The following is a 57,671-nucleotide window of genomic DNA, read 5'->3' on the forward strand; positions in this document are numbered from 1 at the left end:
TTCCTTGCTCTTGCCCTCCAATCGGCTGGCACGAGGATTCCAAAGCGATGGAGTGCAAGACAACTTGCAGGAGAACTGCGCCATAGTCCTGTTCACCGTGATGCGTCCCATGATGGGAGCTTTTCCGTTCTTGTCCAATCCGCTCTTTTTTAGGTAGAGCAACACCTTGAATTTTTCGATTTTCATAACGCTTACATTTTGAGTGTGCAAATATAATCATTTTGTAAGCGTTCCTTGATACGCAAAGCATTGAGAATCAGCGCAATAAAATCCGTTGATGCACAAAGTTGCCTTTCCGCATTGTTACCTGCTTTGCATAGGTAACTGTGGCTCACGATTTAGTAACTGAACTACTTCAATATTCCTCACTCGCTTGCTTTATGCCGATTTGGCAACTTTGTGCAAATCTACTCATTCCCAACTGTTTACGTTCCAACCTCTCTTATTCTCCTTTGGCTGCTTTAGAGCTTTATGTTAAAAATACATAATCAGCGGATTACAAAAATGAAATCACATTTTCCTAAGGAGTTTCTCCCTTCTTGTAGCAGCTCCCCAAAGTGGAACACGAAAAATCCAGAGTATGGTGCACTTGATGAAGGGAGAAATCGAGTATAGGCTCTGCTTTTTATATTCCTATATCTTGCATCAATGATTGGTTGGCAGAAGCCAGATTGGAATCAAAAAGACTTTTTATATAAACGAAGGTGGTGGAAGTCTTGGTATGTCCTAATGCCTTTCCGATTAATCCAATATCCATGTTATGCTGATAGGCGATACTCGCCCACGAGTGTCGAACCACATAAGAGGAAAGAGGGATAGATGAAGAAATCTTTTTGGAAAGAACATGCAACGAGTAGTTGTATTGGCGCAACCGACGAAGATATTCACGATGAAGCAAGTCAGGGGATTGAGTCGTTAACAACGGGAAAACATAGATGGAGTCAGAAGAACTATATCGTGAGATAATAGCTTGCATAGCTGGGACGAGGGCAATACTGATAGGCTGACCAGTCTTATGTCGAGCATATCGGATGACGTTATCTTTCATCTGGCTTTTCTTTAAGTAAGCAATATCAACAAAAGGCATCCCCATTGCATAAAAACTAAAAATAAAGATATCTCGAGACATCGCCAAGGTAGAACCCTCTTCCAAGTCCAAATCATGGAGTTTGCGGATTTCACTTTCGGTAATACTTCGTTTGGCAGTCTTCGTTCTTCCTGTGAAAGCTTTTGTAAAAGGACACACATCATCATTCGAAGAATATTCCTCTGCCCACCGATTGTACATTGCTCGTAAGGATCGAAGATAGGCCGAAATCGTATTGAGGCAAATACCCTTGTCACTTAGCCATCGCTGATAAAGCTCTACCTCTTGACTATCCATCTCAGAGAAAGTCCAGTCTTCACGTTGCAAGAACTTTGTCCAAGAGCGAGCCGCAGTCAAATAATTACTCGCAGTCTTGAACTTCTCCTCTTTCTTCAGCATTTCCACTTGGGAATGTACTATTTTCCATCCTAATACTTTTTTCTCCTTTTTCGTTGCAGCTTGTTTCTTGCCCTTACCAAGACTAAATTCAAATTTGAAATACATCATAATCTTTTATTTTTTATTATTAGACATACGGGGTTATACCCGATTAGTACATAAATACTATAAATATTTGGGACGTAATAGACGGAATCATCCAAAAACGCTCCAATTTCACCACCTCGGGACAAGAGGTAGAGAAAGCATTCTTAGGTATCTCCCAAATAAAGAATACCTTGTGATATGTAGAGAAAGAAATAACATTATATATTAATTTTTTAAAAGAGAGAGAGATTTATGGAAAAAAGACTCATGACAGTAGCCGCAGCCATAGCCGTTAGTACGAGCATGGCGTTTGCGCAAAGTCAAATCTCTGGTAAGGTTACCTCTTCTGATGATGGTCAACCTATTGTTGGCGCATCCATCAAAATTGTAGGTACCAATACCGGTACTATTACCGACATTGATGGTAATTTCTCATTGAACGCTCCTGCTGGTGCCAAGCTGGAAGTAACCTACCTCGGTATGTTGCCTCAGACAGTAAAGGCTGGTCAGAAGATGAAGATTGTATTGGAAGCGGATAACAAGACTCTTGATGAGGTCGTAGTTACCGCAATGGGTATTTCTCGTGATAAGAAAGCCCTCGGTTATGCTTCACAGAAATTAGGCTCTGAAGATCTGAACATTGCTGGTACTAGCTCTTTGGCAAGTGCTATGCAGGGTAAGTTGACTGGTGTTGACATTCGTCAGTCTTCTGGTGCTCCTGGTGCATCTTCTCAGATTGTAATCCGTGGTGCCCGTTCATTCTCTGGCGATAACACTCCTCTTTACGTGGTAGATGGTATGCCTATCGCTTCTTCCACAGATTTTGATATGGATGCGCTTAATGGTGGTGTAGTAGGTTCAGATAAAGCAAACCGTTCTATCGATATCAACCCTGATGATATCGAGAGCATTGACGTGCTGAAGGGTCAGGCAGCTTCTGCCCTCTATGGTATCCGTGCATCTAATGGTGTAATCATCATTACCACCAAGCGTGGTAAGGCTAATGGTGGTCGCCCTCAGATAACATTTACCACAGACTTGAGTGCTCAGACTGTCAGCAAGAAGTTCGAACGTCAGAATATTTATGCTCAAGGTAATAGTATAAATGCTTATGACCCATCATCTTCTTTGACTTGGGGTCCTAAGATTGCTGATTTGGCTAACGATGCTACTTATGGTGGTAACACAGACAATAGATATACTCAGACTTATGGCAAGCATGCGGGTATGTACTATAACCCTAAGTATGCAGCGGCTGGACTTGACGGTTGGACTACTCCACAGATTTATGATAATGTAGGTGATTTCTTTGATACAGGTTTCACCCAGAACTCTAATTTGAGTATTTCTCAGAAGAATGGCAACTTGGCTTATTCTTTCGGTATTGGTGATACATACCAGACAGGTATCATCCCTTCTACTGGTATGATGCGTACTACTGCACGTGGTGCCGTTGACTTTGAAATCAACAAGCAGTGGAAGACTGGTTTCTCTGCTAACTATAGCGCTACCAAGATTACATCTGCTCCAGGTGCCAACAGCGGTATAATGAACGTAGTTTATTCAGCTCCTTCAGAGTACAACCTGAAGGGAACTCCTACCCATGCGCCAAACGATCCGACAAGTCAGATTTCCTTCCGTAATTTATCATTCAATAACCCATATTGGTGGAAGGACAATAATGAGTATAAGCAGCACACCAATCGTGTGTTCGGTAATGCCTATCTTGAGTATCGTCCAAACTTCGGCTGGGATACAGAGCGTTACAATCTGGTAATCCGTGAACAGGCTGGTCTTGATATTTATACTACTAATAATAGTGATGTATATGAGAAGGGATCTGCACAAAATTCAGGTGGTGAGATAGAGAACTATGGTGTTCAGCACAATATCTTCAACAACCTTTTTACAGCTAACTTCACTGCTAAGTTGGGTGCAAACAACGAGTGGGACTTCGGTGCATTGCTCGGTTCTGAGTTCAACCACGACTATCAGCGTCACTGGGATTATGATGGAACCAATTTCCTTTTCTATGGTCAGCCTACTATGACCAATACCACAGTTAAGCCAGTAACAGAGGAATATCAGGCTCAAGAGCGTACCGTAGGTTTCTTCGGTCAATTATCTTTGAGCTATGCTAATCAGGTTTATCTGACAGTGACTGGTCGTAACGATATCGTTTCTACCATGCCACGCAACAACCGCAGTTTCTTCTATCCATCTGTATCACTCGGTTGGATTTTCACAGAGCTTCCAGCTTTGAAGGATAATCACATCCTTTCTTATGGTAAACTTCGTGCATCTTTCGCTCAGGTAGGTCAGGCTGGTCACTATTATAGCAACTACTATTATGTGCCAAGCTATGGTAGCGGTATGTATGGTCTTACACCAATTAGCTATCCAATGAATGGAGTAAGTTCTTATGTGCCTTTCTACGTGAAGTATGACCCTAACCTGAAGCCACAGAACACCGTGAACTGGGAGTTTGGCGCTGACTTGAACTTCTTCGACAATCGTGTTCGTTTGGAATATACAGCCAGCTATCAGGATATCAAGGATCAGATCTTCGATGTTCCTACAGGCGGTTCTACAGGTTATCAGTACCTCCGTACCAATGCCGGTGAGATGACCACATGGTCTCATGAGTTTGCCATCAACGCAAGCATCATCCAGACCAAGGATTGGGATTTGGATCTTGGCGTAAACTTCACCAAGCTGACCAACAAGGTTAAGTCTTTGGCTGATGGCGTAGAGAGTATCATGTTGGGTGGTTTCCAAGAACCACAGATACGTGCTCAGGCAGGTTATACTTATCCGAACATCTATGGTGTAGGTTTCCAGCGCGATGAGCAGGGACGCCTGTTGCTCCAGGATGGTCTTCCTATCGGTACTGCCGGAAGCCAGAATCTGGGTGAGTGTACTCCAGATTTCAATATGGGCTTCAACCTGAAGGCTCGCTGGAAGCGCCTGTCTTTGAGTGCAACCATGGATTGGCAGAAGGGTGGCAAGATGTATAACGGTACACTCTTGACACTGAACTACTTCGGTGCAACCAAGCAATCTATCCCATACCACGAGGGTACTATGGTAGCTGAGGGTATTGATATTGCAACAGGTGAACCAAACAAGGTTGAGGTAAGTAAGCAGGATTACTGGATGGCTTACAATAACGTGACTGAGGCAGGTATCTACGACCGTAGCTTCCTGAAGCTCCGCGACGTAACCTTGAGTTACCAGCTTCCTAAGTTTGCTGGCATCGACATCTCTGTATATGGTTTCGCACGCAACGTGCTTCTCTGGTCAAAGATGAAGGATCTGGATCCAGAGTCTTCTCAGGGTAATGGTAATATGAGTGGTACTTTCGAGCGTTTCTCTGTGCCAAATACTTCAAGCTTCGGTGGTGGTTTCAAGATTACATTCTAATCGGCTGACCCACTTCGGAATCATTTAAAGTATCAATATTAATAAAGGATAAAACAATGATGAATTTTAAGAATATATTTGGCATCTTGGCTATCTCTGCAGTTTCTATGATGACTGTATCTTGCTCAGAGGATATCATGGACAGAATCAACAAAGACGAGGCTCACCCAGGTGAAAGCGTTGTTTCTGCCAAGTTCCAGCTCACAGATGCCATCGTTTCTAGTGTTTTCACTACCAACACAGGTAACTTCGCCTGGTATGTTGCTTCTTATACAGAGCAAATCCTGGGTACAGGTAACAACCAGCTTAAGAATGCAGAGCTCCGCAGCATCAATGAGATTGCTGCTGCTTCTACTTTCGATAATGAGTGGAACGGTACTTATCTTAACCTCAACAACATTCAGCAGATGATTGCTAAGTGTGAAGAGGGCGGCAATAGCGCCGGACAGCTTGATGTCATGGCGATGGGTCAGATTCTGGCAACTTACGATTGGGGAATCATGACCGATTTGTTTGGTAACATTCCTTGCTCTGAGGCTTTCAAGGTATCTGCTCCTAAGCTCGATTCTCAGGAAGATATTTACAAGCACATCCTGGAATTGCTGGATGCTGCCAAGGGTAATCTGGATCAGGCTATTGCCGGCAAGATGAAGAATGCTGGTGCCTACGATGTCTTGTTCAATGGCAACTTGACTCAGTGGCGTGGACTTGCTCATGCCTTGAAGGCTCGCTATCTCTTGCATGAGGTAGGTCGTGCTGCCGATAAGAATGCACAATATGCACAGATTCTGAAAGAGGCTAATGCTGCTGTAGCTGATGGCTTCGATGGTGCAAACCTGAATATCTTCGATGGCAACAACCAGATTGATGCATGGTCTGCTTACTGGTATAGCCGTGAGTATAGTGCTTCATCCAAGACTGTTGATGACTTGATGGTAGCTCGTCAGGACCCACGTGAGGCTATCTATAATTATAATGGTGCAGACTACTATGGTGATCCTAGCCGGTTGGGCTTGATGACTCCTGGTGACAAGGAAGCAGCCGGTGCAACCAGTGCTACCAATTTCCCTTTCTGGTTCTTGAATGGTATCAGCGAGGTTAAGATTCCTAGCCATTTGATGAGCAAGTCTGAACTTTACTTCATCATCGCAGAGGTAAAGGCTCGCTTGGGTCAGGATGCCAAGGCTGATTTCGAAACAGCAGTTAAGGCTTCTCTTGCCGACTATGCTACTGTAGGTGCTACAGAGTTCAGCGCTGAGGATGTTGCTGCTTATCTTGCTGGCGAGACTGCTGCTAAGTTTGCTGCAAATCCATTGAACGAGATTTTGGTTCAGAAGTATATCGCCCAGACTCGTGACGAGCAGTTGGAGACCTTCAACGATATGCGCCGTTGCAACTATCTTGATGGCAGCTATCCTGTAGCTATGACCAACCCTAACAATACTCAGGCTGGTCAGAACCGTTTGCCACTTCGTTTGCCTTATGGTTCAAGTGATGTTCTTTCAAACCCTAACGTGAAGGAAGCTTTCGGTTCAGGAAATGATGCCGGTAAGTATATCTTCACCGAAAATGTATGGTGGGCTGGTGGTAGCCGCTAACCCATTTTAAAATCATAAATAAAGGTGTATCCTTATTGCTCAATACAATGGGCAAAGGGATACACCTTTTTCTTTTTATCTCTCTCAAACATTTTCGACCTGCATGGTTGAAATAGTTTTATATCTCCTCGCAAGCCACCATTTCCGCTCCGCGGTAGATAACCACCAGCTTGTGGAGCTTTGTGGTCTTTACCGCCTCTCTGACCATATCACTGTCCGCATAGCGGGAGATTTGAGCTGAAGCCTCCTCGAAGAGCTTTTTTACTTGCTCGTCTGTGGTCTGGCTCTTGCAATATTTCAACTCGATGATATATGAATCTACCATGTCCTTGTAGATGTCACAGAGCGGAGAGAGGAAGATGTCGGCATAGCCGCCGTCATTGTCCAGCTCAGAGATAGGGCGATAGAACTTGTTTTGGCTTGTCATCGCCAAGGTGAAGCCATGAACGAAAGCCTCTCCCTTCTGCTTGTCTCGCTGGGAGGAATACTTCTTCAGGCAGTCGGCTATATACTCAAAGTATGGCTTGTATTCTCCATGATAAGCCAGTTTGCTCTCCAGTTTACCCTTGCTATATCTATCATATACCAAGTCATTCTCCTTATAGGTGTCGAGCAGGTAGGTGTACATCTGGTCACGCACCACCTCATTCGGGATGATGAACTTGGTCTCACCATCATAAGTTCCGTCTATCGTTACCATGCCGAAATAGAACAGCAGGCTGAGGAAGTTGTCGGGGTCGTTGATTCGCTCGGCAGGGAAGTTCTCGTTGAGCGTACCCGTCACGAATCCCTGGGTCACCAACTGCTGGATGATGCTGGCGTCGTGGGCGAACTCCTTGTCGTGGCGGATGAGCATTCGCATCTTGTCATAGTCGATACGGATGTTGGTCTCCACCATGGAGTCGGGAATATCGTACTCATTATCTATATAGTTGCTAATGAAATTGAGCACCATCACGGAGTTGTACATTGTGGTCTTGCCATAGCTCTTGATGGCAAAGCAATAGTTGTCGTACCATGGCTTCATCACCTTGATCAGCTCATCGGTGGTATGATTGAACGGCAGTACGCTGCCGTAATAATTCAGCATCTCTCTCACTTCTTCCTCGGTAAATCCCGTCATCTCATTGAATTTTGGGTTTAGGGAATAGTTGGTTCCGATGTTGAATCCGCTGGTCAGGTCATCCATGGTCACAGGGCTTACTCCCGTAACGAACACTCTGCCCAGGGTATTGCCAGCCGCACCCTTGATGGTGTTGAAGAACTGGCGCAAGTATCCCTCTCCGTGGGTCTGGTTGCGATACCTCACAAGATGCTCCTCATGGGCGAGAATCATGTTGGTGAAGTTGTCGTACTCATCGATGTAGAGATAAATCTTCTTTCCCACCTCCTGGCATTTCTGGCAAAGAAACCTCAACTTGGATACCGCATCAGGCTCCTTTTCCAATCCTTCCTTGGTATCAGCAGGAAGAATATGTGCATAGATGTCACAAAAGAAATTGAATACAAGGCGACAATGGTTGTCCAGTCCATCCTTATAATCATCCAATCCTGCTGCCACCTCGGCAAAATTGAGGCGGATGATGAGATAAGTATTATGCTCCGGTGTAGGATTCTGCCCGATGTAAAGCTTGCCAAAGATTTCTTCAAACTTGTCTTTCTTGTTGATATCATAGTAATTCTCAAGCATGGAGAGGGTGAGTGTCTTGCCGAAACGGCGAGGGCGAATGAAGAAGAAATACTTGTTGGATTCTTCTATTTGCTCTATGAAAGGAGTCTTGTCCACATAGTAACAATCCTCTTTTATAATATCCTCAAAATTCTGCATGCCGTATGGTATGCGCTTGCGATAAATGCGTTTTGGTCTTACTATCATAACTCAGTTTGATTATTCGTTTTTGAATCTGATGGCAAAGATAATACTTTATCTCCTAATTTCCAAAACTTTTCCCGAAAAATCCTTGCATCTTTCAGAAGAATTATAAGGGCATTCTTGCTATTGGGCAGGTAACAAACCTACCCTCCCAGTTATCCCTTGCTAAAACTTTTCTCCTCATTTCCTTGCATCTTTCAGAAGAAAAGCGTATCTTTGCATAAGATTAGCTGCGCTCGGCAATCTGAAAGTAAACTTTCATTGCGCTCGCTGGCATAATCTTTGCAGCACGAATGTTGAATCATTTTAAAAAGAGGAATCAAAATGCAAGAATTGCAAGATAGATACATCAGATTTGACTGGGCAAACGCTTACTTCGCCAAAAGACTAACTTTGGTGTGCTTGAGGGATTCTTAACTGTATTTCTGAATGAACCTATCGAGATTGTTGATATCCTGGAGAGTGAAGGCAAGACTGAAGAAAAAAAATGCCATAGCCTTAAAGATGCTGAAAGGCGGAATGCCTATTAATATATCACATATTATAAGAGAAGAATGAAAAGAATTATTGCATTTTTTATTTTCCTCTGCGCTATAACAATCAATGCTACGGCACAGGGATGGATAGGCACATGGGCTACTGCCCCACAAACCGTCGTGAAGAGCTTCATGCCCTATAATAACAATATGTCCAACCGCTCCGTGAGACAGGTGGTCAAGGTGAGCATCGGAGGCGATATGATTCGTCTGAAACTGAGCAATATCTATAGTACCGAACCGGTTGTCATCCGTTCTATCTATATTGCCCATGCCAAAGACTCTTTCGCCATCGACCCCAAGAGTGCGAAATATCTCAAATTCGGCAATCAATACAAGGTTACGATTCCAGCTGGCAAAAGCATCACAAGCGATGCCCTGCCCTATGACCTCAAGCCTCTCCAGCGACTTGCCATCACCATCAACTATACTTCCGCCCCAACAGTCCCTACCGTCCACATGGGTTCCCGCACCACCTCTTATATCATGAAAGGTGTAACCAATGCCCACTCCAACTTCGAGAAGGCTTTCCGAGAGAACCACTGGTACAACATCAGCGGCATCGACGTATATACGATGAGAACAGACCTCAGCAGCATCGCCATCATAGGCAATTCCATTACCGACGGAAAATGCTCTACCGACAATGCCCAGAACCGTTGGCCAGACGTCATGTCGGAGATGCTCCAACTGAAATATAAAATTACAAACCAAGGCGTACTCAACCTCGGCATTGGCAACAACCGTGTAGTGGTGCCAGGAGGATTCGGTGTTTTGGCAAAGGAAAGATTCGACAAAGATGTATTGGCTCAGGCAGGAGTGAAAAAAGTCATTATCTTTGAAGGAATAAATGATATAGGTGCCGCCAAAAGCGGATATAGCGAAACCGTAGCACGTCAACTTATCGAGAGCTATCAGGCAATGATCAAGAAGGCAAAGGCACGCCGATTAAAAGTCTATTTGGGCACGATCACCCCTTTCAAGGGAGCAGGATATTACTCTCCCTTCCATGAAGCAGCACGTCAAACCGTGAACGAATGGATTCGCAACCAAGCCAAGAACAAAGAGGTGGATGAAATCCTCGACTTTGCCAAACTTCTTCAAGACCCGAAGGATGACAGACGCATGAAAAAAGAATATGTGAGCAACGACTGGCTCCACCCGAATCCAACAGGTTATAAAGCGATGGGAACCTACGCTGCCGAAATCATCAAATAACGAAGTTAACTTCAAAGCACATCGAAGTTAACTTCATAAGCAAATGCAATAGGCTTCATAAGCAAATGCAGTAGTACTTCATCTGCCAACGAAGTACTACTGCATTTTTATGTATATCTAATTGAAAGATTTTACTTCAAGACAATCTTGCAATCATCCAGGCTCTCTACGGTAGCGAGCGCTTCATAACGCATACCTTCCTTACGCAGGAAATCACCACCATGCTGGAATGCCTTCTCGATGATGAAGCCCATTGCCTCAATCGTGGCACCAGCCTTCTCGCAGAGATCCATCACACCCTTGGAAGCATTACCATTGGCAAGGAAGTCGTCGATGAAGATGACATGATCATCAGGAGTCAGATAACTGTCACTTACACATACCGTATAGTCACAGTCTTTGGTGAAAGAGTGAACCACCGAGGTAATCATACCTTCCATCGTCTTTGGCTTCTTTTTCTTTACGAAGACTACAGGAAGATGGGTCAGGTAACCCACCATAATGGCAGGAGCAATACCCGAAGCCTCGATTGTGACAATCTTGTTGTACTTGATGTCCTTGAAGAGTCTGACAAACTCCTTCGCCAAGTCCATCATCAAGATAGGATCCATCTGATGGTTCACAAAGCTATCCACCTTCAGGATTCCTCCAGGAAAGCATCTGCCTTCCTGCATAATTCTTTCTTTCAGTAAATCCATTATTCTGATTTGAAATTGATATGATTGATGATTAACAGCCATCATTCCCATTCCTGCTCTATTTCGCCGGATAAGAAAATGATGACCTGTCTTTTTTATTTTTCCAAATTCTTAGGCAATACAAGATTCAGAATAACTGCGAGCAAGAACACTACAGCCACACAGTTGTCTGCAAATACGGTACGTACAATCTCAGGGAAGATATTAAACATACCCGTTGCCTGAGTGAAACCGAGACCCACACTGAGCGAGAGGCTCACAATCACCATATTGCGCTGGGAGAAACCCGTACGTGCCATCATGCCGAAACCTGCAAAGAGGATGCTACCAAACATCATGATAGTACATCCACCTAATACAGCCTGCGGAATGGTTGTAAGAACATAACCGATAGCAGGGAATACACCACCGATAATCATGATGATGGCACCCATGGCGATTGTGAAGCGATTGACCACGCCCGACATGGCAGCCAAACCTACGTTCTGGCTGAAAGATGTAATAGGAGTACATCCGAAAAGACCAGAAACCGAACTTACATAACCATCACAGCAGACAGCCGCACCCATCTCCTTGGTATTAGGATCACGCTTCAGGGCACTATTGCAAAGCGCTGACGTATCACCGATGGTCTCTGTAGCAGAAACCAGATATACAGCCACTACAGAAAGGATGGCACCTATATTAAACTCTGGAGTAAAAGGCAGAATACGAGGTAAGGCGATGATAGAAAGATTGGTAAGACCACTATAGTCTATCATACCCATAAAACAAGCAAGGATATAACCCACTATCAAACCTACGAGCACGGAAAGAGAGCGTAGGAATCCCTTGGCAAAAATCTGACAGAGAAGACAAGCCAATAAGGTGACAGAACCCACAATCCAGTTGTTCATGCTACCGAAATCCGCAGCACCCTGACCTCCGGCAAAAGAATTGGCACCCACAGGAAGAAGTGAAAAACCAATGGCTGTAACCACCGTAGCGGCTACTACAGGAGGAATCAGTTTGATCCAATACTTGGCAAAAAGTCCGAGTGTACCTTCCACGAGACCACCGATAATAACCGCACCGATGAGCGTACCCATTCCATGGGCAGCAGCAATGCTGATGGCAAGAGAAAGGAAGGTGAAGGAGATACCCATCACGATAGGGAGGCGTGAACCGATGCGCCATACCGGATAGAGCTGTACCAAAGTACCAATACCGGCGATAACCATACAGTTCTGGATAAGAACGGCGCTGATAGAGCTGTCCAACCCGACAGCACCGGCAAGAATCATGATTGGCGCAATGTTACTTACAAACATTGCCAGCACATGCTGAAGACCAAATGGGAGTGCTTTACCGACGGGCACCCTACCGTCAAGTTTGTAGAGATTTTCTATTGACTGTTTCATGTCGTATGTTATTATATTTCGATAAAAATCTAATAGAATTTCCGAAAAGAACCTCTTGGAGTCCAAAAAGATGGCGCAAAAGTACAAAGAAAAACTGAGAAAGTGAAATTTCTCTCCCATTTATTTTGATTTGTCTGCAAATAGATGTACTTTTGCAGGGCAATTAAAAATTCAAAGACAATGGAAAATCCATATATCAAGCAATTCCCCGACCTCATGTCGGGCAAGAAAATCATGTATGTTCACGGTTTCCTCTCTTCCGGACAGAGCGGAACTGTAAAGATGCTTCAGGATCTCATGCCCAATGCTACCTTCGTGGCTGAAGACATACCCGTACATCCGGAAGAAGGTATGGAAATGCTCCTCAAGTTGCAGGAAACAGAGAAACCCGACCTGATTATCGGTACCTCCATGGGCGGTATGTACACAGAAATGCTGAAAGGTACCGACCGCATCCTCGTAAACCCAGCTTTCGAAATGGGCAATACCATGAGCTGTATGACCGGTAAACAGGAATTTCAGAATCCACGAAAGGATGGTGTCAACGAACTGATGGTGACCAAGGGACTCATCAAGGAATACCGTGACATTACCGAACGATGCTTTCAGAATATCACTCCAGAGGAACAGGCAAGGGTATATGGTCTCTTCGGAGACAAGGACCCAGTAGTGCATACCTTCGACCTCTTCCATGAGCATTATCCCAATGCCATCCGCTTCCATGGCGAGCACCGCCTCATCGACAAGGTAGCCTTCCACTATCTCTGTCCGGTCATCCGCTGGATAGATGACAAGCAAAACGGGAAGGAACGCCCTATCGTATATATCGATTTCGACGCTTTGCACGACAGTTACTGGAAAGCCACAAGCAGTATGCACAAGGCCTACGAGATGCTCATCGAATACTACAATGTATATATCGTAGCCTCAGCACCTACCAACGACCATGAGTATATGGCGAAGGTACAGACCTGGGTGGAGGAATATCTTTCTACCCCAGCCTACAACCATATTCTCTTCACCAATCAGAAGAATCTGCTCTATGGTGACTATTTCATTGACCCACATCCTGCAGAGGATTTCATGGGAACAACGATCGAATATGGCAGCGATGAATTCAAGACATTCGAGGAGATTGTCACCTTTTTTGACAGATTAGGAGGACAATAACAAAGAGGGAGCCAAACGGTACCCTTACCCCACTTTCATTTTTCCCTGCCCAGGAAAAAATTCTTCCCTGCCCAAGGAGAAATTTCCAACTGCCTATCGCGTTATTTTTCCATCGGCAGATAACTATACGAACGAGGCTCTGATGTCAATTCATTTCATCAGAGCCTCGTTTAGTTTTTAGCTTTATTCTAAAAGCTTTAGTATTCCGTCTTAGCCGTATTCTCTTTCCACATACGGAAAGCCCCCAACGCCTCATCTCTCATCAGCGCAATCATCGGCTTGTGACGGTCTTCTATCTTGCGGTCAATTTCCTCATAGATAAACTCATCATCAAAACCAATCTTGGCTGCATCCTTTCGGTCGTTGGCATAATAGATACGATCAAGATGTGACCAATAGATGGCACCTAAGCACATCGGACAAGGTTCGCAGGAGGTATAGATTTCACAACCCTCCAGATTGAAGGTTTTCAGTTTGAAGCAAGCCTGTCGTACGCAGTTTACCTCTGCATGGGCCGTAGGATCCTTGTCAATCGTCACACTATTGGAAGCCTCAGCAATGATGATTCCATCCTTGGCAATGACAGCTCCAAAAGGACCGCCACCGTTTCTTACGCTATTTTCTGAGAGCTCAATGGCTCTGTGCATCAATTCTTCTTTTGTCATAATCTAAGTCTTTATACCTTATTATATAATATAGAGGGCTACAAATTTACGAAATATTCTTGAATCCGCAAGGTTTTCTTCATTATTTTTATTACTTTGCAGCCAAATAGGATTCTTATCGGAATTTTAAGAAAGAATCAGAAAAGTGCTGTTTTAGGGCATCATTTTTATAGGAAAAGTGTAATTTTCCTGCATCAAAATCAGAAGAAAAGTGCAATTTCTTTCTAGAAAATCAGCGAAAAGCAAGAAATTTTAATCGTTTTCGCTGATTTTCTAAGTAGTTTCCTTGACATTTTCCTAAAAAAAACGTACCTTTGCAACCAACATTACAAAACTATCTTACAATGAGTTACGCAAAAATCATAGGAAGAAATAAAGAGATAAATATACTCGATAGAATATACAAGTCTAAGAAGTCTGAACTTGTAGCCATTTATGGCCGTCGAAGAGTAGGCAAATCTTATCTCGTAAGCGAATGCTTTGGAAAGAAGATTCTCTTCAAAGCAGTAGGCACTTATATTAAAGACGGAGACAAGGACTATGAGTCTTATCGCCAACTTCAACTTGCGCATTTCTATGATTCGTTAGTGATTGCAGGATTATCAACAAAGGAGTCCAAACCCACTTGTTGGAGAGAGGCATTCTTACTTTTGAGAAAAGTTCTGGAAGGAAAAAGAAACAGAAGGAAAATCATTTTTATCGATGAACTTCCATGGCTTGCAGGACCTCAATCATCAGAAATGATAGCAGAACTGGGATATTTTTGGAATTCATGGGCAGACAGTGAACGAAATATTATACTCATTGTCTGTGGATCGGCTACAAGTTGGATGCTTGATAATGTGATACATGACTATGGAGGCCTGCATGGAAGACTCACGGAAACCATCAAACTATTCCCTTTCACTCTAGCAGAATGCGAAAAGTACTACAAGAAAAATGGTTTTCATCTCTCACGCTATGAAATGTGCGTGAGTTATATGGCTATAGGTGGAATCCCCTATTATCTGGATAAGCTCCGCAACGATAGAACAATGACAGACAACATTGACAGCATATTCTTTGCTGATGAATTGATTCATCAGGAATTCAAAGATGTTTATACAGGACTTTATTCTAGCAAAGAAAAATACGTAGACATCGTCAAAGCTATTGGCAGCAAGTTCTATGGAATGACTCAATCAGAGCTTTCCAAGGCTACAGGTATCAAAACCGGGGGTACCCTGACAAAGCTACTTGACAACCTGAGAGAATCAGGAATTACGAGAGAGTATCCCCGTTATGGAAAGGAAAGAGTCGAAACTGTATATCAGCTAAAAGATTTCTTTTCTCTATTCTATCTGAGATTTGTTCATGGCAAACAAGTCAAACAAGGAGGGTGGAACACTATCCATGGGACAGCCACATTCTACACATGGGCTGGAGATACGTTTGAACTTCTGAGCATAGAGCATCTGCAAAACATACAAGACACTTTACGCATCCATTCGGTGGAAAGAAACTACAGTTGGTGTGGAAAAGCTGAAGACGGAAAAGGTGCTCAAATAGATTTAGTCATGGAGAGTAAAAGTGCTCAAACAGATTATCTCTGCGAAATGAAATTTTCAACAGGTAATTTTACTATCACACAAGATGCCGAGGAGAATATACGTCACAAGATAGACGCTTTCGCAAATAGCAAGATGCATAACAAGACTCGCTCAATACAAACAGTTTTGGTGACAACAATGGGACTTAGTTCCAATATGCATGCAAGTATCATCAATCACCTGATAACTCTTGACCAATTATTTCAATAACAAAATAGAAGAATAATGAAAGTTAACCGTGGCAATTTAGTTAAAATTACCACGGTTTTTGCTTTTTTCTTTCAAAAGAGGTGTCCACAATTAGCAGATCCCCAAAGTTAACAGTTAATTATCAATAATTATAAATACCTTTATTATAAGAGTATTTATAATTTTCGTAACTTTGTTGCCTATGAATCAAAACAACATATCCGCCACAGAACTTTTCCTGCGGGTAAGGGAACTCTTGATGCTTCCTGACCTGGAACCTGCTACACGCAACAAGATGATGCACGATACGCTCATCCTCTGCTGCCACGAAGGAGTGAAGAATACGAAACAGGCTTTCGGTAACCTTTTCGCCCAGGTGGATTATCTCTGCAAGGTACATGGCATCAAAATAGCCGACAAGATTGCCATCCAGACCATGCGCCGGCACAGCAACAAGCAGGAACCTCTATCGGAGGAAGATCTGAAGTACGATGCCCGTGCACTCGCCATCTTCATCTCTGCCGTATTCCAGACTGATATTCCACATGAACTGACCGTTCTCATCCCACATACCAACCGCCCCTACCAGAAGGGACTCGACATCAGCAACCGACGCATCCGCTGCATCGTGAAAAATTGGGACTCGGACTTCATCCATGTGGATATCGACCATGATACTGATGAGGAAGAACATCTCGTTTGTCTCAAAGATGAGGCAAACGGCATCGACCATACCTATCTCTGCGAAATATTGGAGGAAGGCATGCAGCTCAACCTGCTCGACTGTCAGATACGCCAACCAGTCATCACGCCCCGACTCATCATCGTTGAACCGGATTATCTCATCGACATCAGTAGTATCGCAGCCTGCTTTACCGAATTCGGTCATCATCCCCTGCTGTATCTCTTGAATCTGATGAAACCCCGTGCCAACACCCAGGCTACCCTACTTGGTAACTTTGCCGGTGCTGCGCTCGACGATATCATCAATTCGCATGGCAAGTATCAGGTGAACGAAACCATCAAGAGCAATTTCAGAGAAAAGGCTCTGGAATTTTGCACCTGTCCCTGGTTTGATGCCAAGAAATTCTATACCGATGCCAACCTGCAGGCTTACAATCTGCAGCAGGTAGTGGATATTCTCTTCCCACGCACCGTCTCCCAGGCACAGATGAATGCCTTTCGGGGCGAGGGCATCTACGACCGGAAGAAAGCCATCCTGGAGCCGTCATTCGTGTGCGAAGCCCTTGGCATACAGGGACGTGTCGATCTGATGACCACCGACTGCAAACTTCTCGTAGAACAGAAATCAGGACGAAACCTCAATATCGAGAACCATCAGGCAGACCCTAACTACCACAGTTTCCAGCTGGTGCCCCACTATGTACAGTTGCTGCTCTACTATGGTGTATTGCAGCACAACTTCAAGTTGGGCAACAATCTCGTCAACATCCGTCTGCTCTACTCCAAGTACCAGCCGCAGAACGGTCTGATGGTGGTAGCCTATTACCAGAAACTTTTCAGGGAAGCCATCGAATATCGCAACCAACTCGTTGCCGCTTCTTTTGAAATAGCCAAGAAGGGATTCGAGCATGCGCTGAATGAGTTTACCCCTGATGTTCTCAATGTAGCAGGCACCCAGGACTTCTTCTACAATAAGTACCTGAAGCCACAACTGGCAGACATCACCGACCCGCTTCATGCACTCAGTCCTTTAGAAGAAGCCTACTTCTGCAGGATGATGACTTTTGTGCTCCGCGAGCAGATGATTTCCAAAGTAGGTGCCCAGGAAGGAACCAATACTTCGAGCAGCGATCTCTGGACGATGCCCCTTGCCGAGAAAAAGGATGCGGGCAACATCTATACCGACCTCCATATCATCAGAAAAGAACAGAGTGGCGAAGGTAGCGGTTACGATACCATTACCCTGAGCGTACCCGACCAAGGCAAGGACTTCCTGCCCAATTTCCGTATCGGCGACATGGTATATCTCTATACCTACAAACTGAAAGAAGAACCAGACGTCAGGAAAGCTATATTATATAAAGGTGTATTGCAGGAGATTCATTCCCATGAAATCGTGGTACATCTCAACGATGGTCAACAGAATGCTGACATCTTCGAAATGGACAAGCCATACGCTATCGAGCATGGTACTACCGATGCCAGCACCGGTGGAAGCATCCGCAATCTGCACCAGTTTATCTGTGCACCTCAAGAGAAGCGCGACTTGCTATTAGGTCAGCGCCCTCCCCGCCGCAACACCTCACTCACGCTGACCAGACATTATGACGAAGTGCTTGACGATATCATCCTGAGAGCCAAACAGGCACAGGATTACTTTCTGCTCGTGGGACCTCCGGGAACAGGAAAGACAAGTCGTGCCTTGAAGTTTATGGTAGAAGAAGCATTGAACGATGGAACAGGAATGCCGACAGCAGAAAGCATCGCCGCTGGTGGAAAGACGGCTCAAAAGCCAGCCTCCTCTATCCTACTGATGAGCTATACCAACCGTGCCGTGGATGAAATCTGCGAAATGCTGGTAGATTCCAGCATCCCATTTCTGCGACTTGGCAGCGAATATTCCTGCGATGAACGATTCCGTCCATATCTGATAGAAAAAGCCATTGCCCAATGTCCGAAGTTGGAAGCCATCAAACAATATATAATAGGTACGCGCGTCATCGTGGGAACAACCTCGATGATGACCTCCAAGCCTTTCATCTTCAATCTGAAGCATTTCAAGCTTGCCATCATCGACGAATCGAGTCAGATTCTGGAACCCAATCTCATCGGATTGCTGTCAGCTATAGACAAGTTTATCCTCATCGGAGACTATAAGCAACTGCCAGCGGTGGTACAGCAGAGTGAACAGGACTCTGCCATTCCTACCATCAACGACAGTCAGCAGAACAGCCTGATGGATATGAGTATTCTACAGGACATCTGCCTTACCAACTGCCGCAACTCCCTTTTCGAGCGCCTCATCCGCTGGGAAGACCATGAGCATCGTACCGATTTCATCGGCATTTTGCGTCGTCAAGGACGAATGCATCCGGAAATAGCCGAGTTCCCAAACAAGATGTTCTATCGCCGGGAACAACTGGAACCGGTGCCATGCAAGCACCAGTTGGAAACCCAACTTGCCTATTCTCTCCCATCAGAGGATGAACTCGATGAACACCTGAAGAATCATCGTATGATATTCATACCATCAGAATTCTGCAAGGAGCCGAATATTTCCGACAAGATCAATGCCAACGAAGCAGAAATCGTAGTAGATATACTTCGCCGCATACACCGATATTACGGAGATCAGTTCGATAGTCAGAAAACAGTGGGAGTCATCGTACCTTACCGCAACCAGATAGCCATGGTGCGCAAGGGAATCGAGAAACTTGGTATTCCAGAACTGGAGAAAATCAGCATCGACACCGTAGAAAGATACCAGGGCAGCCAGCGTGATGTCATCATCTACAGTTTTACCATCCAGAACATCTGGCAACTGGACTTCCTGGCAGGAAACAGTTTTATAGAAGACGGTCATATCATCGACCGTAAACTGAACGTAGCCATCACTCGTGCAAGAAGGCAAATGATTATGACCGGTAATCCAGAAATTCTCCGTAATAATCAGATTTTTAATGATTTAATGGAATACGTAAAAGAAAAAGGCGGCTTTTTTGAGAAATTTCATTGAAAAAGTTTGGCGGTATGGAAATAAAGTCCTATCTTTGCAAAAGAATAGAAAAAACAAAGATAATTCAATAGAGATAAAAGATACAGGATTCCGGTGCTTAACTGGCACCGGGATTCTTTATTTTTTACCCCTCTAAGAAATCACATTAATAACTATAAATTAATAAGAAGAATTATGGCTTACATGTCACAAGAAGGTTACGATAAACTCGTAGCAGAACTAAAACAGCTCACTACAGTAGAGCGCCCAAAGGCATCAGCCGCAATTGCTGAAGCCCGAGACAAGGGTGACCTAAGTGAGAACTCAGAGTATGATGCCGCCAAGGAGGCACAGGCTCATCTTGAAGATAAAATCAATCGTATCAAACTCACCATTGCCGAGGCTAAGATCATCGACACCAAGCAGTTGAGCACCGATTGCGTGCAGATTATGTCTAAGGTGGAAATGACCAACATGGTCAACAAGGCAAAGATGACATATACTATCGTGAGCGAAAGCGAGGCTAACTTGAAGGAAGGCAAAATTTCCATCAAGACTCCTATCGCACAGGGATTGCTCAACAAGAAGGTGGGCGAGATTGTAGAAATCAAGATTCCTCGCGGCACCATCAAGCTCCGTATCGACAAGATCTCATTTGAATAAAAATAAAGGAACTATCATATCGGCTCCCAAGCCCTTATGGCAGTTCCTTTTATTATGACATGTAAGCCCACTAAATATAATATCAAATGAGAATGATGCGAAGAGAGAGAAATAAAGTTTCTATTATAAATGTTTAATTGAAAGAGATTATGGCAAGTATTTTTTCTAAGATTGCAGCGGGAGAGATTCCCAGCTACAAGTGCGCAGAAAGCGATAAGTTCTACGCTTTTTTAGACATTAGTCCTATCGGCAAGGGACATACATTGGTCATTCCTCGCAAGGAAGTGGATTATATCTTTGATATGGAAGACGAAGACCTCGCTGAGTTTGAAGTATTCGCCAAGAAAGTGGCAAAGGCCATCAAGGCTGCTTTCCCTTGCAAAAAAGTGGCACAGGTTGTTTTGGGTCTGGAAGTTCCTCATGCACACATCCACCTCATCCCAATGAACAGTGAGGCTGATGTCAACTTCCGCAAAGAACATCTCAAACTGACTGAAGAGGAATTCAAGGAAATCTCTAACAAGATCTACACAGAATTTAAAAAAATGTGAAATTAGAAATGACAAATGAGAAATTAGAAATGAACGGCTATCTTGCTGCATTTCTCATTTCTCATTTCTCATTTAATTAAATTTCTAATTTCTCATTTGTCATTTCTAATTATCTCAAATGTATTCTTCGCCCTTCTTCATTTGCACTTCATTCACATATTTGCGAACCAATGCTGAGGAATCTTCTTTCTTGCAGATCAAGAGTACATTGTCCTTCTCTGCTACAATGAAACCATCTAAACCATTGAGAACTGCGAGTTTGCCCTTTGGCAGTTTGATGACATTACGATGGCAGTTTTCCATCATGACATCACTATCTATGATCACATTATCATCCTCGCTCTTCTGCATTGCCTCATAGATACTGTGCCAGGTGCCGAGGTCAGCCCAACCGAAATCACACTTCAATACAGATACATTGTCTGACTTCTCTAAGATGGCATAATCTACGGAAATATTTGGATATGAAGGGAAATTCTGCTTCATATAGGCATTCTCTGTCTCCACATCAAAAGTGCGATAAGACTCATCGAAACCTCTCAGCACAGCAGGCAGAATTTGAGAAAAACTCTCGCGTAAATGCTTGACATTGGAAATGAAAATACCTGTATTCCAATAAAATTCACCACTATCAACAAATATTTTGGCAAAATCACGCTCAGGTTTCTCTGTAAATGACTGAACATTATAGAGATTATCCCCTTCTGCATCGCCCAACTGGATATAACCATATCCTGGTTCAGGACGGGTTGGTTTTACACCTAACGAGAGAAATCTGTCGTTTTCAGCAACAAAAGCCAGTCCTTTCAGTACATTTTCCTTGAAAGCTTCCTCATTGAAAACTGCCTGATCGGAAGGAGTGGTAATCAAGCAGGCTTTCGGATTCAACTGCGAAACACGATGGTTTGCCCAAGCTACACTTGGAGCCGTATTGCGATGAATCGGTTCTGCCATGATTCGTTCAGCAGGAATCTGCGGCAACTGTTCCCTGACCAGTTCCACATATTCCTCATTAGTATTGATAAAAATATGGTCGGCAGGCACAATCTTCACCATTCTATCGTAGGTCTGCTGCAACTGAGTACGCCCCACCCCGAAGAAATCGATAAATTGTTTCGGGTAATTGCTTCGACTGCATGGCCAAAGTCTTCTACCCTTACCACCTGCGAGTATCACGCAATAATTGTTGCTATCATTTATTGTCATATATCAAGAAACTTAATTGTTAGTTTTGAAATTCTGATGTAAAGGTAAAAAATATATGTGAACCAACCAAGTTTTTTTCCACAAATTAATATAGATAAGGTGAAAAACAACAAAAATTTAGTGTTTTCGAAATAAAAATGCATTTTTTTGAAAAAAAGTCAGCAAAAAGTTTGCCAGTTCAAAAATTATTAGTACCTTTGCAACCGCAAATAAGCCGAGAGGCATTCGCCCAGATGGCGGAATCGGTAGACGCGCTGGTCTCAAACACCAGTGGAGCAATCCATCCCGGTTCGATCCCGGGTCTGGGTACAAAGAGCTGCAAATCGAAAGATTTGTGGCTCTTTTTTCTTTTTCCCACAGATTTCACAGATTACACAGATATTTTTTTCGACACCAAAAACTTAAATCTGTGTAAATCTGTGAGATCTGTGGGACTTTTCTCTTTATCTCCACCATCACGCTGGAAACATTCATCCTATTTCACGATGGTATTACTTCACAATCACTTTGATTCCATTTACAATATAAATGCCTGAAGGCACAGGAATCACTTGTCTTTCACCTGCCTGAACTGCAACTGAAGTTACTTTCTGTCCACTCAGATTAAAGATCTTTACGGTCTGAGAGCGGTCAGATGATATGATAATCTCGCCATTGCCACCATAGATACCCTTGTTCAAGGAAATGGTTGAAATACCAGAAGGCTGACCAGCTACATAAACAACCAAATTAAATGGCTCAAACGAATAATAGCCACCCGAAACTATGTCAAGTCTATTTTTAGACAAAGTGGTTGGAATATCGTAATATTCATTATCTGTCAAACTCATGAACCACAAATCAGAGATGATTGTATTGCCGCCCAACTCGTTAGGGTCAAAAGACTTAGAAATCGTAGTGGTCGCTCCATTACCAGGAATGCGTACCGTCTCAAAACGAGGGACAAAGCTTCTTTCATTCGTACTATATGCTACCAAGGCATATTTCAACAAAGCTGTACCTCCATCGTTCTTGATAGCAAAATTGAATTGGGCAAAAGCATCATTCGTCTTTGGAGCTTTCACTTTATTACTACCATAAGTCGCCTTTTCGGTCTCATATTCATTTGGAGCCGCATTGGTCCATGCCTTTACAACTGTGAATACAGGGGCTGCAGGTGTAGCTCCCACCGTAAACTTTTTGCCATTAACAAAGACATTTTCTGCTCCTGCATCAGTCAACCAAAGATATAAATCACCTTCCGAAGGAGACAACTCTACTTTTCTGGTAATAGAACTATGCGCAGGAACCGTGACATACACATCCGTCGCGGCTTGGTTTGGCATAGTAGCAGTCGTATTGCTGAAGATATTGATGGCTCCCAAATATTCGATATCACCCTGATTCTGGATAGTAATTTCAAAGCCATTGGTTAATCCACCCAATAGTTCTTCGGTTGGAGTGATATCTGCTTTCAATTGCGAGCGAACCAGAGTCAGTTTTTGAGCTGTAGCCTCAACGACATAAGGCCGCATTTCAGAATTAGCGCATTTGTTCCAATGAACATGATCGGTACTGTAAATCGCATAGATCGTGGTCTGTCCGATTGGGAAAGCATAATCAAATTCAAACAAGAAAGTATTACCATAAGTTCTGCCATTATCTTGGATACCCTTAAAAGAGAATTCCTTAACCCCAGAGATTGGAACATAAGTACCATCAGACTTCAATATACCATAAGCGATAGAGCCTGTCATATTCTGACGACTCTGATTACAGAAATAGTTTTGTATTTTCAAAGCAAATTTATCTGAAACCTGATTTCTTGTATCCTTAGTCAGTTCAAAAACAGACATTTTATCCCAATAGCTCTGCACAATAGGAGCGAAAGGTGCTACAGGCTCATCTACCTTACCATTATCAGGAGCCACACCAACCAACATACTACAACTGCGGTTGTAACCATCCTGTGCATTACCGGAGCCGACACCACCCTTCTCAGGATTCAAGATCGTAACATCAAAATAACCATTCTGATAGCCTCCCCAGCCCCAGTTGATATGATAAAGTCCCTGTCCATCGGAACCATCACAGATAAACTGATGACCACCATCAGTAGAAGAACCTGAATAGAAAACCGGACGTCCAGCAGCCAATTCATTGTCAAGAATCTGAGTCCATTCTGCCAGAGAATATAAAGAGCGAGATAAATCCAGCATCATATCGGCATCATATCCGAAATACTTAGCCAAGGGCGCTGGTGTAAGATTTGCACCCGACGAACTACCATAACCCATCTGCACGGCAGCTCCACAATGGAACATCAATTTGGCTACAGCATTAGCCTGAGTTTCGGAATAACTACCCTCGGCACTACTATAGAAAGGTAACATGTTGTCCCAATCATATACACCATCGCTCTTGCTGATACCAGGAACGGCTACATCCCTGCCATACCATTTCTTAGTATATTCAGGAATATCCTGCAACAATTGTTTAGGATGCTTATAATAAGCCATCACCTGTGCCATAGCCGTAGCCACACAACCGGTAACAGCCCGATTTTTACCATCATAAATCGGACACATATTATTAAAAGGCTTACTCTGATTCCATGCAATATTACCCAATAATGGAGAAACTGCCTTGGAATGGGTAGTATTTACCGAAGAACGGTAAGCTTTTACCTCTGCCAAATTGCGCAGAGTAGCTTGATCGCCCTTGGTCACAGCCTCTACCATCTCCTGATAAGCCTTCATGAAGTTCTTATAACTTTCTGGAAGAGATGCCTCATCATAAGTTCCCTGATCGGTATAACCCACGATTTCCGGCAGACAATCGTCGCCCGACACAATCGTGAAACCCTTTCCCTCACCATGAGGAAAAACATAATAACTGGCAGTTTCCTGATCAGAAGCCTGAGATTTCTGAGTTTTGTCACCAAAACCAAAAGACTTCGCCTGTGATGCAGCAGACTCATCCATGACAATACCCAACAAAGCAGCCTGGCGCTCTGCTATCTGCTTGGCTTGTCGGAAACTACGTGGTCCTGCAAATGCTGATACAGAGATCAACAACAGGATTAATAATAATAGGTGTAAACGAATACATTTCATAAGCAATATATCAAAAAGTTTAATTGAGTTGTATCGGCCACAAATATACGACAAATCTTCTACACTTGCAAGTTTTTCCTAAGAAAATTCTGCAAATTGCTATATTCCCCATGAGCGAAAACGTTTGCGATATAATAATATCCCATTTATTTGGCGATAAGAAATTAAATGCGTATTTTTGCAACATCAACTGCAACCTATATGCAGAACAAGAAATAATAGCTATTTATTAATAACTCTATTAAACCCAGATTAATTCATGAAGAAATTTTTCAGTTTCGTATTTGCATGCCTGGCAACTTTTGCGTCACAGGCAGCAGAAACCAACAATTATGACGAGCTTTACCAGAATCTTCCATTCCAGATGGAGAAGGTAACACGCCCTCAATTCCCTGCCAACGAGGTTAACCTCAAGGATTTCGGAGCTATCGGCGATGGTTCTACGCTCTGTACTGATGCTTTCAAGAAAGCGATTGATGCACTGGACCAGAAAGGCGGTGGTAAACTGATTGTTCCACAAGGTGTATGGTTTACAGGTCCTATCACGCTGAAAAGCAACATCAACCTGCATATCGAAAAAGGTGGTGTCATCCTCTTTTCTGCTGATGTCAACCTCTATCCTCTCGTAGAAACCTCTTTCGAAGGTCTTGACACCCGCCGCTGCCAGTCTCCTATCTCTGGTAAAAACTTAGAGAACGTGGCTATCACCGGTCAGGGTGCCATCGATGGAAACGGCGAATATTGGCGTCCATTGAAGAAAGCAAAGGTTACTTCAGCCCAGTGGAAAGAGATTACTTCCCGTGGCGGTGCTTTCAAGAATCCTAACTACTGGTTCCCTTCTGAGGCTGCTCTCAAAGCTGATGAAAAAGGCGCTGGCATGAACGTTCCGCTCGGCATTACAACCGAAGAAGGCTGGAATGAGGTGAAAGACTATCTCCGTCCTGTGATGGTAAGTCTCATCAGCTGCAAAAACGTTTGGCTCAACGGCGTGATCTTCCAGAACTCTCCAGCCTGGAATATCCATCCTTTGATGTGCGAGAATGTACTTATTGAAGATGTATTGGTACGCAATCCTTCTTTTGCACAGAATGGTGATGGCCTTGATTTGGAATCATGCAAGAACGCACTGATTGTCAATTCTACTTTTGACGTAGGTGATGATGGTATCTGTATCAAGAGCGGTAAAGACCTTGACGGAAGAAAGCGTGGCATTCCATGTGAAAACGTGATTGTCGATGGATGCACCGTTTTCAAGGGTCACGGCGGTTTCGTGGTAGGTAGCGAAATGAGCGGTGGCGTCAAGAACATTATGGTACGTGATTGCCAGTTCCTCGGTACTGATGTTGGTTTACGTTTCAAGAGCGCCCGTGGTCGTGGCGGTGTCGTTGAGAACATCTACATCCAGGATATGTCTATGTTTGATATCCAAACCGATGTGATCACCTTTGATCTCTATTATGGTGGAAAATCAGCAGTTGAAGCATTAAACGACGGCGACCAGAAGAAGCAACAGGTGGTAGATATGAAGAAGGTCGATGAAACCACTCCAGCCTTCCGCAATATCGATATCAATCACGTCATCTGCCGTGGCGCACGCCGTGCCGCCTACTTCAATGGTCTTCCAGAGATGCCAGTGCAGAACATCAGCATCAGAGACCTGGAAGTAAACAATGCCCAACAAGGCATCGTCATCAACCGCACCGATGGTGTGAAGTTGGAAAACATCAAGGTGAGTACCAAGACCCACACCTTCGATGCCAAGAATTCCAAGAATGTAAGTGTCAACGGAAAGACATATAAGAAAATAGATGCCAACGGTATCACCCTTGACTTCTAATTTTCTCAAGATTATATCAATTACTTTAGATTACAGTCCTGCTTTTTCTGACATCATCTGAATCTCCTTTTTCAGATAGTCATAGAAAGCAGGACTTTCTATAACCTCTATATGACCAAACAAGCCTAAAACAAATCTGGAGATACCTATATAACTTGCCATTTCTGCTTCAAAAATCCATGATTTCTCCGTCTCTTTCACGATGAAATCGGCAGATTTTGGATATTCTTCTACGAAAACATTATATGCAAGCTGATCCAAACGAAGCTTGACCGGTAAGCGTTCATCTCCACTAAACATAAAGAGATCGGTAAACATCTGCTTATGTTTTGCTTCATTACTCCACTCCAAATCAAGCAAAATTACATCTCCCATTCGGGCCACCTTAAACGTCTTGTTCATCTTCGAACTTAATTCATAGCAGCGCACATCATTATTATTGTTCATCATGAGGAAAGGTTCTACCACGCGGTCGCTCATACTTTTGCTGTGTGGTGAAGAGTAATTCATAATTTTCACAAGTCTATGACGCTTGATGGCATCATAAAGCACACTCACATGATGAGCAGCCTGTTCACGTAATTGAGGATTAGAAAGGATGTTTAAGTCATAAAAACGGTCCAGTTTTCGACGCAGACGCTGGATAATGGCATTATTATCCTCCACCTTATTTAATATAGAGAGCATCGTCAGGGCTTCCTCCTCTGTGAAATTGATGGTTTCAAAGAGATGTTTGAAGAAAGGCGATTCTCTGTCCAGACTATAAATCTTTCCATTTTTCTCCACCTTGAATCCCCAATCACGGAAACTCTCCAAATAATAATAAAGCATACGGCGGGAAATGCCTATTCTGTCACAAATGGCATCTACCTCATAACGATGATTCTCGGTAAGGAGAAGCATCAGATTCATTTCTTTTTCTAACTTGTCGTGGCGCATAATCCTTGTTGATCCGTTTTTAAGGGAAAAGGTTCTGATTTCTGTTAATAGACCTTAACCCAACAACACTTTTAACATAAAAACTCAGAAAGTGAACATATATTGCACAAAAGCCCATTAATTTTGCATGCAGAATCAGAAAACAATATGTAAAACCCTTTAAAATATAAGAAAATGGAAAAGAATATCATCTTATCAGGTAATTTGGCAAAACAGTTTGCAAATGGAGAATACCGTCAGTTTGAACCATCTGCCGACGTAAAGTTTCTCATTGATAGTATCAGAAACGCAGCAGGTAAGATAAAAGTGCCTGTAGAATGGCTCCGCAAATATTACTCCACCGTATTGGAAAAAGAAATCAGCATGAAGCAAACTGCCCTCCTATTAGAGACACAATTTGCTTTCACGTTAGGAGTCATACCTGCAGACATTCATTTGGGTCTCCGTGCTTGCTTTTTAGGTTGGTTTGCTTGGTGTCTGCTGAAATGCAAGAAAGCCTTCAAAGATGCTTAATCCTTGAAATCAAGACTTAATTCACCGGAACCCAAAAGATTATAGCTCATGCGATGATAAGGAGTCACACCATACTCCTTAATGGCTGCACGATGCTTTTTAGTAGGATATCCCTTATTGCCTTTCCAGTCGTACTGTGGATATTCCTCTGCAAGCTCATCCATATAGTCATCACGATAAGTCTTGGCAAGGATGCTGGCTGCTGCTATCGCCAGATACTTTCCGTCACCTTTCACGATGGTTGTATAAGGTAAATCCTTGTAGGGCTTAAAACGATTACCATCTACAATGATTGCCTCCGGACGAACCTTCAGCTGATCCAAAGCACGGTGCATCGCTAAGAAACTGGCATTTAGAATATTAATTTTATCGATTTCATCGGGTGTAACTACACCTACAGCCCAAGCAACTGCATCGCGTTCAATCTGTTCACGGAGTGCCTTACGCTTCTTATCTGTAAGCTTTTTACTGTCATTGAGATCTGGATTTTGATAACCAGGAGGTAGAATGACGGCAGCAGCATATACGCTTCCTGCCAGGCATCCACGACCTGCTTCATCGCAACCAGCCTCAATCTTATCCATATAATAATGACTTTCCAGCATAAACTTCAAATTCTGTTGTTCTTGATTTAAAACATCAGTCTCTTGCTAAAACATCATAGCAACACGTTTCACACCAGCTACCAAAGCATCTACTTCTTCCTTCGTATTATACAAAGCGAAGCTGGCACGGACGGTTCCTAAAATACCATAACGATCCATCAGAGGCTGAGCACAATGATGACCAGTTCTGACAGCAATACCCAAACGGTCGAGCAATGTACCCATATCCATGTGATGAATATCTCCTACCAAGAAGCTGACAACAGCATCCTTGCCCTCTTGCTCGCCAAAAAGTCTGATTCCATCGATGGTTTTCATCTGTTCCATACAGTAGCGGGTCAACTCCTGCTCGTGCTTGGCGATATTGTCCATACCGAGAGCAGAGACATAATCGATGGCTTTTGCCAAGCCATGAGTAGCTACATAGTCAGGAGTTCCAGCCTCGAACTTAAAAGGCAACTTCTCAAAAGTGGTCTTCTCGAAGCTCACACTTTCAATCATTTCGCCTCCTCCTTGGTATGGAGGTAACTTATCGAGCCATTCTTCCTTACCATAAAGAACACCGATACCTGTTGGTCCATAAATCTTATGTCCGCTGAAAGCAAAGAAATCACAATCCAAGTCCTGCACATCCACAGCAAAGTGAGGAGTACTCTGAGCACCATCCACTATGACAGGTACATCATGCTCGTGAGCGATCTTGATCATCTCCTTTACTGGATTCACCGTACCTAATACATTGCTCACTTGGGCAATACTTACGATTTTAGTGCGATCGGTGAACAAATGAGTGAATTCATCGAGGTTAATCTCACCTTTATCATTAATAGGAATAACACGGATGGCAATTCCCTTCTTAGCAGCCTGCAACTGCCAAGGCACGATATTGGAATGGTGCTCCATTGTAGAAATAATCACCTCATCGCCCTCGCTCATAAACTCATCACAGAACGATGAAACCACAAGATTTAAACTTTCTGTAGTACCACGGGTAAAGATAATTTCCTCGATCTTAGGCGCATTGATAAACTTACGTACGGTCTCACGAGCTGCCTCATGAAGATCGGTAGCCTGCTGAGAAAGATAATGCACACCACGATGCACGTTGGCATTTACATTAAGATACTCATCGCGCATGGCATCAAGTACACACAATGGCTTCTGCGTTGTAGCCGCATTATCCAAATACACCAACGGTTTATCATATACAGTTCTCGATAAAATCGGGAAATCTTGACGTACTTTATTTATATCATACATAATCCTAAGACCTTTTATATCGTTAAAAAAAGGCGCTCCTCAAGCAGAGGAACGCTTTATTATTTATTTACAGAGTTTGCAACCCTCACACTTATTGAGTTCGCCACGGAATCGCTTCTCAACGAGATGATGCAGGCGGTCGCGCAATGGCTCCAGCTCCATCTTGTCGATGACTTCGTTGATAAATGCAAACTGAAGAAGCAACTTAGCCTCCTCGCGGCTCACACCACGCTGCTGCATGTAGAACAATGCTGCATCGTTGAGCTGACCTACAGTACTTCCATGCGCACACTTCACATCATCGGCATAAATCTCCAGCATCGGCTGGGTAAACATACGGGCAGTCTTCGTAGCACAGAGATTCTGGTTGGTTTCCTGAGAAGTAGTCTTCTGGGCACCATGACGAACCAAGACTCTACCGGCAAAAGCACCACGTGCTTCTCCATCGAGCACATACTTATAAAGTTCGTTGCTGGTGCAATGACCCACCTGATGATCAATAAGTGTATTATTATCAACCACCTGATTCTTATCAGCAATCACGCAACCATTGCAGAAACACTCAGCACCTTCTCCCTTGAACACCAGATCGAGACGGTTGCGAGTGATACCATTATGAAGTGTAATCACGTTATGGTTCACACGGCTATTGGCCTGTTGCTCGATATACACATTGCTGACACGACGGTTCTTATAATGAGTCTCCTCCAGACAATAGAGATCGAGACTGGCATTCTCACCTACGTATGCCTCAATGACCTGAGTAGCGAGGAAGTTCTTATCGTCAGCAGCATGGTCACAGAAGAGGAACTTTGCCTCAGCTCCCTGCTCCAAGACAATGAGAACGCGACGGTTTACCATCAGGTCAACATCCGAACGAAGGATATTGATAACCTGTATGGTACGATCCAGTTTTACATTCTTTGGAATATAGATGAGCAAGCCATCCTGTGCCAGGAATGTGTTCAATGCAGTGATACCATCTTCATCTGTTTTTGCGATCTTAGCATAGTATTTTGCGATGAATTCGGGATTTTCTGTAGCAACCTTGCACAAAGAATCCACGATAACACCCTCTGGCAACTCCACTTTTGGAAGAGCTTTATTATAGAAAGCATCGTTCACTACGAAGTAAAGTGAAGTACTCAGATTAGGAACATCGCAACGGAAAGCCTGGTATGGATCTACTGGAATTTCCAAGCGATTCAAATTCAAGCCATAATCAGGCTCGAAGATGGCGCTCATATCGGTATATTTGTATCTTTCTACCTTACGGGAAGGGAAGCCCAAGCGACGGAAGTCCTCGAATGCTGCATCGCGCACCGCATTGAGAACCTCAGCACTGTTCCTCTTGATCATTCTCGAAGAAGACTGATACAAATCTAAATATTGTTTTTCTGAAAGCATAGCCATCCTCCTAATTATTTCTCATCTACCTCAGCCTTAATCCAGTCATAACCACGAGTCTCAATCTCCTTGGCAAGTTCAGGACCTGCAGTTTTCACAATTCTACCTTTATAAAGAACGTGAACCACACTTGGCTTAATCATATCGAGCAAACGCTCATAGTGAGTGATGACGATGGCAGAAGTCTGATCGGTATGCATCTTGTTTACACCGTCTGCCACGATACGCATCGCATCCACGTCAAGACCTGAGTCGGTTTCATCGAGAATAGAAAGCTTTGGCTCCAACATCGCCATCTGGAAAATCTCGTTGCGCTTCTTCTCACCACCCGAGAAGCCTTCGTTTACAGAACGGCGAGCCAACTTGCTATCCAATTCCACCAACGCACGCTTCTCACGCATCAGCTTCATGAATTCGCTGGTGTTCAATGGCTCCAAGCCCTGATACTCACGCTTGGCATTGATAGCCGCACGCATGAAGTTGGTCATGGATACACCAGGAATCTCCACTGGATACTGGAAAGAAAGGAACAATCCTTCACGGGCACGATCCTCTGGCTTCATTTCCAGAAGGTTCTTGCCGTTGAAGATAGCCTCGCCCTCGGTTACGGTATAGAGAGGGTTACCTGTGAGCACAGCGCTCAAGGTTGACTTACCAGAACCGTTAGGTCCCATAATCGCATGTATCTCACCATCCTTAATGGTCAGGTTGATACCTTTCAATATTTCTTTGCCTGCAATAGTAGCATGCAGATTCTTTACCTCTAACATATTATTACTTAAAAAATGCGTTCAAAATATTGGAACATAACTCTTCAAAGAAAGATGGTGACTTCTCCCAGCCCCATTGCACAAACAACGAAGGAGGGTCTAGTACCCAAAATGAGCACTCACCTGGTCGTATGACCTTACCCTTCATCTGCGGAACATAACTCGATGTCTGCATAATGGACTTGGTCAATGTAGGGTCAGACTCATCAACATGACAATATCGACCACAACGAAGATACACATTTTGCTCTTGCTTGCATTTCGCAACAAAAGATGCAACGATGGAATCTTGCTGTGCCGTCAAGCCATTTTTTTGATGATTGAAAAGGTCTTGAGCCGTTAAGTTCAAGCTATCAACTAACAATAACATCAACAACATTCTTTTCATAACCACCTCTCTTTCTTATTATTCTTAGCCAACGGTGCCTTCGAGTGAAACACTCAGGAGTTTCTGTGCCTCTACGGCAAACTCCATAGGCAACTTGTTGAGCACGTCCTTGGCATAACCGTTTACAATCAAGCCGACAGCCTCCTCGGTAGGAATGCCTCGCTGATTGCAATAGAAGAGCTGGTCTTCTGAAATCTTCGAGGTAGTTGCCTCATGCTCGAACACGGCTGTGTCGTTATGAGCATCCATGTATGGGAAGGTATGTGCTCCGCAATCGCTACCCAGCAACAAAGAGTCGCAGGAACTGTAGTTGCGGGCATTATCGGCATTGGATGTAGCACGAACCAGACCACGATAGGAGTTCTGGCTATGACCAGCCGAAATACCCTTCGAGATGATGGTACTCTTGGTGTTCTTACCCATGTGAATCATCTTGGTACCTGTATCAGCCTCCTGATAGTTGTTGGTAACAGCCACACTGTAGAACTCAGCTACAGAGTTATCGCCACGCAAGATACAGGAAGGATACTTCCAGGTAATCGCAGAACCCGTCTCTACCTGAGTCCAGCTCAACTTAGAGTTGACACCACGCAAGTCGCCTCGTTTGGTTACCAGGTTCAGCACACCACCCTTACCATGTTCATCACCAGGATACCAGTTCTGAACGGTAGAGTACTTCACCTCAGCATTATCCTTGACAATAATCTCTACGATAGCTGCATGGAGCTGGTTCTCATCACGCATTGGCGCTGTACATCCCTCTAAGTAAGAAACGTATGCATCATCATCGGCGATGATCAATGTACGCTCGAACTGACCGGTGTTACGGGCATTGATGCGGAAGTAACTGCTCAACTCCATCGGACAGCGGACGCCCTTAGGAATATAGACGAATGAGCCATCACTGAATACACAACTGTTCAAGGCTGCATAGAAGTTATCACGATAAGGAACAACGGTTCCTAAATACTCCTTTACCAAATCAGGATGTTCCTTTACAGCCTCACCAATACTGCAGAAGATGACTCCTTTCTCACGAAGTTTCTCCTTGAAGGTAGTCTTCACCGATACAGAGTCCATAATGGCATCCACAGCGGTACCGCTCAAAGCCAAGCGCTCCTCCAGAGGAATACCGAGTTTATCGAATGTCTTCTCCAACTCAGGATCAATCTCCTTGTTCTTTGGCTTCTTAGCCAAAGGGTCTGCATAATATGAAATCTCCTGGTAGTCAACAGGTGGCACGTGTACGTGTCCCCACTTTGGCTCCTTGAGCGTCTTCCAGTAATGGTAGGCTTTCAGACGAAATTCGAGCATCCAATCTGGCTCTCCCTTCTTCTGCGAGATGAGGCGCACAACATCCTCGTTGAGTCCTTTCTCTATGATTTCAGTATGCACATCAGTAGTAAAGCCGAATTCATATTTCTGCTCAGCCACCTGCTTGACAAACTGATTCTTTTCTTGTTCTTTCTCTGCCATTTTATTTAGAATAACCTTTCGTTATTTAAACCCTAAATAGGGATAAGCCACCAAGGACTCATCCCTACCTTATTATATATAGGATAGAGCGAAAAGACAAATGAAATCTTCACTTTTCGTTCATCATTCTTCACTCTTCACTTGATTAAAGTTTCTGCTCTACCTCGATTTCTGTGAAGGTCTCGATAACGTCGCCTTCCTGGATATCGTTGTAGTTGACAAGGCTCAAACCGCATTCCATACCGGTAACAACCTCCTTGACATCATCCTTGTAACGCTTCAAGGCACCGATTTCTGCAGTACGGATCACGATACCATCACGGATGACGCGAGCCTTATCCTTAGCGTGTACCTTACCCTCGGTAACGAGACCACCGGCAATAGTACCCACCTTGGAAATCTTGAAGGTCTGCTTCACCTCTACCTGACCGGTAACGATTTCCTTCTTCACCTTGTCGAGCATACCAACCATCGCACTCTTGATATCGTCGATAGCATCGTAGATGATAGAGTATGTGTTGATTTCAACACCCTCACGGTCGGCAGCCTTGCGAGCATCGGCAGATGGACGAACCTGGAAACCAACGATGACAGCATCTGAAGCAGAAGCCAACATCACATCGTTCTCAGAAATCTGACCCACAGCCTTGTTGACTACGTTCACCTGAACCTTCTCGGTAGAAAGCTTGATGAATGAGTCGCTCAATGCCTCAACAGAACCGTCGGTATCACCCTTCACAATGACGTTCAACTCGTGGAACTCACCACGTGCGATACGGTGAGAGATATCACCCAAGGTCAAGCGCTTCTGAGTACGCAAGCCCTGTTCACGCTGCAACTGCTCACGCTTGTTGGCAATTTCGCGAGCCTCCTGTTCTGTCTCGATTACGTGGAACTGGTCACCTGCTGTAGGCGCACCGTTCAAACCGAGGATGATAGCTGGCTCTGCAGGAGCAGCTGACTTGATATTGGCATTACGCTCATTGAACATTGCCTTTACACGACCCCAAGAAGTACCGGCGAGTACGATGTCGCCAACCTTCAAGGTACCATTGGCTACCAATACGGTAGAAACATATCCACGACCCTTGTCGAGAGAAGACTCGATGATGGTACCTGAAGCACGACGGTTAGGGTTAGCCTTCAAGTCGAGCATATCAGCCTCAAGGAGCACCTTGTCGAGCAGATCGTGAACACCAATACCCTTCTTGGCACTGATTTCCTGGCACTGATACTTACCGCCCCATTCCTCAACAAGCAGGTTCATGTTAGCCAAGTCCTCGCGGATACGGTCTGGGTTAGCACCTGGCTTATCAATCTTGTTGATAGCAAACACCATTGGCACACCAGCAGCCTGAGCATGAGCGATAGCCTCCTTGGTAGTAGGCATCACAGAGTCATCGGCAGCGATGATGATGATGGCGATATCGGTAGCCTGAGCACCACGGGCACGCATGGCGGTAAACGCCTCATGACCAGGAGTATCCAGGAAGGTTACCTTGCGACCGCTTTTCAGGGTCACACTGTAGGCACCGATGTGCTGGGTAATACCACCCGCCTCACCAGCAATCACATTGGTATTGCGGATATAGTCGAGCAAAGATGTCTTACCATGGTCAACGTGACCCATCACAGTTACGATTGGAGCACGTGGAACCAAGTCGTTCTCATCATCCTCTTCCTCGCTCACAGCCTCCTGAACCTCAGCGCTGACATATTCGGTCTTGAATCCGAACTCCTCAGCCACCATGTTGATGGTCTCTGCATCCAGACGCTGGTTGATAGATACCATGATACCAACACCCATCAAGGTAGAGATAACCTGAGTAACGCTGATGTCCATCATCGTAGCCAATTCGCTTACAGTAACGAACTCCGTGAGTTTCAGGATCTTACTTTCCTTCTGCTCCTGACGAGCCTGATCTTGCAATTTCTCCTGAACAGCCTCACGCTTCTCCTTACGGTATTTAGCACCCTTCTTGTTCTGGCTCTTGCTGGTCAAACGAGCAAGAGTCTCCTTTACCTGGCGTGCTACAGCCTCGTCGTCAACTTCTATCTGACGCTGGTTGTTCTGATTGCCGCTCTTGTTGTTATTATTTCTGTTCTTATTCTTTTTCTTCTTATTGCCACCATTTTGGTTGTTCTGGTTGCCACCATTATTCTTGTTGCCCCCATTATTACCCTGGTTAGCCTCAGCATTGATATCAACACGTTCCTTGTTGATACGCACGCGTTTCTTTCTCTCACTGTGCTGCTGTGCAAGTTTTTCCTCACGTTCCTTGCGGCGTTCCTCCTTACTCTTCTTCTTAGGACGAGTACTCTGATTCAAGGAAGACAAATCGATCTTACCCAACACCTTAGGTTCATTGGCAGAGAATTTCTTCTCACTCTTGAGGGTGAACACGCTTCCAGAAGCATTCGTTTCAGCTGGCTTCTCGCCTTGTTGTGGCTGATTGTTGTTAGCCTGATTTTGCATTGACTTATGATTATTTTGCTTCTGTTGGCCATTATTTCTCTCACCATTCTGCTTATGCTGGTGAGACATCTGTCCGCCAGCATTACCTTTCTGATGTTCATGACTTGCTTTTACTTCAGCCTTAGAAGCATTAGTAACAGGCGCAGAGCTGACGGCAGCAGACTCCTTTCCAGACGCCTTACGATTCTCAGGAGCAGCAGACTTAGCAGTAGGTTTTCCGATGCTATCCAAGTCTATCTTGCCCAATGGTTTAAACTGTTGTTTACCATTAGACACCTCGGCATTCTCCTCACGGTCTTCCTTCTGCTCTGGAACACGTTTCTTATCTTTTGTTTTCTTGGTGAAAAGCTTTTCCGCCTGGTCACGGACCTTCTTGTCCTGACTGAAGGCATCGGTCAGAGCCTTATATTGCTGATCGCTAAGCTTGAAGCTTGGTTCTGCCTCGACCTCTCCCAGGTCACTTCTCTTAGATAGGAATTCAACTGCCGTCTGAAGTCCTATATTTAATTCACGTAGTGCTTTGTTTAATCTGATGCTCATATTTATTATTTATACTCCTTTTCTTTTGTCTCTTATTTGTAATGCGATTTTTAGAGAATTACTGTTCAAACTCTGCTCGTAAAACCTTCAATACGTTATCAACAGTCTCTTCCTCCAAGTCGGCCTTTTCTACGAGCATATCGCGAGGTGCATTGAGCACTTGCTTCGCTGTATCAAGTCCGATGCCCTTGATGGCGTCGATAACCCACTGGTCGATTTCATCAGAGAATTCATCCAGATAAATATCCTCGTCAGCCTGACTTTCGTCAATCTCACGGAACACATCAATGGTATATTCAGTCAACATAGAAGCCAACTTGATGTTCATACCACTGCGACCGATAGCCTTGCTCACCTCTTCTGGCTGCAAGAACACCTCAGCCTTCTTGTTTTCATCATCTATATTAACTGAAGAAATTCTTGCAGGTGCCAAAGCACGCTGAATAAACAACTTCACGTTGCTGCTATAGTTGATTACGTCTAAGTTTTCATTACACAACTCACGTACGATACCATGTACACGGCTACCCTTCACACCCACGCAGGCTCCTACAGGGTCGATACGCTCGTCGAAAGTCTCCACAGCAATCTTGGCACGCTCACCTGGCATACGGGCTATGCGACGGATAGCAATCAGTCCCTCTGCAATTTCAGGAACCTCAGCCTCCAACAGGCGCTGCAAGAAGATAGGTGCAGTACGGCTCAAGATAATCTTAGGATTATTGTTCTCATTATCCACGCGCAAGATCACAGCACGCACGGTTTCACCCTTGCGATACTGGTCAGCAGGAATCTGCTCTGCCTTTGGCAAAATCAACTCATTGTTCTCGTCGTCAACAATCAGGATTTCACGCTTCCAGATCTGGTAAACCTCACCGGAAATAATCTGACCCACACGATCCTTATACTTATTATAAAGAGAATCATGCTCAAGTTCCAAAATCTTAGAAGCCAAGGTCTGACGAAGAGTCAAGATGGCACGACGACCAAACTTATTGAAATCCACGTTCTCGCTCACATCCTCGCCTACCTCATAGTCAGCCTGGATCTTACGAGCCTCAGTCAAAGCGATTTCCTTATTTTCATCTTCCACCTCGCCATCAGCTACAACGACACGATTGCGGTAAATCTCAAAGTCACCCTTATCAGGATTGACAATCACATCGAAGTTTTCATCACTACCAAAAATCTTAGCAAGCACATTGCGGAAACTTTCCTCCAACACGCTCACCAAAGTTGTACGGTCGATATTCTTGGTTTCTTTGAACTCGCGAAATGTATCAATCATACTCGCAGTTAATTCTTGCTCTTTCTTAGCCATAGTTTATTTGAAACTTATTACGTATTTTGTATATTTTACCTTATCCATCTGGAAAGCATAATCTACTTCCTGTTTTACCGGACGTTTTTTGCCTTCCACTTTTACCTTTTCTTCAACACCTACTGTAAAATCATTGCCATCGACAGCCTTGAGGATGCCCTTTACTTTTTTGCCATCGGCATCAAGCACCTCGACTTCTTTGCCAACAAAGTTGATGTACTGCTGAGGCACCTTGAATGGCTGTCCCAATCCTGCAGAACCCACCTCCAGTTCAAAGTCTTCCTCATCACGATTCAAATGGTCCTCAATATATCTACTGAGTTCCACGCAATCCTCAATCCACACGCCATCGGCGTGGTCGATTTCCACGACAATCTTGTTGTCTTGACTAATTTCGATGCCTACCAAGAAATATTCCTTATCTTGGAGCCACTCATCCACTAATGTTTTTACGACGTTTTTGTCAATCATATATACCTTATTAAAATAAAATGAGGAACTCTTTGCGAGCCCCTCATTCCACTGAACGTTTGCAAAATTACGAATATTTTCGATATTATCCAAAAAAAATGGAACTTTTTATTCCTAACATGCGCATTTTTAATGGATTGTGCATGGATTTCAGCTAAAATCATACTTATTTCCTTCTGATATAGGCAGGTATCGTATGCACTTTATTTTTTCTTAGGATGCAAAATCTTGGCATATTCTTCCGGAGAATTCAAGAGGCGGGACGCTTCCTTTACCACCTTGTCATATCTCAGGGAATTGCGGATGGCACCTGCCTGATAATAGTAAGCTGCCACAATCGCGTTTTCCAGCAATCGCTTGATAGTAGCCTTATTATAATCCAGATCCTTTGCCACATTATGACTCAGTTTTTTCTTCAATGCCTCAAACTCCGGTTTGGCATCCTCATAATATCCTTCAAACTTAGCAAGTTTCTCCAAATCCTTCAAGTATTTCTCCGTTTCACGGTCATACTTAAAGTTTGCCTTCAGCACTCTTGCCTTGAATTCCTCATAGTCTGCATCCGTCAAAGCAAATTCCTCGGGTGATGCAATCGTTGGATGCTTGGCAATGTAATCTACCTCATAATTAAGCATCACCTCATTACTGTCACGTGCTCCTGCTAAATAGAAGGCAATATTTGGAAGTGAATCTGGCTTTACCTCTACATCTGGTTTGATACCGCCACCGTCACGCACTTCTCTACCGCCCACGGTATAGAAGACCTTGGTCAATGAATCTGGCACATGCTCCACATATCCACCCCTCGAATGTTTATAGTTCAAAGCCTGCACACATCTTCCGCTTGGAATATAATACTTGGCAGTGGTCAGTTTCATCTGTCCGTTGTAAGGCAAATCCATGGTTGCCTGAACCAAACCTTTTCCATACGTGCGCGTACCTAATATAATAGCTCTATCATAGTCCTGCAGACTACCACTTGTTATCTCACTGGCACTTGCCGTGTTTTCATTGACGAGCACAGCGATAGGCATCACCGTATCAATCGGTTCCACGGAAGTCTTATACTCATTGTTGGAACGTTTCAACTTTCCCTTCATCTGCAGTATCAGCTTGTTTTTAGGCAAGAACATATTGACGATACTGATAGCTTCCTGCACAGAACCGCCTCCGTTATCTCTCAGGTCAAGGACCAAACTTTTAGCGCCCTGTTTTCTCAAGTCGATAAAAGCACGACGTACATCTCTTGCAGAATTTTCTGTAAAACTATTATAGTTGATATAGCCTACCTGATTCTGCAACATACCATAATAAGGAAGATATGGCATCTGAATGGTTCGGCGTGTAACCTTCATTTTCATCTCCTTGCCCGTGCTCGGTCTTTTGATTTTGATGATAAAGGACGTACCAGGTTCACCACGGAGGTGGTCACTGACGTATGACACTTCCTTGCCAACCATGGAAGTATCTGCAATGGAAAGGATGACATCACCCTTCTTGAGACCAGCCTCCGCAGCAGGCATATTCTCATAAGGTTCGTCGATAACCACAGTCTGCAACTGGTTGTTATATCGAATCAGAGCACCCACACCGGCATACTTGCCGGTAAGCATGCGTTTCAACTCTTTCTGATCTGACTCAGGATAATAGGTAGTATAAGGATCAAGACTACCGAGCATAGCCTTGATACCATAGCCGATAACCTCATCCGCATTGAGTGTATCGACATACATCATATCCAAGTTTTTATAGATGGCATTGAAAACATCCATGTTTTTAGCCACTTTAAAATCATGGTCTTTATCTTTCTGTGCAAAAGTTGGCAATGCCAAAAGCAGAGCCAGCATTGAAATCCATATTTTATTCATGCTTACCTTTTTATTAATATGTTTATTTGCCTACAAAATTACTCATTTCTTTGTGAAAACTGCTATTTTCTGTCTTAAAATATGCCTATAAACAAGAAAAAATGCACTTTTTGAAGAAAAACTCAAAAAAAACCGGCAAAAAATTTGGTAGAATCACGAAAAGTTAGTACTTTTGCAGTCGCAAATAAGGAACATCATGTTCTTATAGATGCAAAATGCTTCAATAGCTCAGTTGGTTAGAGCACCTGACTGTTAATCAGGGGGTCGTTGGTTCAAGCCCATCTTGAAGCGCAAATAGAGTATCAAGTAACTCTTATACTCTTCTTCTTTCATAAGCTAAAATGCTTCAATAGCTCAGTTGGTTAGAGCACCTGACTGTTAATCAGGGGGTCGTTGGTTCAAGCCCATCTTGAAGCGCAAAAGCCTTGCAGGTTCAACACTTGCAAGGCTTTTTGTTTTTATACAAAAGAGGCAGCAAGTCAGGATCGTAGATGACAAGCACAGATCTCTCTGCGCTCATCTTCCCCAACCAGTGGTCTATGACATATCCTTGTATGTCCATCTTCTTGAATTTTATTTGTATCCATTTAAACTTTCGCTCGTAATTTCGCTCGTAAGTCGCTCGTAATTTCGAGCAATTTAAGAGCGACGTAATTCTTGATTTTCAAGCACTTACAATCAAGAACAAAACTTTTTCGCTCGTAATTCGCTCGTAATTCGCTCTTATTTTACGAGCGACCAATTTGAGACGTTACCTTTGGTTTCATTTTGTATGATTCCATCATTACGAAGCTTACGTAGAATATTTCCTATTCTTGTCTTTTTTTGGGTATCATCCAACTGGTCAGAAATGACATTCCACAGCAGTTTGTCTATTTCTCCTCTTGTCAATACACCATGGTCTTTCAATGAATCTACGAGTAATCTCTCACACGACTTCGAGTCAAGCCCCTTATGCATGGAATACTCCACCTTCTTGTCTGTACGCTGCGCAATGTGTTTTGACACAAACAAATGAGGCTTTCTGCCTTCTATAAGATGCTTCTTTCTTAATTCCTTGATTGCTTCGTCACCGATTGGCTTATCTCGCTGTACTTGGTCAAGAAGCACAGCTTATGTAAAGTTGATATTCTGGACATAAATTGCAAACAATAAAGAACCTACAAACTCGGTTTAAGGAACATATATATATTAATCATTTTTTATTTGCAAAGAAAATTCCAGAACTCCATAAGTATCTGATTATAAGCAGGTTTTTATTTGCAAAGAAAATTCCATGCAATAATAGGAATATGAATAGGAAAGATAAAGCTTTAGCTATTTTAAAGGAAAGTTTAACACGCATTCCTCATGAATTAAGTGAACTTGATTGCAATCTATCTACGAAAACGGATTAATCCAGTACTATTCTTTTTATTGTGTCTATAAAAATAGGAACAAAAAATAAGGAGTGTCTACTATTTCAGTTTTATAAAATTGATAGTGTCTACCTTTCTAGTTGATAAAGTAAAAAAGTATCTACAGAAATCAGTAAAAGTCACTTTTGCTATTTATAAAGTCAAGAAACCGCATTAAGCAAGGTTGCCCAAGCCTTGGGCATCGTGTCCCCACCCTTTGGGCATCGGTTGCCCAAGGCTTGAGCATCGTGTCCCCAAGCCTTGGTCCTTCCTTATTTTTGTAGTTTCCTATATTTAGTTGACTACATAGTTCCTTATTCCTATTGTAAGTTGACAATTATTTTCTCTATTCCTAATTCTACTTGTCAATCTTCTATCTTATTCTTAGTTCGTATTTACATACTTAGACTAAAAAAGGTGCATTCCGACTTTCTTCGGAACACACCTTATTATATATACTACAAAACGCTCATATTCTCAGCTTTATCGGCGAATAACCAATTTAGAGAACTTGCCGGAATTGACCTTGATGACCAAGATGCCAGCAGGCAAGGAAGCCAAATCGAAATGCGCCTCACCACCTTGGAAGTTGGCAGAAGCAACCTTTGCACCAGAAGCAGTATAGACAGCCACAGCTGTAGCCTTGGCATCACGAACATTGACCATGCCGCCATTTACCTCTACTGAAAGATCAGCCGTTTCTCCGCCAGCAACATTCTGGATACCTGTACCTGCCGATTCGTTATCACTAATAGCCATCCAGCCCACAGTCTCACTGATTGGCTTAATTTTACTGATCGTTTTATTTGGATCAGAAGTATCAGCAAAGACTCTTAAATTAGCATAAGACTTTGTTTTATAAAGATCATCCAAATCTATCAATCGCAGCAATGACAAGAGCGGACGATTGAAAGACTGATATTGGAAAATTAGTTTTGGATTATTCAATTCTTTGCCAAAGTTTAACTGAAAACGATTATAGTTATTCAAAAATTCCATATCCTGGTTGCCTACAGAGATGATCTTGTCAAATGCAGTCGTACTACCCTTCTCGATGGCAAAAAAGGAAACACGTTGTTTAACGATTGCCTTTCCAAATTTACTGGCTTCCACTTGACGAGTCAGCACCACCTTAAAACCATCTTTGGTAATTTCCCAAGCACGAGCTTTTACAGGATATTTCAAGGTAGAAATCGGAGTCACGAATACCACAGGAGCCTCAGCAAATGGTTGCTTAAACTTATATTCGATAGTATCTCCGCCCACTCTTACCATTTTACCAGCTTCATCCGTAATCAAACCCGTCTCATAATGAAGAGAACCTAAGGTACCATTACCAGGTTTTGCTACAATGAACGAGGCATGCTCTGTTCCGTTGAATTTATTAGGATCCGATTCGAGTGCATTCCAAGGAAAGAACTTCGATGTGAAATAACTCGTAGTGACTGCATTGACAACTTCCTGAGCATGGGTAGTAGGATTTACGCTGGTTGTCCCACCAAAAACTACAGCAGGAATACTTTCGAATCCATGCTCATAGAAACTATAGACATCCTCATCATTTGCAGCAGACATGGTTCCCCATTGGAAATCAGCAGAACCTTCTGAACCATTCACCGTATTTGCTACCTCAGAAGAAAGGCGGTCTCTTCCCAAGAAATCTATCACATGGATACGATAGAAATAATTACCAGCCTCTTCTACCTTCTCCTGATAAGAATAAGTGCGGGCAGTATCCTCTACTGCTTCAAGATGACTGACACATTTCCACTCACCAAATTTACCTTTTTTACGCTCTACCATGATATCATCAACAAACTCACCGCTATGGTTCTTGAATGTCATGGTACAAGTCTTCGTACGTGGCACAAAAGATACGGTCAGGTCTGAAGGATTATAGGTACGAGGATTCCGAGGAACATACTCATAGTCGGAGTTGTAAGCCAACTTAGGTGCTAAGGCAGCATACTTCTCGCCTATCGGCGTCAACTTATCGCCAGCTATCGCAAAACGGCATTCCTGTACATTATTATAGAAAGCATAACGCTCTATATAAGGAGCATCATTCAGATAGTCGAGAACCGGACCCATGTGCTGCAACTCAATTGCATAATTGGCATCAGTTCCTTTGGTATCACTTCCAGGCCATCCTGTCCAGTTGGCACCATAGTTCATCTCTGTAATCCAGATAGGGCGACCGCCGCATCGCTTACTGATACTTTCCAGCTGGCTCTTCCAGCCCGGCTGATCTTTATACCAATAAGCATGAACGGCAATAAAGTCACAGCGCCAGCCACGTGCATCTACAGAGTCGATGAATTCATAAAGCCAATTATAATCACCTGCTACGGCAGGAGAACCCAAGCGGCGACCGGTAGCCATCATCTGAGGCCAGTTAGCCAACACATTCTTGACATCAATATCCTGTTCCTTGTCATCAGCCTTATTATCCGGTTCGTTGTTACCTAAGATGTTGGCACTACCCGAGTTATTACCCACATCGGCAATACCAGGCCATCCCTCATGGTGATGCTGGGTCACATACTCACGATCTACCCAATCATCATGAATACTGGCATCCCAGTTGTAAGCCCATCCCGTTTTGAATTTTTCCTGCACATCATTGTTCCAGAATCCAGCCCATCCACGCTTGTGGACATCATTCCACTTACTGATGCGGATGTAAGAGACTCTGCCGTTGAGCGGCTTGGAAACACTTGGCAAATTGATTTTCTTATCAGCTTTATCGGCAATGAACACACGGCTATAGCCTGTACCATCTCCCTGGGTAGCTAAACAGACCATGTATCCGCGTTTCAGGATAAAACTTCTGATATGATTATTAAAAGTTTTATTACTTGTTGTCAAGTTATACTTAGTATTGACAACAAAATTATGAGAGGATTGCCCACCGAAATCTGCCTCTGTAAATATGGTCAAAGGTTGGTTTCCGGAATAAGGCAAAATCATAGCACCGGCATTATAGATACGCAACTGGCAGTTGGAGCCATTCTTCGCTGCTTCACCATTGATCTTCACGTTGCTCAGGAATTTTACAGCCTTGCTTGGCAACAAATTATCAAAGATGACGGTCGCATGATCCGTATTGGTGATGTTGATACTACCGGTTGTGGCGAAAGGCGTGGTCGAAGAGATATGATAATCTACCTCTCCGTCCAGGGTAACCGAGCCCGTCACCTCTTTCACCGTCTGACTCGTGTTGTCGGCGAACATCGACAGGGATGCCGCCAGCAAACAGGTTAAAAACAGTTTTCTTTTCTGCATGGTTTAAGTTTATTCTTATTTAAAAATTAGTTCTTGTTATTTTCTACTTTACTACCATCTTCTTTCCATTGATGATATAGATGCCTTGAGGTAAATCCTGCAAATCTTCAGCCTGGTCTTTCACTTTCTGTCCGCCTAAAGTATAGACACCCTGTTTCTCTACAGGTTTCTCTACCTTGATCTCCTGAATTCCAGAAGCGACAGGTTCCTTTTCACCATAATAGTAGAGGCGGAAATTATCGAAGATGACCCAATAATTTGACAGGACATTATCTCCCTTCAAGCCAATGGTAATCGCCAATTTATACTTGGTTGTATATTTCAACGTATTCTCATAAAGCCCCTTTTCGAAATAAGCATGAGCAGACTGCATATCATTAGGCACATACTTCGTTCCCGCAGCAGCTTCTTTACCTATATTCAACTTACGGGTCTGGGCATCCGCCATGATGTTGCAGATGTTCTGCTTATTTTTTTCAGTTCCTATATACATATAGGTAGCCACCTTGTCTGTTCCTGCAGCATAGTCGGTATTCACTTGAGCAGTTGTTCCCGGGCGCTGGAAAGCCTGAACCTTCATCTCATATACACCCTTAGGCATAGATTTCAACTTCTGGCTGATATCCACGTTCTTCTGGTAATATTCTGCACAGGAATAATGGAGTGTAGGTTCAGCAGGAGCGGTCCATCCTTCAAGAGCATCCATTCCTCCATTCTGAATCAGGAAGGAAATATCAAAAGGCTTGTCAGCTTCAGTTGCCTGTACACCTCCCAGGAATGTTTTCACAGAAGTCTGAAGGTCTGTCTTTGCTTTCTCCAGTTCATCCGCCAATCCCGTTTTCAACAGTTCTTTCATCTCAGCCAGTTCACCTTCGAAAGTAGCATCCGCCCCTTCCACGGTTTCCTGATGAGGAACACCCAACAAGACTTCTGATTTTTCTATCAGGGCATTCAGTTCATCGGCAACACCATTTCTGTAATTCTGTGACAACTCCTTCGCCTCATCAGCAGTAAGAATCAACCAACGCTGGTCACCTGCCTCCTGAGAGAATTTCAAATTAGCAGAAGTTGTGGCATTCGTTTTCTGAGCAGTCAGACAATAAGCAGAATTATTCTGCACATGAGCTATCCAATAACCCGTGCGCATCTCGCCACCCACCTTTTCCACTTCTACAGGAGAAGGCAGGAAATGGAAACGTTCACGATTTGTCAGTTCTGTCACTTCCTTGGTCTTGATACCATTGGTACCGGTAGAATTGTATGAAAGATACTTGCCTGTTGCCACATTCTTCAGGGAATAGTAGCAGGTAGCAGGGTCGAAAGTAATGTTCCATGCCACACTGTCATTGGTCGTAGCATCCTCATCACTCATCGCCATCCACTGTAAGTTACCACTCTTATCAACACGCAAGAACTTCGAACCCAGACCATATCCCTCATTTTTGAGATAATACTTCTGCTGGTCGTCCTGTTCAAAGACATAGGCAGGAGTAGCAAACTGACCGGTTGTTGGTGCCAGTCCATCTTCTCCCAAAGCCTCAGCCAAGAGCGAGTTTCCAACATAAAGAATCTGAGTACCATTATCCTCATGTGCTCCATTCACACCGTATGGCCACATGTGAGTACCATCGCCATTCAAGCGGACCGTCGTACTATTGTCCAAGAAGCGCAAGGCACGGGTAGCACGCACACCCAACCAATAACCGCTGGTAGTATTGGCACGGAGGAAAGAATTCTGCCAGGTAGCATGGGTTCCCACGCCGATGGCATGCAGCATCTCATGGAGCAAAGTACCCGTCTTCTGGTAAGAAGCATTCGGTCCTACTCGCATCCAACCGCCATAACTACAGTCGGCAGTAGGCGTTTGAGCACCATAATTAATGGTGATATGAAGTCCATGAATACCCGTATATTCATTCCATAAATCAATAGCATCCTTGGCAGCAGACTGAACACGAGTCAGCGCATCAGAAGGGAAACCATCATTGATGTTATAAGTAACACCACCCTTCGGACGGGTAATTGCTTTCACAGGATCACCATAGACTACATCGCCATTGGTCTGCTTGACGTAGGCACGGATGTAATATACCGTAGCAGGCTCCAACTTAGAGATATTGTAGATTTCTCCCTGATTAGACAGATAGATCTTGCTTGTTCCATCCTCCACCGTTGGCATCTGATTGACAGAAGAATAGCAGAAGCCCTTTTCCTTGATGTTGCTTGATGTAATGCCACTTACGGTCATACGGCCATAGATATGAGTAGCACCGCTCAACCAGGCCTTGTTGGTCTTCACGACTGCATCTGCTGCAAAAGCAGGTGTAGCGTAGCCCATACAGGCTACGCTCAACAGGATAATTGCTTTTTGATATATCTTTCTCATTTTTATTATTTAGTCGGTTTGTTAAAGATTCTTTGCATATTACTTGTTCAGATGTTTCTTACCATCCTGGATATAGATACCCTGAGCAGGTTTCTTGCCAAGCTTGACACCATCAAGTCTGTAGATAGGGGAAGAATTTCCTTCCTTCTTATCACCCAGAACTCCTTGGATACCCGTCTCAGCATCCAGATAAGTCAGTTTGAAGTTGTCGAAACAGCACCAGTCATAGTTGAACATCTGATTGCTCCTGATGCCTAATTTCAAAGTACCATCCGTTACCACACATTCCAATGTATTATGATAGAGGTCATGGGTATTGAATGCCGCATTCGCCTCTGTCACATTGTCTGGATAGGTATAAGGAGAAACGGTATAGATATCCGCATCATAAAGAGAGCATACCGACTTCTCCTCATTGTTGGCATAGAAAAGGGCATTGATGGTCTCAGAACCATTCTTATGAGCAGCCGAAGCATCCTCCTTACCGCCTGCACGGTAGAAACTCTGCACCTCTACACGATAACGGCCATTTGGCAGACCGGAAAGTTGCTGATAGAAATCGAATGTCTTGTAATAATGCTCAGCTACGCCCTGGGCAGCAGCTGTAAAGCCAGTTCCACTCCAGCCTTGTCCTCCCTGAGAGAAGTCTGGATTCTGGAGCAGGAAGGTCATATCAGACAGTTTACCCTCTGCTGCCAACTGGCGGAGATATTCATCATAACCCGCCAAAGCTTTCTGTAAGGCTACATAGGCCTTTTGCATTGCCTCGTATTCTTCATCGAAAGTACCCGATTCGTTCAAAGCCTGTTCTCCCAAGCCGATGGCTTCTGCCAGCATATCAATCGGGCGAACAACCTGCAACTTCTTAGCCTCATCCAGTGCATTGACCACCTTTTCCCATGTTTCGAGATGGGTATATTCCCGCTCGGTCAACTTCAGGAACGAACCATGCTGAGGGTTTACACTGCCCTTGATATTGGTCATTCCGGTAGGATTCTGACAATGCTCATCCAGATCCAGCATACGATAACCACCACCACTATAGTTCACATAAGCCAACTTCCAGGTACGGCTGTTGATCGGTCTGAACAAACTTGGCGCTTCGATAGACTTATTAGGCTCATAGACATCAAAGTTTGGATCCAACTGCCACTGGCAGGTACCCGTAGTCTGGTCTGTAGGCACCAGGAATTTTGCTCTTGCCTGTTTGAGATGATGCTCCCCGCTCTCCGTCTTGTAGATCATGACATATTCACCATCCACCTTATTATATACGATATCGGCATCAATGATGTCATAGCCCGGATCGAAGTAAAGTTTAGGTGCTGAAATCTCAGTCAAATCCTCATTGACCAAAGAGTAATAGATACGATGGCGATCAGGGAAACCAACAGAATAATAAACCACATACTTTCGGGTCACAGGATCATAGATTACCTGCGGTGCCCAGGCTGCAGTCATATCCTTAACATCAGTCAGACCAAGTGCCTTCATATTTTCCTCACTCTCGAGATCGATGCTAATGCTCTTGTCCCAATGAACGAGGTCGTTGCTGAGCATCAGAACCATGATATGGTTACTTGTCCAACCCAATTTGGAAGTCATATCAGTACCAGCCAACATGTACTTGCCACTCTCCGTACGCATCACATACGCATCACGCATACCTCCCGTCTGCGTAAACTTCTTGGTATCGAAGACCTCACCACCATTGAAGAGATCACGGTAACTATTGACATAGCGGCTCAGGGCGAAGCAGGTAATTTCCTGGGAATTATGCATGTGGGCATAGAGATAACCATACTTATCTGCATCCTCTGCCAAGACATCGTCCTTCACTTCATCAGCCACCTCACTCACATTCAACTTGAATACGTTGAGAGAGAAAGCCGGAATCTCCAAGGTCTTGACATCAGACAGCTTGACTTCATCTGTAGGAACCACCTTGAAAGGTTCGTCCATTGTATTCTCATCTGTACCACTGGCAGAGGTCAGTCGAACCACAGACCCCCCATCAGCCTTCATATTCTTGAGATTCAGCTGGAGCGTAGTTGCCGCCTGATTAGGATTTACCACCTTCAGATAGAGGATACCATTCTCCTCATCCAACTGTGCTGACTGATAAATCTTCTGTTCAGCAGGTATTGTAAACTGATGAATCACCGTGCCATCCAACTTGCAAGTAACAGCCGTACCATCCACCTCGATCTCGATATCATACCAACGGTCGTTCTCGATATAACCGGAAGCAGTGGCAAGTGTAGATTTCGAACCATTCACACACATTTCTACTCCATGAGCCGTATTATTCCATCCTCCGAGATTCCACCAGCAGTAGTTATTGGCATCCTGATAATTGAAAATAACGAGGAAACCTTCTCCACCCCCGTTTTTCTTTGCACGAAGCTTGTAGGTATATTTCTGAGCAGAAATCTTTTGCGTATTAACATAAGTACAGTTGGTAGAAGAAGCGGTCTGCTTCAACTCTCCATCACGGATACTCCATGAACCGGTTCCTGCATTCCAGGTATTCTGTGAAGAAGAGAAATCATCCTTCCATATTGTACTGCCGTCATTTCCCTTTACCTCCACATCATCATAAGATACCTGAGTATTCCAGGAGCCTACACCCACCTGACTGTCTGGAACTGAAGAAGAATTACCCGTTTCCGTCCATAGCAGATTTTGCTTGCCCAAGTTGTTACCCAGAAGTTTCTGCACATAATAAGAAGGTGTACAGAAATTCTTTGCCGCATTGAAGTGGATCATATCGTATGCCCACAGCGGGTCTTCCTCGTGGGTAAAGATCGGTGCAAAGCTTGCCAACTTGCAGACATCGGAGTTTTTCTCCATACCCAACATGTAGATAGCCTCTCCCAAGGCGCTGTTCAAGTTGCCATACCTACCATAAGAACCGGAATTGGCAGCATATTCACCATTATACACACCAATGCTACGGTTGTAACGGTCGTACTTATGATAGTTGTCTCTCATCCACTGGTAGGAGCGATAGTAATGCTCATCCACGAGATCAACCGGTGAATCCAAGACCCATGCAGGATTGTCAGTACCCCATGCCTCCACATTACCGATGATAACTATCTCCGGATATTTGGCATGGATGGCTTCATAGAATTTAGCATAGCGGCGACTGTATTCCTCACGAGCCTCAGGCTGGCCATTCTCATTGCCCACCTCAATAAACTTAAGTCCGTAAGGTTTCACATGGCCATTGGCGATGCGACGGCGTCCCCATTCGGTAGTCTCATCCCCATTGGCATATTCGATGGCATCCAAGGTGTTCTGCACCAAGGTATCTACCTGTTCAAAAGGAACGGTAAAGCCATGTCCCAGACCTACATTGACCACAAACATCGGAGCGGCATTCAAATCTTCACACATCTGCAGGTATTCATCATAACCCAAGCCATCAGAAGAGCGGTAACGCCAGTTATGGTTCCAATGTCCCGGACGTTCCTCTATCGGACCGAGCGTATTCTTCCACTGGAAGGAATTTTCCAGTGCACCCTGTCCTTCCACGTAACAACCGCCAGGGAAACGGAGGAAAGTAGGTTTGGTATCATCAAGAAGTTGGGCAAGGTCAGGGCGCAAACCATTCTTGCGACCTTTCCAGGTATAAGGCATGAGTGAGACTACATCGATCAACATGCTGCCGTCACAAGAGGTAAGCAATGCAAAACGACCTTTCTCACAAGAAGCATTTGCCTTGATTCGGGCAGTCAACAGAGTCCAGGAATTAGACTTCAAAGAGCCTTCCAACTGCACTTCCTCAGAAGCAGCAGTTCCATCATTCTGCTGGAGTTGTCCGTATATTTTTCCATTAAAATCTGTTGAAGCTTTTATCCACACACGGAGCGTATAGGTAGAATCTGTCACAAAGTGCATTCCCCAGAAGCCCGTATTACAGACTCCAGCTTTATGGGTTGCACTTGCGCCGGAAACCGTCAGCTGCAGACAGGTTTGCTGTGCCTTGTTCATCACCTGCTTTTTATTCAGGGAGAGTTTCACGTTCTGTCCGTTTTGCTGGATAGCCGACCAGTATTCAGGGGTTGTATTATGATCCTCGAAAGATCGGTTTCTGATGAGTTCCGCATATAAGCCACCATCTCCCGCATGATTGATTTCCTCGAAGAACAGTCCGTATTGGTGTTCGCTGATAGCAGCCGCACGTTTTTGGGCATCGATAGTCATCGATACCTGCGCAGTAGCTGCCAATGACATGCAAAGAGAAGTACAAAAGAGTATAGGTTTACTTAAGTTCATGAATAATTCAGAGATAGAGTTGATGTAAAAAAAATAAGTTGAATAGAGAAAAAGAAAAAGGCAGACAGAAAACAGAAGGTTTTCACTCTCTGCGTTCCGTCTGCCTTTCAAGTTATGTTAGTTCAAAAACCAGCCGCTATTACTTAACGACTACCTTCTTCACCTTCTTAGAACCATCCTTCATCACGGTCTCAATGATATTGATACCCTTCTGAAGCTTGCCAATCTGCATACCGCTTGCATTGTAGATCTTAGTTGCTACTGCATTTGCATCTGTAACGATCTCGCTGATACCAGTAGGATCAACGCCGAGATAATATAACTTGAAGTTCTTAACGATTGTCCAGTCATTGGTTACCGTTACATTCTTGATCAAACCGATACGGAAATCGCTATTGCCATCATAGTTGAAATTCAATGGCTCAGAATCGTATGCGCTGCCAGCTTCAGATCTGAAGAATGCCTGAGCAGTAATCATGTTGTCAGGAATGTACATTCCATCCTTCATTTTATACAGACCTCCATTATCACTCAAGCCTACGTCATTCCATTTGTCTTCAGCAATCTTATGTGCAGTAATGGTCTTGATAGCCTGCTTGCTCTCAGGGAGTTCAGTAGCTACCTTCTTCCCTTCTTCTGTTGGGATTTCCTTATCAGAGAAGTAGATAAATGCATTCTCGTTTACATCATACTTCAACTCATCGCTACCGTCTTTAGCAGCCTTACCATTACGATAGAAAGCCTGAGTTGTCAAACGATACATACCAGCAGGAAGACCTACCAATGTCTGCTGCAAGTTGAATGTACAGTTGAAGAACTCACCAGCCTCAACACTATTATTAGACTGGAATGCCATTGTTCCATCTTTCACATCCCAACCTGTACTACTCATGGTTGCGAAATCACTGTTGGCGATAACCTTGGTGATATCTGCAGGTTTTGCTTCTGAAGCATCAGCAATGATATCATTGATGACGTACTTAGTTACACCTTCATTCAAAGCCTTGATAGCAGCAGGTATCTCAGCATCAGCAGCTGTACCATTATTATAAATATTCTCAGCAGTAGTCTTAGCTGCATTATACAAGCCTTTAGCTACGTCAGAGGTAGTAGAAGAAGCTTCATTTTCATCATAACGGGTCTGAGCATTCTCAATAGCAGTCTGAAGTGGCTTATAAGCCTCAATAGAGGTGTTAGCAGCCTCAATGGCAGCACTCAATGTATGAATACCAGGAACTGTTGCTTCTGTTTCAAGAGCAGTCTTAGCAGCCTCCAACTGAGCGCGTACTTCTGCATTCATCTTAGAATCAAGCAAGCCTGCAGCCTTAGCAATCAATGGTGTTGTTACCGCATTCAGAGCCTCACCCTTGCTACCAATATACTTCAATCTGAAGTTATCCCAGATAGCCCAGTCACCCCAAGAACCATTCACATTAGAAGGACGTCTCTTCTCACGTACACCGATACGAAGCGTACCATCCTCTACTAACATTGGAACAGTTACAGTATAAGCGTCTGGATTCTCCGTAGTGGCAGCAGCCATACCCTTCATAGAGTTAGGGATGTAAACTTCCTCGCCATTCAGATTATATTTAAAGTCATCACCTGAATTTTCCTTCATACCGTAAGTATAAGGAGAGGTAAATGGAGTCTCCAAATCATTTGCATAGATAAACGCAGTGATATCCTCTGTACCAGCATCATGAGCTTTATAAGCTACATTATTTTCAGCTACACGCTGGAAAGCAAGTACTGACAATTCATAAACACCATCAGGAATATTTGTAATATCCTGATAGATATCAAATGTGCCTTGATATACCTCGCAGTTTTTGTAAGTTTCATTAAATGTAGGGTTTCCTTCCTTGACAGTCCAGCCCTCCTTACCATTATCGAATGATGGGTTCACGATCTTTCTTGTGATATCATCACCTGGCTTGATACTTGCATTCTGAGCATTCTCCAACTTGACCTTCAAGTCAGCCATATACTGTGTCAACTCTTCATTATTGAGCGACCAGGTGCTCATCAAGCTTTCTACGCCTTCGCCAGTTCCGCAATCATCATATAATGCCATGAAGTCTTCAAACTCATCTCCAGCAGGATCTAATGCCAAGAATTCTCCTATCGTTGTATTCAGATTTTCCAATTCCGCATACAACGCAGAACTCTTTTCAATCTCTGCTGCGACATCTGAAAGATTCTTCTTCATGGTATTGATTTCCTCATCAGAAGTACCATCTTCAGTCATCGCTCTTGCACTTTCGATGAGTTCAGCAGCCTTATCGGTATAAGTAGGGCATGCATTAATACCAGCCAACTTAGCATCGAGGTCTTCTGCAGCTTTCTGCACATCATTCAAGTTCATAGCCTTGAAGCTTGGTCCACAATACTCAATCTGGAAATTATCTACGAATACCCAGTTAGCAGTACATTTATCCAACTTGAAACCAATAGTCAAATCCTCACCTTCCTTGATATCCAGGAGGAATTCATACTTTTGAGGAACACCAGCCTTGGTAGCTACAGTCTGAGAATTTTTAGTATCTTTGGTATCTGCGAATACAGAAACGCCCTCTACCTTAAAGTCATCACCCTTAACCTGCTGGGTTGCCATCGCATAGCAGGTCACCTTATAACCACCCGCAGGCAGTTTGTGTAAAGTCTGAGAGAGAACACCATCACTGAGGCGACCTGCACCAGCTACTTCTGCGGTACCTGTTACAGGGTCAGAATTTCCATGCACCCAGCGCTCAATGAATTTCTCTGTCTGATAGCCATCAGGTGCAGTATATGCATGAGAATTTGTCTGCCAATTGGTACCATGACCGCCATGACCAACATCACCCTTATCATCATATTCGCATTCATGAGTCCAACCAGTCAAAGCATCACAATTGGCATCTGGAGCATATTCTGTAATATTTACAGGAGATTCAGCGGTAGCTTCAGCCATTGCCTTATTTCTTCTAATATCATTAATCATGCGATAAGCTTCCTTCAGCCGCCAATATGCAGCGTTAGGATTATTGTAGATAGCTTCTACTGCAGATACATCTAATCCTTCATCAATTGCAGAATTAATCTGATCCTTCAACTTTTCTAAGCGATAGAAATAAGTATAAGGATAAGCTTGCCACTCAAGACCATTTGCACCATCTTCTGTCAATGCAGGGCGGAACAGGCCATCTACTGCAGTCTCACCTTTACCATCGAGTCCAGTATCATTAGGATTATAACCGGCATAAGTCTCTGGATACTCGTTAGCCTGGAATTTGAATGTCGTACCATTAGGTGTAACTTTCCAATAGGTTTTCTCTATACCTTGACTTGCATAATCAACATAAGAGTTACCACCATTTTCATCAACAGAGTTAACGAATATTTTGCTGGAAAAAGCACCAAACCTTTCTGATCTATCATTACAGAAAGAATAGGTGCCATTTGGCTGACCGTCATCGCCCTTATTAGGTACAATCACAAATCCAAGACCAGAATCTCCCAAACTTGTCTGGGTGCCATAAGCATTACCCTTAGTAAGCCACTTGTCTGCCAAGACATTCTTGATAGCTACAGTATCAGTACCATCCAGTTTCAACTGAACTGGATCTGGAAGAACAGGATCATTCACCTGAGCTTGTGCATAATTGGTGCTTAATGAAGCAACCAAAACTGCTGAATAAAGTAAACGTTTGTCCATGCGTTATTTTTTGGTTTAATAGGTTGATGAAGTTATTAGCTTCATTTAATTAAAGTTTTATCTGGTTGCAAAATTAGTAATTTAACCGTAACATACAAGTTTTTAAGCAAGAAAAGTTCTTGTTTTTTAGATTATTTAACCTAAATAGGTGTGTAAAATACAAAAAAACAATAGCACACATTATATAATAGCGTAAATTCAACACTTATCGCTCCATAAGTTTAGCAAAAAAAATCCGATAGGCGCACAAGCACTTAGTTAATCTTAGTTAACGCAGAGATATTTTTCAACAAAAATAGCATTATTTATTTAAAGTATTGTTATCTTTGCACCCAAAATAACTAACGAAAGTATCCTAACAACAAAATTTGATTCAATCGAAATGAAACTGAGCCTATACCAAAATCCGGTAAAGAGTGGTATTTTCTGCCTACATAAGCACGATTTACGGGCTTTATTTGTAGGTCAAAATTCGTTTAAGATGGCAAATAACTGTTAAAAGGAGAAATCTACACATCAGATACATCGAAACTTCTAAACAACAAAATAACAAAAATATGAGCAACCGCTTTATCAATCAATCGCGTCATGCGATGCTCGGTATATGCGCTACATTAGCCATCTCAGGCTTCTATGCATGTACTGACTCTTACGACCTCGACGACAAGGGCAACATCCCGACGAATTTGGGTAAGAGTATCTATGAAGAGCTGGAAAATCCAAGTGAAGCCAGTAGTCTTCATGGTACATTCAAAACCTATCTTCGCCTGATTGATGACCTTGGATACAAGGAGGTCATGTCAAAAACAGGTTCAAAGACTGTGTTTGCAGCTAACGACTCTGCATTCAACGAGTTCTTCAAGAACAACAAATGGAACGCCAAGTCGTATGAAGACTTGACAGAGTCCATGAAGAAACAACTGTTCTACACTTCTATCCTTGACAATGCCATCCTGACGGAAATGCTTTCCAATGTGGAAAGTTCCAACAGTTCTGTTACCCGAGGCATTGCCATGAAACACCAGACCTCTGCCAACGCTACCGACACCATCCATCATGTATGGGCTTCTGAGTTGCCAGTCAACAACTCTTATTGGACTCCATATATAAAAGGTGGAATCGACGTAGTAATGGACAACACCCGTCCTATGATGGTTCATTTTACCCAGGAGCAGATGCTCAACAATGGTATCAACAGCGAAGACTTTGCTGCCATCACAGGAAGACCATACGAGTCGGGTGGTACCTTTATCTTCAAGAACAAGATTATAGCTAAGGACGTAACCTGTCAGAACGGTTATGTAAACCAGACTGACGGTGTCATCGTACCTCCGGGCAACATGGCACAGATAATCAGAGAAGGCAAGGACACCAAGTGGTTCAGCCGCATGCTCGACCGTTTCTGTGCTCCATACTATGATGCCCAGACCACATTAAACTATAATGACAATGCCCTCCTCAATGGCAAGCCAATGATTGACTCCATTTTCCAGTGGCGCTATTTCAGCGAGCGTTCTCAGGGAGCAGTTGCTCTTCAGAGAGATCCAAAGCAGGTGGCATTGGCACAGGATATGCTTCTCAACTTCGACCCGGGATGGAACCAGTATTACAGCACATACGGC

Annotated in this window: 35 protein-coding genes, 3 tRNA genes and 1 pseudogene (1 of these 39 running past the window's edge); 15 read left to right on the forward strand and 24 right to left on the reverse strand. The window is 43.7% G+C overall.

The genetic code is table 11. The annotated features are described in order from the left end of the window. Together EXN75_RS04910 and EXN75_RS04920 are read right to left on the reverse strand one after the other, a co-directional pair. Window positions 1-186, reverse strand: a 186-nt coding sequence (locus tag EXN75_RS04910; protein ID WP_246031293.1) for an Arm DNA-binding domain-containing protein, incomplete at its 3' end; no start/stop codon positions are given. A 439-nt stretch (window positions 187-625) separates the two neighbouring features. Continuing rightward, window positions 626-1,594: a tyrosine-type recombinase/integrase gene (locus tag EXN75_RS04920; RefSeq protein WP_022109915.1), complete on the reverse strand. Its 969-nt coding sequence runs from the start codon at window positions 1,592-1,594 to the stop codon at window positions 626-628. 231 nt (window positions 1,595-1,825) lie between these two features. On the opposite strand from EXN75_RS04920, the gene EXN75_RS04925 reads away from it, so the two are divergent. Together EXN75_RS04925 and EXN75_RS04930 are read left to right on the forward strand one after the other, a co-directional pair. Further along, window positions 1,826-4,996 carry a SusC/RagA family TonB-linked outer membrane protein gene (locus tag EXN75_RS04925; RefSeq protein ID WP_134842978.1) on the forward strand — a complete coding sequence of 1,057 codons (3,171 nt, stop codon included), beginning with the start codon at window positions 1,826-1,828 and terminating at the stop codon, window positions 4,994-4,996. A 56-nt stretch (window positions 4,997-5,052) separates the two neighbouring features. Next, a complete protein-coding gene (locus EXN75_RS04930; RefSeq protein WP_342776598.1) occupies window positions 5,053-6,594 on the forward strand; it encodes a SusD/RagB family nutrient-binding outer membrane lipoprotein in 1,542 nt (513 codons plus the stop codon). 118 nt (window positions 6,595-6,712) lie between these two features. On the opposite strand, the gene EXN75_RS04935 is transcribed toward EXN75_RS04930, so the two are convergent. Further along, window positions 6,713-8,470 (reverse strand): ATP-binding protein, encoded by a 1,758-nt coding sequence (locus EXN75_RS04935; protein WP_246031294.1) that lies wholly within the window; start codon window positions 8,468-8,470, stop codon window positions 6,713-6,715. A gap of 321 nt (window positions 8,471-8,791) precedes the next feature. Between EXN75_RS04935 and EXN75_RS18615 the strand changes: the two are divergent. Both EXN75_RS18615 and EXN75_RS04940 read left to right on the forward strand, forming a co-directional pair. Further along, window positions 8,792-8,991: pseudogene (locus tag EXN75_RS18615) on the forward strand (hypothetical protein); the annotation flags it as partial. A gap of 30 nt (window positions 8,992-9,021) precedes the next feature. Then, the gene (locus EXN75_RS04940) at window positions 9,022-10,221 is read left to right on the forward strand and encodes an SGNH/GDSL hydrolase family protein (RefSeq protein WP_134842979.1); all 1,200 of its coding nucleotides are present in this window, start codon (window positions 9,022-9,024) and stop codon (window positions 10,219-10,221) included. A gap of 131 nt (window positions 10,222-10,352) precedes the next feature. On the opposite strand, the gene xpt is transcribed toward EXN75_RS04940, so the two are convergent. Further along, window positions 10,353-10,919 carry a xanthine phosphoribosyltransferase gene (gene xpt / locus EXN75_RS04945; RefSeq protein WP_022111220.1) on the reverse strand — a complete coding sequence of 189 codons (567 nt, stop codon included), beginning with the start codon at window positions 10,917-10,919 and terminating at the stop codon, window positions 10,353-10,355. 95 nt (window positions 10,920-11,014) lie between these two features. Then, window positions 11,015-12,319, reverse strand: coding sequence for a nucleobase:cation symporter-2 family protein (locus tag EXN75_RS04950; protein WP_022111221.1), 1,305 nt, complete (start codon window positions 12,317-12,319; stop codon window positions 11,015-11,017). A gap of 180 nt (window positions 12,320-12,499) precedes the next feature. Between EXN75_RS04950 and EXN75_RS04955 the strand changes: the two genes are divergently transcribed. Continuing rightward, complete coding sequence (locus EXN75_RS04955) at window positions 12,500-13,489, forward strand: YqiA/YcfP family alpha/beta fold hydrolase (RefSeq protein ID WP_134842980.1); 990 nt, start codon at window positions 12,500-12,502, stop codon at window positions 13,487-13,489. Between the two features lie 197 nt (window positions 13,490-13,686). Here the strand turns inward: EXN75_RS04955 and EXN75_RS04960 are convergent, their stop codons facing one another. Next, on the reverse strand, window positions 13,687-14,154 hold the full coding sequence (locus tag EXN75_RS04960) for a nucleoside deaminase (protein WP_134842981.1): 468 nt from the start codon (window positions 14,152-14,154) through the stop codon (window positions 13,687-13,689). Between the two features lie 344 nt (window positions 14,155-14,498). On the opposite strand from EXN75_RS04960, the gene EXN75_RS04965 reads away from it, so the two are divergent. The 4 genes from EXN75_RS04965 (at window position 14,499) to EXN75_RS04980 (ending at window position 20,825) form a co-directional block, all read left to right on the forward strand. Then, window positions 14,499-15,953, forward strand: a complete 1,455-nt coding sequence (locus EXN75_RS04965) for an AAA family ATPase (RefSeq protein ID WP_118116569.1) — start codon at window positions 14,499-14,501, stop codon at window positions 15,951-15,953. 181 nt (window positions 15,954-16,134) lie between these two features. Further along, complete coding sequence (locus EXN75_RS04970) at window positions 16,135-19,632, forward strand: DEAD/DEAH box helicase (RefSeq protein WP_134842982.1); 3,498 nt, start codon at window positions 16,135-16,137, stop codon at window positions 19,630-19,632. Between the two features lie 174 nt (window positions 19,633-19,806). After that, on the forward strand, window positions 19,807-20,274 hold the full coding sequence (gene greA / locus EXN75_RS04975; protein WP_022111225.1) for a transcription elongation factor GreA: 468 nt from the start codon (window positions 19,807-19,809) through the stop codon (window positions 20,272-20,274). Between the two features lie 149 nt (window positions 20,275-20,423). Then, window positions 20,424-20,825: an HIT family protein gene (locus EXN75_RS04980; RefSeq protein WP_022111226.1), complete on the forward strand. Its 402-nt coding sequence runs from the start codon at window positions 20,424-20,426 to the stop codon at window positions 20,823-20,825. Window positions 20,826-20,939: 114 nt separating this feature from the next. Here the strand turns inward: EXN75_RS04980 and EXN75_RS04985 are convergent, their stop codons facing one another. Next, complete coding sequence (locus EXN75_RS04985; RefSeq protein ID WP_134842983.1) at window positions 20,940-22,031, reverse strand: mannose-1-phosphate guanylyltransferase; 1,092 nt, start codon at window positions 22,029-22,031, stop codon at window positions 20,940-20,942. A gap of 227 nt (window positions 22,032-22,258) precedes the next feature. Between EXN75_RS04985 and EXN75_RS04990 the strand changes: the two genes are divergently transcribed. Further along, a tRNA-Leu gene (locus EXN75_RS04990) sits at window positions 22,259-22,340 on the forward strand. Window positions 22,341-22,522: 182 nt separating this feature from the next. Here the strand turns inward: EXN75_RS04990 and EXN75_RS04995 are convergent. Then, window positions 22,523-25,126, reverse strand: coding sequence for a thiol protease/hemagglutinin PrtT (locus EXN75_RS04995; RefSeq protein WP_134842984.1), 2,604 nt, complete (start codon window positions 25,124-25,126; stop codon window positions 22,523-22,525). A gap of 259 nt (window positions 25,127-25,385) precedes the next feature. Here EXN75_RS04995 and EXN75_RS05000 point away from each other — a divergent pair, with 259 nt between their 5' ends. Further along, a complete protein-coding gene (locus EXN75_RS05000; protein ID WP_134842985.1) occupies window positions 25,386-26,963 on the forward strand; it encodes a glycoside hydrolase family 28 protein in 1,578 nt (525 codons plus the stop codon). 30 nt (window positions 26,964-26,993) lie between these two features. Here the strand turns inward: EXN75_RS05000 and EXN75_RS05005 are convergent, their stop codons facing one another. After that, window positions 26,994-27,875: a helix-turn-helix transcriptional regulator gene (locus EXN75_RS05005; protein WP_246031295.1), complete on the reverse strand. Its 882-nt coding sequence runs from the start codon at window positions 27,873-27,875 to the stop codon at window positions 26,994-26,996. 201 nt (window positions 27,876-28,076) lie between these two features. On the opposite strand from EXN75_RS05005, the gene EXN75_RS05010 reads away from it, so the two are divergent. Then, the gene (locus EXN75_RS05010; protein ID WP_134842986.1) at window positions 28,077-28,415 is read left to right on the forward strand and encodes an ATP-binding protein; all 339 of its coding nucleotides are present in this window, start codon (window positions 28,077-28,079) and stop codon (window positions 28,413-28,415) included. On the opposite strand, the gene EXN75_RS05015 is transcribed toward EXN75_RS05010, so the two are convergent. The 10 genes from EXN75_RS05015 to EXN75_RS05060 all read right to left on the reverse strand — a co-directional run bounded on the left by EXN75_RS05015 (window position 28,412) and on the right by EXN75_RS05060 (window position 40,997). Continuing rightward, on the reverse strand, window positions 28,412-29,020 hold the full coding sequence (locus EXN75_RS05015) for a ribonuclease HII (RefSeq protein ID WP_134842987.1): 609 nt from the start codon (window positions 29,018-29,020) through the stop codon (window positions 28,412-28,414). The genes EXN75_RS05010 and EXN75_RS05015 overlap by 4 nt on opposite strands. 45 nt (window positions 29,021-29,065) lie before the next feature. Further along, a complete protein-coding gene (locus tag EXN75_RS05020) occupies window positions 29,066-30,280 on the reverse strand; it encodes an aminotransferase class V-fold PLP-dependent enzyme (protein WP_134842988.1) in 1,215 nt (404 codons plus the stop codon). A gap of 63 nt (window positions 30,281-30,343) precedes the next feature. Then, on the reverse strand, window positions 30,344-31,687 hold the full coding sequence (sufD, locus tag EXN75_RS05025; RefSeq protein WP_118116605.1) for a Fe-S cluster assembly protein SufD: 1,344 nt from the start codon (window positions 31,685-31,687) through the stop codon (window positions 30,344-30,346). 14 nt (window positions 31,688-31,701) lie between these two features. After that, a complete protein-coding gene (gene sufC / locus EXN75_RS05030; protein WP_022111235.1) occupies window positions 31,702-32,457 on the reverse strand; it encodes a Fe-S cluster assembly ATPase SufC in 756 nt (251 codons plus the stop codon). 4 nt (window positions 32,458-32,461) lie between these two features. Next, window positions 32,462-32,845, reverse strand: a complete 384-nt coding sequence (locus EXN75_RS05035) for a hypothetical protein (RefSeq protein ID WP_134842989.1) — start codon at window positions 32,843-32,845, stop codon at window positions 32,462-32,464. A 24-nt stretch (window positions 32,846-32,869) separates the two neighbouring features. Beyond that, on the reverse strand, window positions 32,870-34,321 hold the full coding sequence (sufB, locus tag EXN75_RS05040; protein WP_022111236.1) for a Fe-S cluster assembly protein SufB: 1,452 nt from the start codon (window positions 34,319-34,321) through the stop codon (window positions 32,870-32,872). A gap of 145 nt (window positions 34,322-34,466) precedes the next feature. Continuing rightward, window positions 34,467-37,337, reverse strand: coding sequence for a translation initiation factor IF-2 (infB, locus tag EXN75_RS05045; protein ID WP_134842990.1), 2,871 nt, complete (start codon window positions 37,335-37,337; stop codon window positions 34,467-34,469). A gap of 58 nt (window positions 37,338-37,395) precedes the next feature. Then, window positions 37,396-38,658 (reverse strand): transcription termination factor NusA, encoded by a 1,263-nt coding sequence (gene nusA, locus EXN75_RS05050; RefSeq protein WP_118116543.1) that lies wholly within the window; start codon window positions 38,656-38,658, stop codon window positions 37,396-37,398. 3 nt (window positions 38,659-38,661) lie between these two features. Beyond that, window positions 38,662-39,129 (reverse strand): ribosome assembly cofactor RimP, encoded by a 468-nt coding sequence (gene rimP / locus EXN75_RS05055; RefSeq protein WP_118116541.1) that lies wholly within the window; start codon window positions 39,127-39,129, stop codon window positions 38,662-38,664. A 203-nt stretch (window positions 39,130-39,332) separates the two neighbouring features. Beyond that, window positions 39,333-40,997 carry a S41 family peptidase gene (locus EXN75_RS05060; protein WP_118116539.1) on the reverse strand — a complete coding sequence of 555 codons (1,665 nt, stop codon included), beginning with the start codon at window positions 40,995-40,997 and terminating at the stop codon, window positions 39,333-39,335. A 217-nt stretch (window positions 40,998-41,214) separates the two neighbouring features. Between EXN75_RS05060 and EXN75_RS05065 the strand changes: the two genes are divergently transcribed. Together EXN75_RS05065 and EXN75_RS05070 are read left to right on the forward strand one after the other, a co-directional pair. Next, window positions 41,215-41,288: transfer RNA gene (locus EXN75_RS05065), tRNA-Asn, on the forward strand. Window positions 41,289-41,340: 52 nt separating this feature from the next. Beyond that, window positions 41,341-41,414: transfer RNA gene (locus EXN75_RS05070), tRNA-Asn, on the forward strand. A gap of 306 nt (window positions 41,415-41,720) precedes the next feature. On the opposite strand, the gene EXN75_RS05075 is transcribed toward EXN75_RS05070, so the two are convergent. The 5 genes from EXN75_RS05075 to EXN75_RS05095 all read right to left on the reverse strand — a co-directional run bounded on the left by EXN75_RS05075 (window position 41,721) and on the right by EXN75_RS05095 (window position 56,049). Next, a complete protein-coding gene (locus tag EXN75_RS05075; RefSeq protein WP_134842991.1) occupies window positions 41,721-42,107 on the reverse strand; it encodes a hypothetical protein in 387 nt (128 codons plus the stop codon). Window positions 42,108-42,877: 770 nt separating this feature from the next. After that, the gene (locus EXN75_RS05080) at window positions 42,878-45,679 is read right to left on the reverse strand and encodes a glycosyl hydrolase (RefSeq protein WP_134842992.1); all 2,802 of its coding nucleotides are present in this window, start codon (window positions 45,677-45,679) and stop codon (window positions 42,878-42,880) included. Window positions 45,680-45,722: 43 nt separating this feature from the next. Then, window positions 45,723-48,065, reverse strand: a complete 2,343-nt coding sequence (locus EXN75_RS05085) for a hypothetical protein (RefSeq protein WP_134842993.1) — start codon at window positions 48,063-48,065, stop codon at window positions 45,723-45,725. 39 nt (window positions 48,066-48,104) lie between these two features. Next, complete coding sequence (locus EXN75_RS05090; protein ID WP_134842994.1) at window positions 48,105-52,349, reverse strand: alpha-L-arabinofuranosidase C-terminal domain-containing protein; 4,245 nt, start codon at window positions 52,347-52,349, stop codon at window positions 48,105-48,107. A 139-nt stretch (window positions 52,350-52,488) separates the two neighbouring features. Next, window positions 52,489-56,049, reverse strand: a complete 3,561-nt coding sequence (locus tag EXN75_RS05095; RefSeq protein WP_134842995.1) for a hypothetical protein — start codon at window positions 56,047-56,049, stop codon at window positions 52,489-52,491. Window positions 56,050-56,606: 557 nt separating this feature from the next. Here EXN75_RS05095 and EXN75_RS05100 point away from each other — a divergent pair. After that, on the forward strand, window positions 56,607-57,671 hold the 5' end (the start) of the coding sequence (locus EXN75_RS05100) for a hypothetical protein (RefSeq protein WP_134842996.1). The gene runs 1,812 nt beyond the window's last position; 1,065 of the gene's 2,877 nt are visible here — the first part of the coding sequence; the start codon lies at window positions 56,607-56,609; the stop codon falls past the right edge of the window.

This window comes from Segatella hominis, assembly GCF_004535825.1.
Taxonomy (GTDB): Bacteria; Bacteroidota; Bacteroidia; order Bacteroidales; family Bacteroidaceae; genus Prevotella; species Prevotella hominis.

Excerpts from the sequence above, each read along its gene's own strand:
- EXN75_RS04925 (WP_134842978.1), top strand. The coding sequence starts at position 1,826 with ATGGAAAAAAGACTCATGACAGTAGCCGCAGCCATAGCCGTTAGTACG.
- EXN75_RS05035 (WP_134842989.1), bottom strand. The coding sequence starts at position 32,845 with ATGAAAAGAATGTTGTTGATGTTATTGTTAGTTGATAGCTTGAACTTA.
- EXN75_RS05085 (WP_134842993.1), bottom strand. The coding sequence starts at position 48,065 with ATGAGAAAGATATATCAAAAAGCAATTATCCTGTTGAGCGTAGCCTGT.
- EXN75_RS04930 (WP_342776598.1), top strand. The coding sequence starts at position 5,053 with ATGATGAATTTTAAGAATATATTTGGCATCTTGGCTATCTCTGCAGTT.
- EXN75_RS05060 (WP_118116539.1), bottom strand. The coding sequence starts at position 40,997 with ATGAATAAAATATGGATTTCAATGCTGGCTCTGCTTTTGGCATTGCCA.
- EXN75_RS05005 (WP_246031295.1), bottom strand. The coding sequence starts at position 27,875 with ATGAATCTGATGCTTCTCCTTACCGAGAATCATCGTTATGAGGTAGAT.
- EXN75_RS04995 (WP_134842984.1), bottom strand. The coding sequence starts at position 25,126 with ATGAAATGTATTCGTTTACACCTATTATTATTAATCCTGTTGTTGATC.
- rimP (WP_118116541.1), bottom strand. The coding sequence starts at position 39,129 with ATGATTGACAAAAACGTCGTAAAAACATTAGTGGATGAGTGGCTCCAA.
- sufB (WP_022111236.1), bottom strand. The coding sequence starts at position 34,321 with ATGGCAGAGAAAGAACAAGAAAAGAATCAGTTTGTCAAGCAGGTGGCT.
- EXN75_RS04935 (WP_246031294.1), bottom strand. The coding sequence starts at position 8,470 with ATGATAGTAAGACCAAAACGCATTTATCGCAAGCGCATACCATACGGC.
- greA (WP_022111225.1), top strand. The coding sequence starts at position 19,807 with ATGGCTTACATGTCACAAGAAGGTTACGATAAACTCGTAGCAGAACTA.
- EXN75_RS05080 (WP_134842992.1), bottom strand. The coding sequence starts at position 45,679 with ATGCAGAAAAGAAAACTGTTTTTAACCTGTTTGCTGGCGGCATCCCTG.
- sufC (WP_022111235.1), bottom strand. The coding sequence starts at position 32,457 with ATGTTAGAGGTAAAGAATCTGCATGCTACTATTGCAGGCAAAGAAATA.
- EXN75_RS04955 (WP_134842980.1), top strand. The coding sequence starts at position 12,500 with ATGGAAAATCCATATATCAAGCAATTCCCCGACCTCATGTCGGGCAAG.
- EXN75_RS04940 (WP_134842979.1), top strand. The coding sequence starts at position 9,022 with ATGAAAAGAATTATTGCATTTTTTATTTTCCTCTGCGCTATAACAATC.
- EXN75_RS04970 (WP_134842982.1), top strand. The coding sequence starts at position 16,135 with ATGAATCAAAACAACATATCCGCCACAGAACTTTTCCTGCGGGTAAGG.
- infB (WP_134842990.1), bottom strand. The coding sequence starts at position 37,337 with ATGAGCATCAGATTAAACAAAGCACTACGTGAATTAAATATAGGACTT.
- EXN75_RS04985 (WP_134842983.1), bottom strand. The coding sequence starts at position 22,031 with ATGACAATAAATGATAGCAACAATTATTGCGTGATACTCGCAGGTGGT.
- xpt (WP_022111220.1), bottom strand. The coding sequence starts at position 10,919 with ATGGATTTACTGAAAGAAAGAATTATGCAGGAAGGCAGATGCTTTCCT.
- EXN75_RS05020 (WP_134842988.1), bottom strand. The coding sequence starts at position 30,280 with ATGTATGATATAAATAAAGTACGTCAAGATTTCCCGATTTTATCGAGA.
- sufD (WP_118116605.1), bottom strand. The coding sequence starts at position 31,687 with ATGCTTTCAGAAAAACAATATTTAGATTTGTATCAGTCTTCTTCGAGA.
- EXN75_RS05015 (WP_134842987.1), bottom strand. The coding sequence starts at position 29,020 with ATGCTGGAAAGTCATTATTATATGGATAAGATTGAGGCTGGTTGCGAT.
- nusA (WP_118116543.1), bottom strand. The coding sequence starts at position 38,658 with ATGGCTAAGAAAGAGCAAGAATTAACTGCGAGTATGATTGATACATTT.
- EXN75_RS05000 (WP_134842985.1), top strand. The coding sequence starts at position 25,386 with ATGAAGAAATTTTTCAGTTTCGTATTTGCATGCCTGGCAACTTTTGCG.
- EXN75_RS04965 (WP_118116569.1), top strand. The coding sequence starts at position 14,499 with ATGAGTTACGCAAAAATCATAGGAAGAAATAAAGAGATAAATATACTC.
- EXN75_RS05095 (WP_134842995.1), bottom strand. The coding sequence starts at position 56,049 with ATGGACAAACGTTTACTTTATTCAGCAGTTTTGGTTGCTTCATTAAGC.
- EXN75_RS04950 (WP_022111221.1), bottom strand. The coding sequence starts at position 12,319 with ATGAAACAGTCAATAGAAAATCTCTACAAACTTGACGGTAGGGTGCCC.
- EXN75_RS05090 (WP_134842994.1), bottom strand. The coding sequence starts at position 52,349 with ATGAACTTAAGTAAACCTATACTCTTTTGTACTTCTCTTTGCATGTCA.
- EXN75_RS05010 (WP_134842986.1), top strand. The coding sequence starts at position 28,077 with ATGGAAAAGAATATCATCTTATCAGGTAATTTGGCAAAACAGTTTGCA.
- EXN75_RS04980 (WP_022111226.1), top strand. The coding sequence starts at position 20,424 with ATGGCAAGTATTTTTTCTAAGATTGCAGCGGGAGAGATTCCCAGCTAC.
- EXN75_RS04920 (WP_022109915.1), bottom strand. The coding sequence starts at position 1,594 with ATGATGTATTTCAAATTTGAATTTAGTCTTGGTAAGGGCAAGAAACAA.
- EXN75_RS04960 (WP_134842981.1), bottom strand. The coding sequence starts at position 14,154 with ATGACAAAAGAAGAATTGATGCACAGAGCCATTGAGCTCTCAGAAAAT.